The organism is Streptomyces sp. NBC_01433 (assembly GCF_026340105.1).
Lineage (GTDB): Bacteria > Actinomycetota > Actinomycetes > Streptomycetales > Streptomycetaceae > Streptomyces.
This window is the reverse complement of record NZ_JAPEPM010000001.1, coordinates 1,147,624-1,204,945: the sequence shown is the minus strand read 5'-3', so window position 1 is coordinate 1,204,945 and position 57,322 is coordinate 1,147,624. Positions and strand designations below refer to the sequence as shown.

At 70.9% G+C, this 57,322-nt stretch carries 53 protein-coding genes (2 of these 53 running past the window's edge); 30 read left to right on the top strand and 23 right to left on the bottom strand.

Annotation, left to right across the window (positions count from 1 at the left end; all coding sequences use genetic code 11):
- From OG413_RS05240 to OG413_RS05190, 11 genes are all read left to right on the top strand, one after another.
- A protein-coding gene (locus OG413_RS05240; RefSeq protein ID WP_266803245.1) for a polymorphic toxin-type HINT domain-containing protein crosses the window boundary here: on the top strand, window positions 1-323 show its final stretch. The gene continues 6,205 nt to the left of window position 1, outside the view; 323 of the gene's 6,528 nt are visible here — the last part of the coding sequence; its start codon lies off the left edge, out of view; its stop codon occupies window positions 321-323.
- Window positions 317-649 carry a hypothetical protein gene (locus tag OG413_RS05235; protein ID WP_266803244.1) on the top strand — a complete coding sequence of 111 codons (333 nt, stop codon included), beginning with the start codon at window positions 317-319 and terminating at the stop codon, window positions 647-649. The genes OG413_RS05240 and OG413_RS05235 overlap by 7 nt, the downstream gene beginning before the upstream one ends.
- Window positions 650-1,056: 407 nt before the next feature.
- Window positions 1,057-2,145 (top strand): IS630 family transposase, encoded by a 1,089-nt coding sequence (locus tag OG413_RS05230; RefSeq protein ID WP_266803243.1) that lies wholly within the window; start codon window positions 1,057-1,059, stop codon window positions 2,143-2,145.
- 90 nt (window positions 2,146-2,235) lie between these two features.
- Window positions 2,236-2,391, top strand: coding sequence for a hypothetical protein (locus OG413_RS05225; RefSeq protein WP_266803242.1), 156 nt, complete (start codon window positions 2,236-2,238; stop codon window positions 2,389-2,391).
- Between the two features lie 260 nt (window positions 2,392-2,651).
- Window positions 2,652-3,890 (top strand): amidohydrolase, encoded by a 1,239-nt coding sequence (locus tag OG413_RS05220; RefSeq protein ID WP_266809898.1) that lies wholly within the window; start codon window positions 2,652-2,654, stop codon window positions 3,888-3,890.
- A gap of 160 nt (window positions 3,891-4,050) precedes the next feature.
- Window positions 4,051-5,100, top strand: coding sequence for a BMP family protein (locus tag OG413_RS05215; protein WP_266803241.1), 1,050 nt, complete (start codon window positions 4,051-4,053; stop codon window positions 5,098-5,100).
- 253 nt (window positions 5,101-5,353) lie between these two features.
- Window positions 5,354-6,937 (top strand): ABC transporter ATP-binding protein, encoded by a 1,584-nt coding sequence (locus tag OG413_RS05210; protein WP_266809896.1) that lies wholly within the window; start codon window positions 5,354-5,356, stop codon window positions 6,935-6,937.
- Window positions 6,934-8,052 (top strand): ABC transporter permease, encoded by a 1,119-nt coding sequence (locus OG413_RS05205; protein WP_266803240.1) that lies wholly within the window; start codon window positions 6,934-6,936, stop codon window positions 8,050-8,052. The genes OG413_RS05210 and OG413_RS05205 overlap by 4 nt, the downstream gene beginning before the upstream one ends.
- Entirely contained in the window at window positions 8,049-9,314 is a 1,266-nt protein-coding gene (locus OG413_RS05200; protein WP_266803239.1) for an ABC transporter permease, read from the top strand. The genes OG413_RS05205 and OG413_RS05200 overlap by 4 nt, the downstream gene beginning before the upstream one ends.
- Complete coding sequence (locus OG413_RS05195) at window positions 9,311-9,736, top strand: cytidine deaminase (protein WP_266803238.1); 426 nt, start codon at window positions 9,311-9,313, stop codon at window positions 9,734-9,736. Before OG413_RS05200 ends, OG413_RS05195 begins: the two co-directional genes overlap by 4 nt.
- A gap of 119 nt (window positions 9,737-9,855) precedes the next feature.
- Window positions 9,856-11,133: a thymidine phosphorylase gene (locus tag OG413_RS05190; RefSeq protein ID WP_266803237.1), complete on the top strand. Its 1,278-nt coding sequence runs from the start codon at window positions 9,856-9,858 to the stop codon at window positions 11,131-11,133.
- A 129-nt stretch (window positions 11,134-11,262) separates the two neighbouring features.
- On the opposite strand, the gene OG413_RS05185 is transcribed toward OG413_RS05190, so the two are convergent.
- Window positions 11,263-14,547: a S8 family serine peptidase gene (locus OG413_RS05185; protein ID WP_266809894.1), complete on the bottom strand. Its 3,285-nt coding sequence runs from the start codon at window positions 14,545-14,547 to the stop codon at window positions 11,263-11,265.
- Between the two features lie 299 nt (window positions 14,548-14,846).
- On the opposite strand from OG413_RS05185, the gene OG413_RS05180 reads away from it, so the two are divergent.
- A complete protein-coding gene (locus OG413_RS05180) occupies window positions 14,847-15,236 on the top strand; it encodes an STAS domain-containing protein (protein ID WP_266803236.1) in 390 nt (129 codons plus the stop codon).
- A gap of 307 nt (window positions 15,237-15,543) precedes the next feature.
- Here the strand turns inward: OG413_RS05180 and OG413_RS05175 are convergent, their stop codons facing one another.
- From OG413_RS05175 to OG413_RS05165, 3 genes are all read right to left on the bottom strand, one after another.
- Window positions 15,544-16,539: a sigma-70 family RNA polymerase sigma factor gene (locus OG413_RS05175; protein WP_266803235.1), complete on the bottom strand. Its 996-nt coding sequence runs from the start codon at window positions 16,537-16,539 to the stop codon at window positions 15,544-15,546.
- Window positions 16,540-16,665: 126 nt separating this feature from the next.
- Window positions 16,666-17,382: a L,D-transpeptidase gene (locus OG413_RS05170; protein ID WP_266803234.1), complete on the bottom strand. Its 717-nt coding sequence runs from the start codon at window positions 17,380-17,382 to the stop codon at window positions 16,666-16,668.
- Window positions 17,383-17,554: 172 nt separating this feature from the next.
- The gene (locus OG413_RS05165) at window positions 17,555-18,886 is read right to left on the bottom strand and encodes an MFS transporter (RefSeq protein ID WP_266803233.1); all 1,332 of its coding nucleotides are present in this window, start codon (window positions 18,884-18,886) and stop codon (window positions 17,555-17,557) included.
- A gap of 62 nt (window positions 18,887-18,948) precedes the next feature.
- On the opposite strand from OG413_RS05165, the gene OG413_RS05160 reads away from it, so the two are divergent.
- On the top strand, window positions 18,949-19,902 hold the full coding sequence (locus tag OG413_RS05160; protein WP_266803232.1) for a LysR family transcriptional regulator: 954 nt from the start codon (window positions 18,949-18,951) through the stop codon (window positions 19,900-19,902).
- 50 nt (window positions 19,903-19,952) lie between these two features.
- Here OG413_RS05160 and OG413_RS05155 read toward each other — a convergent pair whose 3' ends face one another.
- A complete protein-coding gene (locus tag OG413_RS05155; RefSeq protein WP_266803231.1) occupies window positions 19,953-20,717 on the bottom strand; it encodes an alpha/beta hydrolase in 765 nt (254 codons plus the stop codon).
- Between the two features lie 101 nt (window positions 20,718-20,818).
- Here OG413_RS05155 and OG413_RS05150 point away from each other — a divergent pair, with 101 nt between their 5' ends.
- The gene (locus OG413_RS05150) at window positions 20,819-21,973 is read left to right on the top strand and encodes an adenosine deaminase (protein ID WP_266803230.1); all 1,155 of its coding nucleotides are present in this window, start codon (window positions 20,819-20,821) and stop codon (window positions 21,971-21,973) included.
- Between the two features lie 133 nt (window positions 21,974-22,106).
- Window positions 22,107-22,400 (top strand): hypothetical protein, encoded by a 294-nt coding sequence (locus tag OG413_RS05145; protein WP_266803229.1) that lies wholly within the window; start codon window positions 22,107-22,109, stop codon window positions 22,398-22,400.
- 95 nt (window positions 22,401-22,495) lie between these two features.
- Here OG413_RS05145 and OG413_RS05140 read toward each other — a convergent pair whose 3' ends face one another.
- The 5 genes from OG413_RS05140 to afsQ1 form a co-directional block, all read right to left on the bottom strand.
- Entirely contained in the window at window positions 22,496-22,702 is a 207-nt protein-coding gene (locus OG413_RS05140) for a PspC domain-containing protein (RefSeq protein WP_266803228.1), read from the bottom strand.
- Window positions 22,703-22,793: 91 nt separating this feature from the next.
- A complete protein-coding gene (locus OG413_RS05135; protein WP_266803227.1) occupies window positions 22,794-23,348 on the bottom strand; it encodes a VanZ family protein in 555 nt (184 codons plus the stop codon).
- A gap of 232 nt (window positions 23,349-23,580) precedes the next feature.
- Entirely contained in the window at window positions 23,581-24,231 is a 651-nt protein-coding gene (locus OG413_RS05130; protein ID WP_266803226.1) for a hypothetical protein, read from the bottom strand.
- Entirely contained in the window at window positions 24,228-25,805 is a 1,578-nt protein-coding gene (locus tag OG413_RS05125) for a HAMP domain-containing sensor histidine kinase (protein ID WP_266803225.1), read from the bottom strand. Before OG413_RS05125 ends, OG413_RS05130 begins: the two co-directional genes overlap by 4 nt.
- A complete protein-coding gene (afsQ1, locus tag OG413_RS05120) occupies window positions 25,802-26,479 on the bottom strand; it encodes a two-component system response regulator AfsQ1 (RefSeq protein WP_073718952.1) in 678 nt (225 codons plus the stop codon). The genes OG413_RS05125 and afsQ1 overlap by 4 nt, the downstream gene beginning before the upstream one ends.
- A gap of 180 nt (window positions 26,480-26,659) precedes the next feature.
- Between afsQ1 and OG413_RS05115 the strand changes: the two genes are divergently transcribed.
- The gene (locus OG413_RS05115; protein WP_266803224.1) at window positions 26,660-27,460 is read left to right on the top strand and encodes a SigE family RNA polymerase sigma factor; all 801 of its coding nucleotides are present in this window, start codon (window positions 26,660-26,662) and stop codon (window positions 27,458-27,460) included.
- A 310-nt stretch (window positions 27,461-27,770) separates the two neighbouring features.
- Here OG413_RS05115 and OG413_RS05110 read toward each other — a convergent pair whose 3' ends face one another.
- The gene (locus tag OG413_RS05110) at window positions 27,771-28,472 is read right to left on the bottom strand and encodes a uridine kinase (protein WP_266803223.1); all 702 of its coding nucleotides are present in this window, start codon (window positions 28,470-28,472) and stop codon (window positions 27,771-27,773) included.
- A gap of 64 nt (window positions 28,473-28,536) precedes the next feature.
- Between OG413_RS05110 and OG413_RS05105 the strand changes: the two genes are divergently transcribed.
- Window positions 28,537-28,950 (top strand): hypothetical protein, encoded by a 414-nt coding sequence (locus OG413_RS05105; RefSeq protein WP_266803222.1) that lies wholly within the window; start codon window positions 28,537-28,539, stop codon window positions 28,948-28,950.
- Between the two features lie 125 nt (window positions 28,951-29,075).
- Here the strand turns inward: OG413_RS05105 and OG413_RS05100 are convergent, their stop codons facing one another.
- The 3 genes from OG413_RS05100 to deoC are packed head-to-tail and all read right to left on the bottom strand — an operon-like array spanning window position 29,076 to window position 32,372.
- Complete coding sequence (locus OG413_RS05100) at window positions 29,076-29,990, bottom strand: aldehyde dehydrogenase family protein (RefSeq protein WP_266803221.1); 915 nt, start codon at window positions 29,988-29,990, stop codon at window positions 29,076-29,078.
- Entirely contained in the window at window positions 29,980-31,419 is a 1,440-nt protein-coding gene (locus OG413_RS05095) for an aldehyde dehydrogenase family protein (protein WP_266803220.1), read from the bottom strand. Before OG413_RS05095 ends, OG413_RS05100 begins: the two co-directional genes overlap by 11 nt.
- A 5-nt stretch (window positions 31,420-31,424) precedes the next feature.
- Window positions 31,425-32,372, bottom strand: a complete 948-nt coding sequence (gene deoC / locus OG413_RS05090) for a deoxyribose-phosphate aldolase (protein WP_266809891.1) — start codon at window positions 32,370-32,372, stop codon at window positions 31,425-31,427.
- Between the two features lie 137 nt (window positions 32,373-32,509).
- Between deoC and OG413_RS05085 the strand changes: the two genes are divergently transcribed.
- From OG413_RS05085 to OG413_RS05040, 10 genes are all read left to right on the top strand, one after another.
- Window positions 32,510-33,202 (top strand): PH domain-containing protein, encoded by a 693-nt coding sequence (locus OG413_RS05085; protein WP_266803219.1) that lies wholly within the window; start codon window positions 32,510-32,512, stop codon window positions 33,200-33,202.
- A gap of 330 nt (window positions 33,203-33,532) precedes the next feature.
- Window positions 33,533-33,922 carry a hypothetical protein gene (locus OG413_RS05080; RefSeq protein WP_266803218.1) on the top strand — a complete coding sequence of 130 codons (390 nt, stop codon included), beginning with the start codon at window positions 33,533-33,535 and terminating at the stop codon, window positions 33,920-33,922.
- Between the two features lie 64 nt (window positions 33,923-33,986).
- On the top strand, window positions 33,987-35,036 hold the full coding sequence (pstC, locus tag OG413_RS05075; RefSeq protein ID WP_266809890.1) for a phosphate ABC transporter permease subunit PstC: 1,050 nt from the start codon (window positions 33,987-33,989) through the stop codon (window positions 35,034-35,036).
- Window positions 35,037-35,053: 17 nt separating this feature from the next.
- A complete protein-coding gene (pstA, locus tag OG413_RS05070; protein ID WP_266803217.1) occupies window positions 35,054-36,529 on the top strand; it encodes a phosphate ABC transporter permease PstA in 1,476 nt (491 codons plus the stop codon).
- Window positions 36,526-38,262: a phosphate ABC transporter substrate-binding protein PstS gene (pstS, locus tag OG413_RS05065; protein WP_266803216.1), complete on the top strand. Its 1,737-nt coding sequence runs from the start codon at window positions 36,526-36,528 to the stop codon at window positions 38,260-38,262. The genes pstA and pstS overlap by 4 nt, the downstream gene beginning before the upstream one ends.
- Entirely contained in the window at window positions 38,259-40,814 is a 2,556-nt protein-coding gene (locus tag OG413_RS05060) for a hypothetical protein (protein WP_266803215.1), read from the top strand. The genes pstS and OG413_RS05060 overlap by 4 nt, the downstream gene beginning before the upstream one ends.
- Window positions 40,815-41,112: 298 nt before the next feature.
- Window positions 41,113-42,033 carry a hypothetical protein gene (locus OG413_RS05055; protein ID WP_266803214.1) on the top strand — a complete coding sequence of 307 codons (921 nt, stop codon included), beginning with the start codon at window positions 41,113-41,115 and terminating at the stop codon, window positions 42,031-42,033.
- Between the two features lie 100 nt (window positions 42,034-42,133).
- Window positions 42,134-43,606, top strand: a complete 1,473-nt coding sequence (locus OG413_RS05050) for a hypothetical protein (protein ID WP_266803213.1) — start codon at window positions 42,134-42,136, stop codon at window positions 43,604-43,606.
- Between the two features lie 115 nt (window positions 43,607-43,721).
- Window positions 43,722-44,705, top strand: coding sequence for a sortase (locus OG413_RS05045; RefSeq protein WP_266803212.1), 984 nt, complete (start codon window positions 43,722-43,724; stop codon window positions 44,703-44,705).
- A 140-nt stretch (window positions 44,706-44,845) separates the two neighbouring features.
- Window positions 44,846-45,709 carry a phosphate ABC transporter ATP-binding protein gene (locus tag OG413_RS05040; RefSeq protein ID WP_266803211.1) on the top strand — a complete coding sequence of 288 codons (864 nt, stop codon included), beginning with the start codon at window positions 44,846-44,848 and terminating at the stop codon, window positions 45,707-45,709.
- Between the two features lie 60 nt (window positions 45,710-45,769).
- Here the strand turns inward: OG413_RS05040 and OG413_RS05035 are convergent, their stop codons facing one another.
- From OG413_RS05035 to OG413_RS05025, 3 genes are all read right to left on the bottom strand, one after another.
- On the bottom strand, window positions 45,770-47,410 hold the full coding sequence (locus tag OG413_RS05035; RefSeq protein WP_266803210.1) for a phospho-sugar mutase: 1,641 nt from the start codon (window positions 47,408-47,410) through the stop codon (window positions 45,770-45,772).
- Between the two features lie 91 nt (window positions 47,411-47,501).
- Window positions 47,502-48,326: a purine-nucleoside phosphorylase gene (locus OG413_RS05030; RefSeq protein WP_266803209.1), complete on the bottom strand. Its 825-nt coding sequence runs from the start codon at window positions 48,324-48,326 to the stop codon at window positions 47,502-47,504.
- A gap of 146 nt (window positions 48,327-48,472) precedes the next feature.
- The gene (locus tag OG413_RS05025) at window positions 48,473-48,910 is read right to left on the bottom strand and encodes a gamma-glutamylcyclotransferase (RefSeq protein WP_266803208.1); all 438 of its coding nucleotides are present in this window, start codon (window positions 48,908-48,910) and stop codon (window positions 48,473-48,475) included.
- Between the two features lie 238 nt (window positions 48,911-49,148).
- Here OG413_RS05025 and OG413_RS05020 point away from each other — a divergent pair, with 238 nt between their 5' ends.
- Together OG413_RS05020 and OG413_RS05015 are read left to right on the top strand one after the other, a co-directional pair.
- Entirely contained in the window at window positions 49,149-50,588 is a 1,440-nt protein-coding gene (locus OG413_RS05020; protein WP_073718186.1) for an NAD(P)H-quinone dehydrogenase, read from the top strand.
- Between the two features lie 175 nt (window positions 50,589-50,763).
- Window positions 50,764-51,720, top strand: a complete 957-nt coding sequence (locus OG413_RS05015) for a DeoR/GlpR family DNA-binding transcription regulator (protein ID WP_266803207.1) — start codon at window positions 50,764-50,766, stop codon at window positions 51,718-51,720.
- A gap of 83 nt (window positions 51,721-51,803) precedes the next feature.
- Here OG413_RS05015 and OG413_RS05010 read toward each other — a convergent pair whose 3' ends face one another.
- Together OG413_RS05010 and OG413_RS05005 are read right to left on the bottom strand one after the other, a co-directional pair.
- Window positions 51,804-52,424 carry a TetR/AcrR family transcriptional regulator gene (locus OG413_RS05010; RefSeq protein WP_266803206.1) on the bottom strand — a complete coding sequence of 207 codons (621 nt, stop codon included), beginning with the start codon at window positions 52,422-52,424 and terminating at the stop codon, window positions 51,804-51,806.
- Window positions 52,425-52,530: 106 nt separating this feature from the next.
- Window positions 52,531-54,285, bottom strand: coding sequence for a biotin carboxylase N-terminal domain-containing protein (locus OG413_RS05005; RefSeq protein ID WP_266803205.1), 1,755 nt, complete (start codon window positions 54,283-54,285; stop codon window positions 52,531-52,533).
- Between the two features lie 352 nt (window positions 54,286-54,637).
- Between OG413_RS05005 and OG413_RS05000 the strand changes: the two genes are divergently transcribed.
- Window positions 54,638-55,093, top strand: a complete 456-nt coding sequence (locus OG413_RS05000) for a hypothetical protein (protein ID WP_266803204.1) — start codon at window positions 54,638-54,640, stop codon at window positions 55,091-55,093.
- Window positions 55,094-55,106: 13 nt separating this feature from the next.
- Here the strand turns inward: OG413_RS05000 and OG413_RS04995 are convergent, their stop codons facing one another.
- From OG413_RS04995 to OG413_RS04980, 4 genes are all read right to left on the bottom strand, one after another.
- Window positions 55,107-55,718: a nucleoside triphosphate pyrophosphatase gene (locus OG413_RS04995; RefSeq protein WP_266803203.1), complete on the bottom strand. Its 612-nt coding sequence runs from the start codon at window positions 55,716-55,718 to the stop codon at window positions 55,107-55,109.
- Window positions 55,719-55,808: 90 nt separating this feature from the next.
- Window positions 55,809-55,937 carry a morphogenic membrane protein MmpB gene (gene mmpB / locus OG413_RS04990; protein WP_266803202.1) on the bottom strand — a complete coding sequence of 43 codons (129 nt, stop codon included), beginning with the start codon at window positions 55,935-55,937 and terminating at the stop codon, window positions 55,809-55,811.
- Between the two features lie 126 nt (window positions 55,938-56,063).
- Window positions 56,064-56,270, bottom strand: a complete 207-nt coding sequence (locus OG413_RS04985; RefSeq protein WP_266803201.1) for an acyl-CoA carboxylase subunit epsilon — start codon at window positions 56,268-56,270, stop codon at window positions 56,064-56,066.
- A 14-nt stretch (window positions 56,271-56,284) separates the two neighbouring features.
- Window positions 56,285-57,322 carry the 3' portion of an acyl-CoA carboxylase subunit beta gene (locus tag OG413_RS04980; RefSeq protein WP_266803200.1) on the bottom strand. 552 nt of this gene lie beyond the right edge of the window, so only the last 1,038 of its 1,590 coding nucleotides appear in the window; its start codon lies beyond the right edge, outside the window; it ends in the stop codon at window positions 56,285-56,287.

Genomic DNA, 57,322 nt, shown 5'->3' with positions numbered 1-57,322 from the left:
GTCCCGGAATGGCCAACGTTGGACGCTGGATGTCGCCAGACGAATATCAAAAAATGGTGAGTACGGGAATGGTTCAGGAGGGGAAGGGCGGTTATACGTACGTAGTAAGCCCGGGGGATCCAGAAGCGTACAGGCCTACATATAAAGGTTCCATTTATGTAGAATTCGATGTCCCTAAATCATCTATCATAGCCGGCGGTCGTCCTGGTGACTACAAGATGGCAAATCCCGACACGTTGTTCGGACGCATTCTCGCCAAGAAGGGTGGTACTCCCGGCATGCCGGAAGCAAGAAATATTCGTAAAGGTGGTAGCGTATGCTGAGGGGCTTGCCACTTCTTGCTGCTGTGCTTGAGGCTGTAACGCTGATTCAGTCCGATGCGTCCCTTGTTGGAGCGGAGTCAACTATCAGGCGACCTGATAGTGATGATTTTCCAAACAAATCCGCTGCCTGGACAGTGGAGGTGGGTAATTTGGGCGGTGAGGTTACCGTTTGGGAGGACGGCAGTTCGGAGCTTGGTCTGGTCGATTTCACGACAAATGATGCATATTCCGAGCACCGACAGCTAGACGACTTGAAGAGTATTCAAGTTGCAGTAGAGGTCGTTCGTGACTGGGTAATGGGACGTCGGCTCCCTGCAATGGAGTGACGAGGTCGACCTAGAGATTCACAGTCGACCATTGGCGGAATGGTCGCAGGTCGATTCGATGAGCTTCCCGGCTCTCCCAATGAAAAATTGATACCTGACGCGAATTTTGGCCGCCCAGCGGAGAAATTCCCGGTCAGTAACGGCCAGTGATATCCCCAGAGGCCCCACCGGAACATCATTCCGGTGGGGCCTCTGGGGTGTCTGCAGGGCTAATTCATAATCCTGGCCGCGGGGAGAAGTAGCAGGTCACACGGGTGTAAGGGGCATGCCTTGGGCGTCGGGCCAGGGCAGCAGGCGGATGTCGGGATTCGACATGGGTCCTCTTTCGTGCGGAAGCGTTTTCTTCGATGGCTCCTTCACGCTAGTGTCCTGAGTCGTTAGTTTGTTTGCGGTTGTAGGGTGGGGCGGTGCCAGGTCCGAAGCCGTTGCCGCTGGAGTTGTCCGATCACGAACGCAGGGTGCTGCGGGGCTGGTTGCGCAAGCAGACCGCCTCTCAGGCACTGGTGTTGCGGTCGCGGATCGTGCTGGCGTGCGCGGAGGGCCTGCCGAACGCGCAGGTCGCGGATGACCTGGGCGTCTCGCGGGAGACGGTGCGCAAGTGGCGGTCCCGGTTCGTCGCGGACCGCCTGGAGGGCCTGGTGGACCGCCCTCGTTCGGGAGCCCCGCGCAGGATCACGGACGAGCAGGTCGAGGCCCTGGTCGCCAGGACACTCGGCCAGACGCCGCCGAAGGGTGACTCGCACTGGTCGACGCGTTCGATGGCCGGGGCGGCGGGGATGTCGCAGTCGGCGGTCTCGCGGATCTGGCGGGCGTTCGGCCTCAAACCGCACATCGTGGAGACCTGGAAGCTGTCGACCGACCCGCAGTTCGTGACCAAGGTTCGTGACGTGGTGGGTATCTACCTGTCGCCGCCGGAGAACGCCCTGGTCCTGGCGGTGGACGAGAAGTCGCAGATACAAGCCCTGGACCGGACCCAGCCGGTGCTGCCGATGGCGCCGACCACGCCGGCGAAGATGACGCACGACTACGTCCGGCACGGCACGACCAGCCTGTTCGCCGCCCTGGACATCGCCTCCGGCTCGGTCATCGCCCAGCACTACCGCCGCCACCGCCACCAGGAGTTCCTCCGCTTCCTGAAGGTCATCGACGCAGCCGTCCCCAAGCACCTCGAACTCCACCTCGTCCTGGACAACTACGCCACCCACAAGACCGAGCCGGTCAAGAAATGGCTGCTGCGTCACCCCCGTTTCCACCTGCACTTCACCCCCACCTCCGCGTCCTGGCTCAACCTCGTCGAGCGATGGTTCGCCGAGCTGACCTGCCGCAAACTCCGCCGCTCGGCCCACCGCAGCGTCGTCGAACTCGAACGGGACATCCGCGGCTGGATCAATGAGTGGAACAAGAACCCCAAGCCGTTCGTCTGGACGAAACCCGCCGACGACATCCTCGACACCCTCGCCGCATACTGCACACGAACTAGCGACTCAGGACACTAGGACCGGTAGTGGTGCCTTCTGATCACCGACGAAGACGCGCCCGGTCCCGTCTCCCGCGTCGCCGATCGGATCGAAGCCGTACAGCTCGGCATGGGCCGGGAGCTGATCGGGCACGCGGAGGCGCTCCTGGCCGACCCGCACGCCGACTCCGGCCAGGTGCGCTATCTGGCCGCCCGGCTGACCGAAGCGCTGCGCGATGCCGTGAGAGTGGCCGTGAGCCGGGGCGTGCGGGTGGAGCGGGAGTGAGGAGGCCCAAGGCCTCCCGATGACGGCTCCGAGCGCCGGGGCCGGCGGGCCCCGCACGGAACGGCCAGGCCCCGGCCAGGCCCCTCGCCCGGCACCGACACCCCCCCCGCCCGACTTGGCGAAGTGGCGGCGGAGTCTACCCACCCCCATCTCACGCCACACGCCCCCACGTCGCATTCTGTTCGCCTGAGCGGCTGAAGTTTTGTTGATCTGTGGCCAGTTGAGGGTGTGAGGGGCCTACCCTTCAACAGGTGAACCAGTTGAAGTCCCGCGCGTCCCGCACCGATGCCCTTGCCGAGCTGCCCGAGGGCGCCGCTCTGCCCGGCACGTTGTCCGAGGAGCTCCGTGCCGAGCTGATCGCCTTCCGTCGTGATCTGCACATGCACCCCGAGCTCGGCAACCAGGAGTTCCGCACCACAGCGGCCATCAAGGACCGGCTGGAGAAGGCCGGGCTGAAGCCGCGGGTGCTCTCCACCGGGACCGGGCTGATCTGTGACGTGGGGGAGTGGGACGGGGTGACGCCCATGCTGGCGTTGCGGGCCGACATCGACGCGCTGCCGATCCCGGACACCAAGGCGGGGGTTTCCTACCGGTCCACCGTGCCCGACCGGGCGCACGCCTGTGGGCACGACGTGCACACCGCCACCGTGCTGGGCGCCGGGCTCGTGCTGGCCGGGCTGGCGCGGCAGGGGCTGCTGCCGCACGCGGTGCGGCTGATCTTCCAGCCCGCCGAGGAGGTCCTGCCGGGCGGGGCCGCCGACGCGATCGAGGCCGGGGTGCTGGAGGGCGTCGGGCGGATCGTCGGGGTGCACTGCGACCCGAAGGTGGACGTCGGGCGGATCGGGCTGCGGATCGGGCCCATCACCTCCGCCTGCGACCGGCTGGAGGTGTCCCTCGACGGGCCCGGCGGGCACACCGCCCGGCCGCATCTGACCACCGACCTGGTCACCGCCGCCGCCCGGGTGGCCACCGACGTGCCCGCGCTGCTCGCCCGCCGGACCGACGCCCGCTCGGGGCTCGCCGTCACCTGGGGGCGGCTGGAGACCGGCCACATCTGCAATGTCATTCCTCAGCACGCGGAACTGTCCGGAACTGTTCGCTGCCTGGATCTGGCCGCCTGGCGCGAGGCGCCCGATCTGGTGCACTCGGCCATCGACGAGGTGGCGGGCATGCACGGGGCCAAGACCGTGATCAATTACGTGCGCGGGGTGCCGCCCGTGGTGAACGACGCCGAGACCATCGGACTGCTCGACGCCGCGATGACCGAGCGTCGCGGTTCGTATGCGATCGAGGACACCGAACAGAGCCTCGGTGGGGAGGACTTCTCCTGGTACCTGGAACAGGTGCCGGGGGCCATGGCCCGGCTCGGCGTACGGACCCCTGGGGACACCCGGGGGCTTGACCTGCACCGGGGGAACTTCGACGTGGACGAGGAGGCGATCACCGTGGGTGTAGAACTCTTCACCGCCGCCGCGCTGCTCGACGGCAACCGTTCGTGAGCTGTTCGAGGCCCATTCGTGGACGGGCGCGACCGCTTCTGTTCGCGACGATCCGATAACGGCTTCCGTACGGGTCCTTATCTGACATCTACGCGCGTTACGATCGCCGCGAAACCAGCGCCGGAAGAGGCGCTTCGGTCAGGTTTGAAGGAGCCTTCCCTTGCGCCGGATCACCAGGATTGCCACCGTGGGCGTTGCGTCCGCGGCGCTTGCGCTCAGCGCCACCGCGTGTGGCGGAAAATCGTCGTCGGATGCGGGTCCCGACTCCAAGGACGCCAAGACCGCCATCGCGTACGACATCGGTGGCCGCGGCGACCAGTCGTTCAACGATGCCGCCTATGCCGGTCTGGCCAAGGCCGAGAAGGACCTCGGCATCAAGGGCACCGAGGCGGAGCCCTCCGACGGCGAGTCGGACGCCGACAAGGTGCAGCGCCTCACCGAGCTGGCTCGCGCCGGCAACAACCCGGTGATCGGCGTCGGCTTCGCCTACGCGCCGGCCATCAAGAAGGTCGCCCCGAAGTTCCCGAAGATCACCTTCGGGATCATCGACGACGCCTCGGTGACCGGCAAGAACATCGCCAACATCGTCTTCAACGAGGAGCAGGGCTCCTACCTCGCCGGTGTCGCCGCCGCCAAGGTCACCAAGACGAAGACGGTCGGCTTCATCGGTGGTGTCGAGACCCCGCTGATCAAGAAGTTCCAGGCCGGCTACGAGCAGGGCGTCAAGGACACCGACCCCTCGGTCAAGGTCCAGTCGCAGTACCTGACCCAGCCGCCGAACTTCGACGGCTTCTCCAAGCCCGACCTCGGCAAGGCCGCTGCCCAGGGCCAGCTCGACAAGAAGGCCGACGTGATCTACTCGGCGGCCGGTCTGGCCGGTTCCGGTGCGATCGAGGCCGTCTCCAAGGCCGGCAAGTGGAACATCGGCGTCGACTCCGACCAGTACCAGCAGAAGGGCCTCGCCGCCTACAAGGCGAGCATTCTGACCTCGGTCACCAAGGACGTCGAGGACTCGGTCCTCAACCTGATCAAGTCGGTCAAGGACGGCAAGCCCGAGACCGGTGAGATCCGCTACGGCCTGGACAAGGACGGCGTCGGCCTGTCGATGTCCAACCCGGCCTTCACCAAGATGACCGAGGTCATCACCGCCGTGGACACGGCGAAGAAGGCCATCATCGACGGCAAGATCACCGTCAAGACCACCCCGTAACGGCTCCTGTCGTCCGGCTGGTTTCCTGTGGGCCCGGAGCGAGCGCGATGCCGCCGCTCCGGGCCTGCGGAGTACCCCACCACGAAGCCCCCGAAGAAGATCCGCCTCTCGCAGTGCTCCTCCGTACCCACCCGGATCGAAGCGTCCGGGCCGTGCAGTGCACCTGTGTTTTACGATTCGGCAGCGCTACGCGTGTAGACAGCCCTCCGGCGCGATAACTTCACCCCGCCCCTCAGCCCCTCCGCCCCCGCTCCTGTCCGGCCAAGGAGAGTGCGTCATCAACGCGTCCAGCAGCCCCCCCGCCGTAGAACTGCACGGCATCACCAAGCGTTTCCCCGGCGTCGTCGCCAACCACAACATCGACATCACCATCGGCAAGGGCACGGTTCACGCGCTCGTCGGTGAGAACGGGGCGGGCAAGTCCACCCTGATGAAGATCCTCTACGGCATGCAGAAGCCGGACGAGGGCACCATCGCGATCGACGGCGACCAGGTCACGTTCAGCAACCCCGGCGAGGCGATCGCCCGCGGCATCGGCATGGTGCACCAGCACTTCATGCTCGCCGACAACTTCACCGTCCTGGAGAACGTCGTTCTCGGCGGCGAGAAGCTGTACGGCATCGGCTCCGCCGCCCGTAAGAAGATCAAGGAGATCTCGGACGCGTACGGTCTGGGGGTCCGGCCCGACGCGCTCGTCGAGGACCTCGGAGTCGCCGACCGCCAGCGCGTGGAGATCCTCAAGGTCCTCTACCGCGGCGCCCGCATCCTCATCCTGGACGAGCCGACCGCCGTGCTCGTGCCGCAGGAGGTCGACGCGCTCTTCGACAACCTCCGCGAGCTCAAGGCCGAGGGCCTGACCGTCATCTTCATCTCGCACAAGCTGGGCGAGGTCCTGTCGGTCGCCGACGACATCACGGTGATCCGCCGCGGTACGACGGTGGGCACCGCCGACCCGGCGAACACCACCACCAAGCAGCTCGCCGAGCTGATGGTCGGCAGCGAGCTCCCCTCGCCCGAGACCCGTGAGTCCACGGTGACCGACGTCCCGATGCTCCGCGTCGAGGACCTCGCGCTCAGCGTGACCGACCCCGACGGAGCCGTCCGCGACGTGCTCGCCGGCGTCGGCTTCACCATCCACAAGGGCGAGGTCCTCGGGATCGCCGGGGTCGAGGGCAACGGCCAGACCGAGCTGATCGAGACCCTGATGGGAATGCGGAACCCGGACGGCGGGGTGATCACCCTCGACACCCAAGACATCTCGCACGCCCCCACGCGCAAGCGGCGGGAGAGCGGCATCGGATACATCCCCGAGGACCGCCACCGGCACGGCGTCCTGCTGGACGCGCCGCTCTGGGAGAACCGCATCCTCGGTCATGTCACCGAGAAGCCCAACAGCCGGGGCTGGCTGCTGGAGCCGAAGGCGGCCCGCGCCGACACCGAGCGCATCGTGCGCGAGTACGACGTGCGCACCCCCGGCATCGAGGTCACCGCGGGATCGCTCTCCGGCGGCAACCAGCAGAAGCTGATCGTCGGCCGCGAGATGAGCCACGCCCCGAAGCTGCTGATCGCCGCGCACCCCACCCGGGGCGTGGACGTCGGCGCCCAGGCGCAGATCTGGGACCAGATCCGTGAGGCGCGCCGCGAAGGGCTGGCCGTCCTGCTGATCTCCGCGGACCTGGACGAGCTGATCGGGCTCTCCGACACCCTGCGCGTCATGTACCGCGGCCGACTGGTCGCCGACGCCGACCCGGCCACCATCACCCCGGAGGAACTGGGCTCGGCCATGACCGGCGCCGCCACCGGTCACCTCGAAAGCCCGGAGGACGAGGCCCGATGAAGAAAATCGACAAGGACCGGCTGATTCTGGGCTTCGCCGGCCCGGTCCTCGCCCTGATCGTCGCCATCGCACTCACCACGGTGGTGCTGCTGGCCTCCGGTCGTAACCCCTTCGAGCCGTACCGGCTGATGTTCGAGTCGGCGTCGTACGTCGACGTACAGGTCCTGATCGTCAACCAGGCCGGTACGTACTACCTCGCCGCCCTCGCCGTCGCCATCGGCTTCCGGATGAACCTCTTCAACATCGGGGTCGACGGGCAGTACCGCCTCGCCGCGATGATGGCCGCGCTCGTCGGGGCCAGCGTCAGCCTGCCGGGGCCGCTCCAGATCGCGCTGATCGTCATCGTCGCGATGCTGGTCGGCGCCTTCTGGGCGGGCATCGCGGGCTTCCTGAAGACCACCCGCGGAGTCAGCGAGGTCGTCTCGACGATCATGCTCAACTCCATCGCCACCGCGCTGGTCGCCTGGCTCATCCTGCCGAAGAACTTCGGCGTGCAGCCGCCCGGCTCCAACAACCTGACCACCGGCGACATCCCGGAGTCCGGCTGGTTCCCCGGCCTGTCCATGGGTGCCGAAGCCGGTGAGATCTACGGGTTCACCTTCGTCGCCGCGGGCTGCGGCCTCGTCTACTGGTTCGTGCTCAACCGCACCCGGTTCGGCTTCGACCTGCGGGCCACGGGCGCCAGCGAGAGCGCCGCCCAGGCCTCCGGTGTGGACGCCAAGAAGATGATCCTCACCTCGATGCTGATCTCCGGGGCGGTCGCCGGTCTCGCCGGAATGCCGACCCTGCTCGGCGACACGCACACCTACAGCCTCGACTTCCCGACCGGCATCGGCTTCACCGGCATCACCATCGCGCTGCTGGGCCGGAACAACCCGCTGGGCATCGCCTTCAGCGCCCTGCTGATCGCGTTCCTGGACAAGTCGTCGGCCTCTCTCGACCAGTTCGGGTACGAGAAGGAGATCGCCACGATCATGCAGGGCCTGATCGTGATCTCGGTCGTCGTCAGCTACGAACTGGTCCGCCGTTACGGCATCAAGCGCCAGCAGCAGAAGGTCGGCGAGGAACTCGCCGCCGGGAACGCCCTCACGACCGAGAAGGAGGCGGCACTGTGAGTACCAGCAAGGTCTCCGCCGCAACCGCCGCCCCCAAGAAGGGCGCCGGGCGCCGCAAGCTCTCCCTGCCCGTCGTCCTCCTGATCATCGCGGGTGCGCTCGCCCTGGTCTCCCTGGTCCGTCTGATCAGCGGCGCCGACGACGTGACCTCCGTGGGTCAGGTCGCGGGCGCGCTGGAACTGGCCGTTCCGATCGGCCTGGCCGGGCTCGGCGGCCTGTGGGCCGAACGCGCCGGTGTCGTCAACATCGGCCTCGAAGGCATGATGGTGCTGGGTACCTGGTTCGGTGCCTGGGCCGGATTCCAGTGGGGCCCCTGGGTCGGCGTGCTGTTCGGCATCCTCGGCGGCGCGCTCGGCGGGCTGCTGCACGCGGTCATCACCGTCACCTTCGGCGTGAACCACATCGTCTCCGGTGTGGCCATCAACATCCTCGCCGTCGGCCTCACCCGCTACCTCTCCAACTTCGCCTTCAACGGCGTCGAGGGCGGTTCGTCCAAGCAGTCGCCGCGCATCGATCCGATCGACAAGATCACCATTCCAGGGTTGTCCGACTGGATGCAGGATCTGCAACAACACCACTGGTTCCTGATCTCCGACATCGCGGGCATCATCGGCGGACTCGTCACCGGCCTGTCCCTGCTGACGGTCGTCGCCCTGCTGCTGATCCCCGGCACCTGGTGGATCCTGTGGCGCACGGCGTTCGGTCTGCGGCTGCGTTCCTGCGGCGAGAGCCCGGTGGCCGCCGAGACGCTCGGCGTCAACGTCTACAAGTACAAGTACATCGCCGTCACGGTCTCCGGCGGTCTGGCGGGACTCGGCGGCGCCTTCCTGGCGATCGTCGCCACCGGCATCTACCAGGAGAACCAGACCGGCGGACGCGGCTACATCGGTCTCGCCGCCATGATCTTCGGCAACTGGATGCCGGGCGGCATGGCGCTGGGCGCGGGCCTCTTCGGCTTCACCGACAGCCTCAAGCTGCGCGGCGGCGCCGAGAACGTGCACGCGATGCTGCTGTTGCTGGCGATCCTGCTGGTGATCGTGGTGTTCTGGCAGCTGTACCGCAAGAAGTACGTGGCCGCGGTGATCTCGGCGGCCATCTCCGCGCTGCTGTTCACCTGGTACGCGCTGACCGACCAGGTACCGAGCCAGTTCGTCGACGCCGCCCCGTACGTCACGACACTGCTGGTCCTCTCGCTCTCCGCGCAACGGCTGCGCATGCCGAAGGCGGACGGCGTGACCTATCGCAAGGGCGAGGGCAAGTGACACCGCCCGCGGAAGCCGCGGCACCCGTCGACGCGGCACCGGTCGACTGGACTGCCCTGCGTACCGCCGCACGGGAGGCCATGTCCCGTGCGTACGCGCCCTACTCGGGCTACCCGGTCGGCGTCGCGGCCCTGGTCGACGACGGCCGCATGATCGTCGGCTGCAACGTCGAGAACGCCTCGTACGGCCTCTCGCTGTGTGCCGAGTGCGGCCTGGTCTCCCGGCTGCACGCCACCGGCGGCGGCCGGCTGACCCACTTCACCTGCGTGGACGGGACCGGGGCGATCCTGGTCCCGTGCGGCAGGTGCAGGCAGCTGCTGTACGAGTTCGGGGGGCCGGAACTCGTCCTGGAGACCCCGGACGGCCTTCGTACGCTCGACGAGATGCTTCCGCAGGCGTTCGGGCCGCAGAACCTCGGCTAGTCCCTCCGCCGGGCACCCCAGCACCGGGTGCCCGGCCCCCTTTTCATCCCTCACCCCCACCCTCATCCCTCATCCCTCACCCTCATGTACGAGCAACACGGCCGGAAGGACTCCAGACCATGGACGCCATCTCCGTCATCCGCACCAAGCGGGACCGAGGCGAGCTGACCCCCGAGCAGATCGACTGGGTCATCGACGCGTACACCCGCGGCGTGGTCGCCGACGAGCAGATGTCCGCGCTGGCCATGGCGATCCTGCTGAACGGCATGAACCGCACCGAGATCGCCCGCTGGACCGCCGCGATGATCGCCTCCGGCGAGCGGATGAGCTTCGCCGAACTCTCCCGCCCCACCACCGACAAGCACTCCACCGGTGGCGTCGGCGACAAGATCACGCTGCCGCTCGCCCCGCTGGTCGCCGCCTGCGGCGCCGCCGTACCGCAGCTCAGCGGCCGCGGTCTCGGCCACACCGGCGGCACCCTCGACAAGCTGGAGTCCATCCCCGGCTGGCGCGCCCACCTCTCGAACGAGGAGATGCGGCACGTCCTGGACACCACCGGCGCGGTCATCTGCGCCGCCGGTGACGGGCTCGCCCCCGCCGACAAGAAGCTGTACGCGCTGCGCGATGTCACCGGCACCGTCGAGGCCATCCCGCTGATCGCCAGCTCGATCATGTCCAAGAAGATCGCCGAGGGCACCGGCGCCCTCGTCCTGGACGTCAAGGTCGGCTCCGGCGCCTTCATGAAGACCATCGAGGACGCCCGCGAACTGGCCTCCACCATGGTCGCGCTCGGCACCGACAGCGGCGTACGGACGGTCGCGCTGCTCACGGACATGGCCACCCCGCTCGGCCTCACCGCGGGCAACGCCCTGGAGGTCCGGGAGTCGGTGGAGGTCCTGGCCGGCGGCGGCCCGCAGGACGTCATCGACCTCACCCTGGCGCTCGCCCGCGAAATGCTGGACGCGGCCGGGCTCAAGGACGCCGACCCGGAGAAGGCCCTGGCCGACGGCTCCGCGATGGACGTGTGGCGCCGCATGATCTCCGCCCAGGGCGGCGACCCGGACGCCGCGCTCCCCGTCGCCCGCGAGCAGCATGTGGTGACCGCGCGCTCCACCGGCGTACTGACGCGCCTGGACGCGTACGACATCGGCGTCGCCGCCTGGCGCCTCGGCGCGGGCCGGGCCCGCAAGGAGGACCCGGTGCAGGCGGGCGCGGGCGTCGAGCTGCACGCCAGGCCCGGCGACACCGTGACCGAGGGCCAGCCGCTGCTGACGCTGCACACGGACACCCCGGAGAAGTTCGACTACGCGCTGAAGGCCCTGCCCGACGCGTACGACATCGCCCCGGCCGGTACGGAGTTCGCCCCGCTGCCCGTGGTGCGCGAGCGCATCGCGTAACCGGGGGGTACACGACGCGCGGCCCGCCGCACGGATCTTCGAGATCCGTGCGGCGGGCCGCTGTCGTACGGAGCGTCAGCCCCTGCGGGGCCTCAGCACCTGCGGGGCCTCAGCACCTGCGGTCCGGGGTCACTTGCCCAGGTACGCGCTGTGGATCGTCACCGACGACTTGTTGCCCTTCTTGTCCGTGACGTTGGCCTTGAAGGAGATGGCCTTCCCCTTCGCCGGGTTCTTCACGGAGATCTTGCTCTTCTTGACGGTGACCTTCTTCCAGGTCTTGCCGTCGTTGTAACTCACGTACACCGTGAGCGACTTGAGATTCTTGCCGGCGGCCGATCCCTGCACCTTCACCGGCACCGAGACGGCCTTGCCCGCCTTGGCCCGGCCGTCCGTGCCCAGCGCGGGGCTGAAGCGGACGGTGGACGCCGGGAGCTGGGCGCCCGGCGTCTTCTTGGAGCGGAACGACCAGCTCGCGTCGGTCCGGGTGGACAGCGCACCGATCTTCGCGCTGTGCCGCACCGAGGTGGTGAGCTTGTAGTCGGCGGCACCCGAGGGAACCCTGAAGAACTCGCTGCCCGTCAGCGGGTCCTCGTTCTGGGCGATCTTCTTGCCGTTGCGGTAGAGGACCGTCTTCACCGAGGAGAGCATCGGCGAACCGTAGTTGCCCTTGCCGTCGGCCAGGACCGGCACGGCGGCGGAGATGTCGTTGCCGCTGCGGAAGATGCCCGACTCCGGGGACAGCAGGGGGCCGAAGACGCCGGTGTTCACGGTCTTCGGGTAGCTCTTGCCGCCCTTGTACGCGGCCTCGTCGCCGATCGTGTAGTACGCCTCGGTCAGCGGGAAGCCCTCCGGGTCGTGCCCGCCGACCTGCTCGAAGTCGAAGCTCCAGCGGGCCTTGTCGAGCGTGGAGACGCGGACCGTGCGGGTACCGGGCAGCTTCTGCTCGGTACCCGTGGCGAAGAACTGCCCGCTGTCGGGCAGCGAGGCCCACGAGTAGATCTGGCCGGTCTTCCTGGAGACCGCGCCGACCCCCATGGACACCTTCAGCGTGGCGAACTGACCGGCCGTGAACTTACGGCTGTAGCCCGTCGCGAGCTGCTTCACCTTTCCGCCGAGCGCGATGTTGTACTCGCTCGACGCACCCTTGGTCCAGCTGCCCGTCCAGCTCTGGGAGAGCGAACCGTCGGTGACCTTCGGACCGACGTGGGCGGTGCCGAAGCCCTTCGTGTCGCCCAGGATCCAGCCGAAGCTCGCCTCGCTGTTCTTGGCCGAGACCGTGTACCCGGCCATCAGGCCCCGGGCCTTGGTGCCCTTCTCCGGCAGCGTGAAGGAGACCGGCTTCGCCGTGCGGGCGTCCAGCGTCACCGCGGTGGCCCCGGTGACGTTCAGCTTCGGCTGAGCGAGCCAGTCGACGCCTGCCTCGGGGTCCTCGCTCGCGAAGATGTTGGCGTTCAGCGCGTACGTGCCCTTGGGCACCCGCACCTTGGCCACGCCGTCGGTGACCACCGGGGCGAGCGAGAGCCCCTCCTCGGTGCCGCCGAGCGCGTCCAGAGCGACCTCCGCGTAGGCGGGCGCCCCGCCGGTGCGGCCGATGGTCTTCAGCGTGACGTCGTACGCCTCGCCCTCGCGCTCGACCGCGGCCGCCGTGCGGACGCTCTGCCCGCCACCGGTGCCCACGACATACGCGGAGTACGCGCCGTTCTCCGCGCCGCCGAGCCGGGTGTCGGCCGTCAGCTCCACGTCGGCGGTGCCGCCCGCGGGGACGGTGACCTTGTCGGCGCCGAGGGCGAAGAAGCCGGCCGGAGCGGGCTTGCCCTTCGGTCCGGTGCCCGCCACCGTCAGATCGAGCGTGACGTCGCTCGTCCCGAGGTTGCGGTACGTCACCTTCTTCGTGACCGGGGTGTCATCGGTGTGCGGCCACTCCTGCACACCGAAACTCACCGAGACCGGGTCGGCGACGATGCTCTGGCCGAGCGCCTTGTCGACGGCGATCCGCCCCGAGCCCTGCTGGAACGCGTTGTACGCGCCCGGCTTCGTGGAGGCCGTCAGCGCGCCCTTCAGCTCGGTGTACGTCCACTGCGGGTGCTGCTGCTTGAGGAGTGCCGCGGCGCCCGCGACATGCGGGGTCGCCATCGACGTACCGGAAATGCTCAGGTAGCCGGGCGGGTTCTGGCCGACCTCCTGGTCGATGGCCGAACCGGGGGCCGCGGCCGCCGTGATGTCCACGCCGGGGGCGGTCACATCGGGCTTGATGGCACCGTCACCGATGCGCGGACCGCGGCTGGAGAAGTCCGCCAGCACGTTCTTGTCGTCGACGGCACCGACGGTCAGCGCGGCGTCCGCACTGCCCGGCGAGCCCACCGTGCCCGCTCCGTCGCCCTCGTTGCCCGCCGCGATGGCGAACAGGACGCCCTTCTCGGCCGACAGCTTGTTGACCGCTGCTTCGAGCGGGTCGATCTCGGGGGTGTCGCCGCCGCCGAGGCTCAGGTTGACGATGTCGGCGCCCTGCGCGACCGCCCACTCCATGCCGGCCAGGATGCCGGAGTCGTCGCCGAAGCCGTCGTCGTCGAGGACCTTGCCTTCGAGCAGCTTGGCGTCCGGGGCCACGCCCTTGAACTTTCCGGCCGACCGGGCGCCCGTACCGGCCGCGATCGAGGACACATGCGTGCCGTGCCCGACCCGGTCCTTGGTGTCGGGCGAGGAGCTGAAGTTCTTCGACGCGAGGATCTGGTTCTTGAGGTCGGGGTGCGTGGGGTCCACACCCGTGTCCAGGACCGCGATCTTCACGCCCTTGCCGGTGTACCCGGCCTGCCAGGCGGCCGGTGCGCCGATCTGGGCGACGCTCTTGTCCAGGCTCGCCCGGCGCACCCCGTCCAGCCAGACCCGGTCGATGCCCGCCGCCGTGGTGCGCTGGGGGCTGTGCGCCTGCTTGCTGGTGAGGGCCTGCCAGATGTCCTTGGCGTCCCTCTTCGGTGTGGTGACCGACTCCGCGTTCAGCGACTTCAGGCTCCGGCCGACCCGGGTGGCACCCGCGTCACGCACCTCGGCCTTCGCGGCCGCCGCCTGCGCTCCCCGGTAGCCGACGATCAGCCGCAGGCCCTTCTGCTGGGCGCGGCGGTTCTCGGGGCGGTTCAGCTCCGTGATGTCGAAGAGCCGCCGGTCCAGCTTTCCGGAGGTGATCAGCCGGTGGGCGTCGGCGGGTATGACGAGCGTGTGCCCGTCGCGTATCCGCTTCTGGACCGGTATTCCGGCACGCCCCTTCGCGGGCTCGAAGCCCACGACCCGTCCCTTGGCGTCGACCGTGACCCGGTCGCCGGTGATGAGCGTCAGATGGTGCGTCGCCCTGGCCGCGGCACCGGCTTCGGAGCCGGTGGGACCGGCCCTGTCCGGCTGTGCCGCGGCGGGCGTGGCCATCCCCGCCGCGATGGCCACGGCTGCTGCCGCGGCGATCGTCGAAACGCACGCGCTCTTCACGTGTCTGCGCAACTCTCCCCCTGGAGAATGAGGCGGTTCCTGGGAACCGTTGGTCTGCGGGCACCGCTGTGCTGCCGATGCCCACAGGTTCACAGAACAAGAGGGGGAAACGTGCGAACAGGTTCACGAAAGTGGTGCATGAGCAAGGAGTTGACGAAAAATGTACGGGTGAGTGATCCGAACTGTGGGCAGACGGGCGGAATCACGGGCGGGCGGCGTCGATTTCTCGACAGCCGCAGATGAGTTTCGGCGGCCGCGTCGGTCTGCTTGGTGTGGATGCCATGAACCCGATCGTTCTTGTCGTCGCGGGCCGCGTCACCCGGTCCGCCGTGCCGGGGCTCTGCGCGGAACTGGAGTCGCTGCTGCGGAGCCCGCGAGCCGCCGCCCTCGACCCGGCCGAGGCGGTGGAATGCGACGTGGGCGGGGTCGTCCAGCCGGATCTGGCCCTGGTCGAGGCGGTGGCCCGGCTGGGGCTCGTCGCGCGCCGGGCGGGCGGCCGACGGATACGGCTGCGCCGGGTGCCGCCGGAAGTCCGGACCCTGCTGCACCTGGTGGGGCTGGCCGACGTGGTGGCCCTGGACGACCCGGAGCAACGGGTTCCAGGGCCACACCGACCGCCCGTGCCCTGAGGAGTCTCCCGCTCAGTCCGGGACGGTGCGGGCGCACGTCACCGCGTAGGCGGTCTGGCTGTCGCCGGGTGGCGTCGGCAGCGGTGACGGCGGCGGTTCGTCGCAGAGGTGGTCGTACCAGTGCTCCGGCTGCGGCCCCGGCTCCGCGCCCGCACCGGCGGAGGGCCGGGGGCCGGCCCGCTCGTCGCGGCCGGCTCACCCACCCACTGGGTCAGCCCCCAGCCGCCCGCCGCCAGCACGGCCCAGCCGCCCACCAGGGCGTACCGCCCCCCCCGGCCGTACCGCCGTTCCCGGCCGGGGCGTCGGCTCACGCCGCATCGGCGGGGAGGTGGTCGGGCAGCCCGAACAGCGGGAACCAGCGCGGGGTGTCCAGGAAGCAGTGCATCCCGGAGATCGCACCGTCCGTGATGTCGATGACCTGCAACGCCCACGGCACGAAGCCGGGCCCCTCGGGGTTCGGCTTGTAGTGCGCGAACGCCGGTGTCCCGTTGGCCTCGGTCGCCACCAGACGGGAGCCCGCGCAGCTCGCGCCGAAGGAGAGCATGAAGCCCGTGATGTCCTCGTGGCCCTTCAGCCAGAGGTCGAACGGCGGCATCGTCATCACCGCGTCCTCGTGGAGCAGCGCGGTCAGTGCCGTCATGTCATAGCCCTCGAACGCCGCCACGTACCGTTCGAGGAGCTTCTGCTGCTCCGCGTCGAGCGGGTTCGCGGTGTCCGCGGCCACGCTCTCGGTCTCCGTGAGCGTGGCCCGCGCCCGCTGGAGGGCGCTGTTGACCGAGGCGACCGAGGTGTCGAGCAGTTCGGCGACCTCACTCGCCTTCCAGGCGAGGACCTCGCGCAGGATCAGCACGGCCCGCTGCTTGGGGGGCAGATGCTGAAGCGCGGCGACGAACGCGAGGCGCACCGACTCCCGGGCCACGGCGGCCTCCGCGGGATCTTCCATCGACGGCAGGATCCGGCCGTCCGGCATCGGCTCCAGCCAGGTGTTCTCGGGCAGCGGGTTGAGCGCTGCCTGGGCCAGCGGGGTCGGTCCGCTCAGATCCACCGGCCTGGCCCGCTTGTTGCCCGCGCTCAGCATGTCCAGACAGACGTTCGTCGCGATCCGGTAGAGCCAGGACCGCAGCGAGGAACGGCCCTCGAACTTGTCGAAGTTGCGCCAGGCCCTCACCAGGGTGTCCTGGACCGCGTCCTCGGCCTCGAAGGCCGAGCCGAGCATCCGGTAGCAGTAGCCGGTCAGCTCGACCCGGTGCCCTTCCAGACGGCTGTCGACGCTCGCCGTGGCCGTCTTCGTCAGATCGCTCATCGCTCCACCCCTGTTGCGCCGTGACACCACTCATCCAGCACTCTGGAAGCTACCGCAGGCCACTGACAATCGGGTGGAAAGCACTAAGACCGACCGCCCCCCATGTGCCGGTCGGTCCAAAGCTCCTCACGTTCCGGGCTTGCGTCCGTACACGAAGACGTCGTCGCCCTTCTTGAGCAGCTTCCAGTACGACTTCGCGTCCGCGGGCCGCATGTTGACGCAACCGCCCGAGCCGGGAGGGTTGTACATGGACTTGGTGACGGAGTGGAACGCCTGGCCGCCGTCGAAGAACTGGGAGTACGGCATCCAGACCTTGTAGATCGTCGACCAGTGCTTGATGTCGCGCCAGTACACCTTGCTCGCGCCGGTCCGCGTCTCCGCGCCGTCGCGCCCGGTCCGTACCGGCACCGGACCGAACTTCAGCTTCTTGCCGTCCTGGATCCAGCTCAGCTGCCGCGTCAGGTCCACGCACGCGATGCGCCCCTTGTCGGTGGGGCACTTCCTGTCCTTGTTGGGGTTCTTCCCCGCGGCCTTCTGGGCGAGCATCGTGTTCATCGTGCGCCAGGTCAGCGGCCCCGCGTACCCGACGGTGGGCGTGATCCCGTGGGCCTTCTGGAACTTCTGGGTGGCCTTGCAGTCGGCCGTCGACTGCTTGCCGTCGACGGGCCGCTTCAGGAACTTCTCCACCTTCTTCTGGTACGGCCCGGTGGACTTCGTGCAGGACGCCGCCTGGGCGGCGGTGCCGGTGCCCAGGACCAGCGCGGGCGCCGCCAGCAGCCCGGCGACGGACAGCGCGACCCCGCGCCGCAGCCGCACGGCAGGCATTTTCTGTGTGACTCTCATGTACGCCAACTCCCCTTCGCAGGCAGTACGTTGGTCTCGCCTGCTAGACGCGCGAAGGGAAGTGGGGGTTGCGCGGGGTGACGTCTCGATCGCGTTCCGGTTCGGGTTCGGCCGGTTCGCGCCGTCGCCGGTTCGGCCGGTTCAGCCGGTTCCCCGTTCGGCGGGCGGTGGTTCAGCGGGTGGCGGGGACGAGCGCGCGCCGTTCGGCCCGCGCGACCCGGGTCCCGTACAGCGTGATCGATACGACGCCGAGGACCGCGAGCAGCCCCAGTGCCACCGTCCCCGCCCAGCCCCCGGCGTGGAAGGCGACCGCGCCGAGCGTGCCGCCCACGCTGGAGCCCAGGTAGTACGCGGACTGGTAGAGCGCGGACGCCTGGGCGCGGCCCGTGGTGGCCGTACGGCTCACCGAGGACGAGGCGACCGCGTGCCCGGCGAAGAACCCGGCCGTGATCAGCACCAGGCCCAGCAGCACGGCGGGCAGTCGGTCCGCCAGCGAGAGCAGCAGACCGGCGGCCGTGGTGGAGACGGCCAGGTACAGCGCTCCCCGGCGGCCGAGCCGGGCGACCAGCTGTCCGGCCGCGGCGGAGGAGACCGTACCGACCAGGTAGACCAGGAAGATCGAGCCGACGATGCCCTGCGGGAGGCTGAACGGGGCCTCGACCAGCCGGTAGCCGATCACGGTGTAGACCGCGCCGAACACCGTCATGAACAGGGCGCCGATCGAGTACAGGCGGCGCAGCAGCGGATCGGCGAGATGCCCGCCGACGGTCTTCGCCAGGGCCTTCGGGTTCAGTGAGCCGGGCGTGAAGTGCCGGGCCTTGGGGATCATGAAGTGGAAGACGACCGCGCAGGCCACGGCGAGCAGCCCCACGGCGCCGAGCGCGGCCCGCCAGCCCCACAGCTGGGCGACCCAGCCGGTGAGGATGCGGCCGCTCATGCCGCCGATGCTGTTGCCCGCCACGAACAGTCCGATCGCGGCCACCAGCGCCTTGGGCCGCACCTCCTCGGCCAGGTACGCCATCGCGGAGGCCGGCAGTCCGGCGAGCGCGGCACCCTGCACGGCCCGCAGCGCGATCAGCCAGCCGAGCGACGGGGCGAACGGGATGAGCAGGCCCACCAGTACGGCGACCGTCAGCGAGGCGGTCATCATCTGCCGCCGCCCGAACCGCTCGGAGAGCGCGCTCAGCGGCAGTACGCACAGGGCCAGTGCCCCGGTCGCCGCGGAGACCGTCCAGCTCGCCTGTCCCGCCGTGGCGCCGAAGGAGGCGGAGACGGCGGGCAGCAGTGCCTGGGTGGAGTAGAGGAGGGCGAACGTCGCGACCCCGGCGGCGAAGAGCGCGAAGCTCATCCGGCGGTAGCCGGGGCGGCCGGGCTCAAGACGCGCGGGAACGTCGGTGCCGGAGGCGGCGGAGGCGCCGGCGGTGGCGGCGGTGGTGGAGACGGGGGACGGCGCGGCTGAGGCATCCACGGCGAGGGTGGATGCCCCGGTACTGGCAGGAGGCATACGTCGAACGTAGGCTTCCGCGTTTCATGCGTCCAATGCACGAACTCGACATAATCGTTCCCATGGTGCATGAACGCAGCTCACAGCCTCGGCTGTCACCGAGCAGTTACGAAGAAGACATCCGCGCGGTACTCGCGCCGAGGCTCGCGTACTTCGAGGCGGTGGCCCGTCACGAGCACGTCACCCGTGCCGCGCAGGAGCTGGGAGTCCCGCAGTCGACGCTCTCGCGGGCCATGGTCAGACTCGAACAGGACCTGGGCGTCGCCCTGTTCGCCCGCAAGGGCCGCACCGTCTCGCTCACCCCGGCGGGCCGCACCTTCCTGGGCTCGGCGGAGCGGGCGCTGGCCGAGGTGGAGAAGGCCGCCGACTCCGTACGGGCCGACGCCGACCCGAGCGCGGGCAAGGTCGCCTTCGGCTTCCTGCACACGATGGGCTCCGAGACCGTGCCCGCCCTGATCCGGGCCTTCCGCGTCGACCACCCCAAGGTCCGCTTCCAGCTCGTCCAGAACTACGGCGAGGCGATGATCGAACGCCTGCGCGCGGGCGGCCTCGACCTCTGCCTCACCTCACCCGTCCCCGACGCCCCGGACCTGGTCGCCCGCCGCCTCGACGAGCAGCGGCTGCGCCTGGTGGTTCCCGACGACCACCGCCTCGCGGGCCGCCGCCGCGTCCGCCTCGCGGAGGCAGCCGACGAATTCTTCGTCACCCTCGAACCGGGCTACGGCCTGCGGCGGATCACCGACGACCTCTGCGCGGAGGCGGGCTTCACCCCGCGGATCGCCTTCGAGGGCGAGGAGGCCGAGACCCTGCGCGGTCTGGTCGCGGCGGGACTCGGGGTGGCCCTCCTGCCGCCCCCCGCGGTGGCCCGGCCCGGCGTCGTCGAGCTGACCGTCACGGCGCCGCGCGCGGCGCGGGAGATCGGTGTCGCCTGGCTGGACGGCCACCCGGACACCCCGCCCGTCGCCGCCTTCAAGCGCTTCCTGCTCTCCCGCCGGGGCCACCTGCTCCCGGACTGACCGGGCGCGGCTGACTCCCGGACCGACCGGCGCCGCGGGCGCGGCCGACGCTACGGGCGCAGCGAGCGGCCGAATCCGGCGGCCAGCGGCATCCGCAGCCCCAGCGGCGGCGGCGCCGCGAGCGCGTCGGCCACCGGCCGGGCGTAGGACCGGGCGAACAGTGATCCCCGTACGAAGTCGGCGGCCAGCGCCTCCACTTCGGACCGGTGCTGGCGCAGCGCGTGCCCGTCGGAGTGGACCTCGAAGCGGCAGGTGTCCCGGTTGGACTTCTTGGCCCGCTCGGCCAGCCGGTACGACAGCTCCGGGTCCGTGTGCGCGTCGTTCGTGCCGTGCACGATCAGCACCCGCCGCCCCACCAGCTGTTTCACCGGCTCCGGCTCGGGCTCGTCCGGGGTGTGCTCCGGCAGCCAGGGGGCCATCGCCAGCACGGACGTCACGGCTGTGTGCCCGCCGGCCCGCAGCGCGGCCCGGCCGCCCATGCCGTGGCCCACGAGGCAGACGGGGACGTCCCCGTAGCGCCGTACGACCTCGTCGGCCGCCCACTCGGCGTCCGCCGCCGGGGCCGCGTCACCGTTCCAGCCGCGTGCGCGGTAGCGCAGCACATGCACCGCGAGACCGTCGCCCCGGCCCGCGCGGGCCAGGGTCCGGGCGAACGGCAGCTGGACCGCGTACGACCAGGGCGAGGGGCGGCGGGGCGAGTCCGCCTTGCCGTCCGGGAGCAGCAGAACGACGCCGCTGACCTCAGGTGGTGCTCCGGCCGTGAGGACGGCCCGTCCCAGCCTCGCGGCAGGCAGGGGAAGTGCGCGCTGTGCCATGACAGAACAGTCTCAGAAGGAGAGGTGTACTCCACCCGACTTCGCGGTCACTGTTACGCATCGGCGAAGCGCTCTACGCGCGTAGGCGCTAGAGTGCCAAGATGACGAGCCAGACCCTGAATGTCCCTGATTCCGACCAGATCCGGCGTGCCCCCAAGGTGCTCCTCCACGACCACCTCGACGGCGGCCTGCGCCCCGGCACGATCGTGGACCTGGCGCGCGAGCAGGGCTACGACGACCTTCCCGAGACCGAGCCCGACAAGCTCGGCGTCTGGTTCCGCGAGGCGGCCGACTCCGGTTCGCTGGAGCGCTACCTGGAGACGTTCGCCCACACCTGCGCCGTCATGCAGACCCGTGAGGCCCTGTTCCGGGTGGCCGCCGAGTGCGCCGAGGACCTCGCCGAGGACGGCGTCGTCTACGCAGAGGTGCGCTACGCCCCCGAGCAGCACCTGACCGGTGGGCTGACCCTCGAAGAGGTCGTCGAAGCGGTCAACGAGGGCTTCCGCGAGGGCGAGCGCCGGGCCCGCGCGAACGGCCACCGCATCCGCGTCGGCGCGCTGCTCACCGCGATGCGGCACGCCGCCCGCGCCCTGGAGATCGCCGAACTCGCCAACCGCTACCGCGACCTGGGCGTCGCCGGCTTCGACATCGCGGGCGCCGAGGCGGGCTACCCGCCCACCCGGCACCTCGACGCGTTCGAGTACCTCAAGCGCGAGAACAACCACTTCACCATCCACGCGGGCGAGGCGTTCGGGCTCCCGTCGATCTGGCAGGCCCTCCAGTGGTGCGGCGCCGACCGCCTCGGTCACGGAGTCCGCATCATCGACGACATCGAGGTCGCCGAGGACGGCACCGTGACGCTGGGCCGTCTCGCCTCCTACGTACGGGACAAGCGCATCCCGCTGGAGCTGTGCCCGACCTCCAACCTCCAGACCGGCGCCGCCGACTCCTACGCCGAGCACCCCATCGGGCTGCTGCGGAAGCTGCATTTCCGCGCCACGGTGAATACGGACAACCGGCTGATGAGCGGGACGAGCATGAGCCAGGAATTCGAGAGGCTGATCGAGACTTTCGGATACACGCTCGACGACATGCAGTGGTTCACAGTCAATGCGATGAAATCAGCGTTCATTCCTTTCGATGAACGTCTGGCGATGATCAACGACGTCGTCAAGCCCGGATACGCGGAACTGAAGTCCGAATGGCTGTTCCGTCAGACCGCCGCGACCAGCGGTTCTTCGTCCCTGGCGGGCTGAGAGCGACCAAGGGGAAACGGCCGGGAGCTTCGTAACCCGGCCGTTTTTCGTGTGTCGCCATGTTTGCGGAACGGGTAATGAGCTGGCTACGTTGCGAAGCCGCTCACATCCCCTTCCCCAAGGATGAATTCTCATGAAGAAGTCTGCTGCCAGGACTCTCGGCGTCGCCGCTCTCGGTGCCGCTTTCGCCGCTGCCGCCGCCGGCAGCGCCTCCGCCGTCACCGCGCTGCCGGTCGACGCCGTCGCCGGTGCGCTCCCCGTCTCCACCAGCGCCCTGGACACCGTCGCCAAGTCCCTGCCGGTCCAGGAGACCGCGAACAAGGTCCTCGGCGGCGAGGCCACCGACGCCGTCGCCCCCGTCACCGGCCTGCTCGGCGGCCTGCCCACCAAGGGCCTGTCGGCGAACGGGATCCCGCTCGGCGGCTGATCACCACCCCTGGGGCACACCACCGCACATGCCCGTGGGGCACACACCCGGTCCGGGTGTGTGCCCCACCGCGCGTTCTCCCCGTGGGCCGCGCGTCACCAGGCCGTCGCGGACGTGGCGGACTTCTCCGACGGCAGCAGCGCCCACAGCGCCAGGTACAGCAGGAACTGCGGGCCGGGGAGCAGACACGAGACGACGAAGATGACACGCATCGTCCCTGTGGAGATGCCGAAGCGCCGTGCCAGCGCTGCGCACACTCCACCGATCATGCGTCCTTCGCGGGGGCGGACAAGTGCGGCCATGGTGGGCTCCTTCGTGAACCGTTCCGGGGGGAGCGATGGGTGGCTCCCGATGTCTCCATGGTGGCTCGGTGAAGGGGTACAAAACATCGCTCTACGGTGCGATGCCGACCCTGGGAATCGTCGGGGTCGGGCCCCCGGGAGCCTCGTCCCTGAGGCGGGGGGCGTCTCGTACCCCCGACTGTCCGCGGCGGCGCAGCCGGGCCCGGCACACCGGGACGACCAGCAGATGGGCCAGTCCCACCCCGGCGGTGTTCAGCAGCAGCGAGTCGATGTCCACCACCTGTCCGGGCACCGCGGTCTGCGCCAGCTCGATGGCCAGCGAGATCAGGGCACCGGCGGCGACCGTGCGCACCAGCGAGACCCATGGGGAGACGAAGAGGCGCCCCCCGGCCAACGGCAGCAGCACGCCCAGCGGGGCCAGCAGGAGCAGCCCCTCACCGATGCGGCGGGCCGCCTCGACCGCGCCGAGAGCCAGGTCTGCCCTGATACCGGCCAACGGCTCGAAATTCGCGGCCGTCATCCAGGGCACATCCAGCGGGCGCAGAGTCAGCCACGCGACGAGCAGCAGATGCGCGAAGAGGAGAGAGACCCCCGCCGCGCGGAAGCGGATGACGGTCTGGCCGCCCGAACCTTGACGCACGTCCACCAAGACGCCACGACCGGCAGGATCGGTTCCGCGCGGCCGAAGGAAGGTGCGCCCGGCGCGACGGCGAGCGGTCGCGCCCCCGATCGCGCCTGACCGGCCCCGACCGCCCACGCCCCGGCCGAGACCGCCCCCGGCCCCGACCGCCCCCCGGCCGCGCAAGCGCTCAGCCCGCTCAGCCCGCTCAGCCCGCTCAGCCCGCTCAGCCCGCCCGATCCGCTCGGCCCGGTGCGGCTCAGCGCAGCTCGACCGCGCCGAGCGTCGGTACGTCCTGAGGCCGCGCCTTCGTCTCCGATGTGCACAGATAGCCCCGCGGCGCGTAGTTCCCGGGGCCGCCCAGGACGACGGTGCCCGCGGACACGAGCACGTCGCTCTCCGCGTAGGTGCAGACGAGCTGGGCCAGTGCCTCCGCCGACAGGTCCTCGGGCTGCTTGCTGAGCCTCAGCGTGCCCCGCGGGTCGCTCTTGTGCCCCCCGGTGACCCGCAGGCTCGTCGGCACCGCTGTGGAGAACCCGGCCCGGCGTTCGTCGGTGGGCGGCGGGGACTGCACCTCGTCCAGGAGCGCCCGCGCGACCAGCAGACGGTCGGACGTCGTCGCGGGGACCGGCACGGTGCGGTCGACCGTCACCAGCTGCGAGGCGCACACCAGATAGACGTCGACCCGGGTGCTGTCCAGCGCCTTCGTGGCGGCGTCCGGCGAGGAGAGGCGGCACGGCACCCGGGACGGTGCCGCCCCGGCGTCCACCGGCACCGACGTGGTCCGGATCCCGCAGCCGGAGAGCAGTGCCACCCCGGCCAGGGCGGCGGCCAGCGCGACGGCGGGCCGTCGCGGGCCGCCCGTGCGTCCCCTACGGGGTGCCCGGGACGCGCGCTCGCTGCGCCTCACGTCGCCTCACCCTCCTCGTTCCGGCCTTGCGCGCCGGATGTACCGGTTCCGGTTCCGTCAGTCCCGTCGGTCCCGTGGGAACGGTCGGGCCCGGCGAGCTCCTCGGCGTCGCGCGGCAGTCTGAGGACGAACACGGCACCGTCGCCGTCCGGAGAGTTCGCGGCCGTGATGTCACCGCCGTGGATATGAGCATTCTCCATGGCGATGGACAGCCCGAGGCCACTGCCCTCGGAGCGCGGCCGGGAGGCGCTGGCCTTGTAGAACCGGTCGAAGACATGCGGCAGGACGTCCTCGGGGATCCCGGGGCCGTGGTCGCGCACCTCGATGACCAGTTCCGCGCCCTCGGTCCGCACCGCCACCCGCACCGGCGAACCGCCGTGCTTGAGCGCGTTGCCGATCAGATTCGCCAGGATCACATCTAGGCGGCGCGGATCGAGCCGCACCATCATGCCGCGCTCCGCGTCCAGATCCACCGCGTCCAGCCAGGCACGGACGTCGATGCAGGCGGTGACCTGGTCGGCGACATCGACCGTGTCCAGGACGAGCCTGGCCGTACCCGCGTCGAAGCGGGTGACCTCCATCAGATTCTCCACCAGGTCGTTCAGCCGCCGGGTCTCGCTCACCACCAGATGCACGGCGGGCGCGATCATCGGGTCGAGGCTGTCGGCCTCGTCCTCCAGCACCTCCGCCACCGCGGTGATCGCGGTCAGCGGGGTCCGCAGCTCGTGGGACATGTCGGCGACGAAGCGGCGGCTCGCCTCCTCCCGCGCGGTCATGTCCGCGACCTTCTTCTCCAGCGAGTGCGCGGTCCTGTTGAACGTATGGGACAGATCGGCCAGCTCGTCCGTACCGGAGACCACGAGCCGGGTGTCGAGCTTGCCCTCGCCCAGCTTGCGGGCCGCGTCACCGAGCCGCTGCACGGGCCGCAGCACGGTCGTCGCCGCCGCCTGCGCGAGCAGCGCCGAACCGACCAGCGCCAGACCGGTGGCGATCCCCAGCGACCAGGCCAGCGAGTTCAGATCCTCACGCTCCTGGTCGAGCGACTTCAGCATGTACCCCGTCGGACCGCCGCCGATGATCTTCGTACCGGCCACCAGATACGGCTTGCCCGCGATCTTCGTACGCTGCCAGAACAGGTGGTACTCAAACTTGTTGCCCGACGTCAGCCGCTGCTTCCGGCTCACCTGCTTCTGCAGCGAGTCCGGCACATTGACCCGGGTGAACGTGTCCAGATCGGAGTAGCCCACGATCGGCTTGCCGCTGTCGCGCTCGTCCACCAGCAGCACGCTGTAGCCCGGACTGCTGCTCGCCATCCGTACGGCGGCGCTCTGCAGGTCGTCCTTGGTGGGCCGCACCGGCAGCGTGGCCGCCGTGCCCTGCATCTGCCGCCGGAAGTCCCCGAGCGCCGTGTCCTGGGTGCGGTTCAGCACCGCCTCGCGGTTCAGCCAGTAGGCGATCCCCGACGCGGACACCGCGGCGGTCAGCGCGACCAGGGCGAACACGACGACGAGCCGCAGCCGCAGACTGGTCCACCGAAGGCCCGCGCGGAGTGACCGTTTCGCGGATTCACTCACTGAGGCGAGTCCAGCCGGTAGCCCACTCCCCGCACCGTACGGATCAGGGTCGGCGAGGACGGCACGTCCTCCACCTTCGCGCGCAGCCGCTGCACACAGGCGTCCACGAGCCGGGAGTCACCGAGATAGTCGTGCTCCCAGACCAGCCGCAGCAGTTGCTGCCGGGACAGCGCCTGGCCGGGCCGGCGGCTCAGCTCCAGCAGGAGCCGCAGCTCGGTCGGCGTGAGCTGAAGATCCTCACCGTCCTTGGTGACCGTCATCGCGGAACGGTCGATGACCACGGTCCCGAAGGTCGCCGAGTCGGTGGACTCGCGCTCGCCTCGTCGAAGCACCGCACGGATGCGGGCGTCCAGCACCCGGCCCTGTACGGGTTTCACCACATAGTCGTCCGCGCCGGACTCCAGTCCCACCACGACGTCGATGTCGTCGCTGCGCGCGGTCAGCAGAATGATCGGCAGTTGGTCGGTGCGGCGGATACGCCGGCACACCTCGAAACCGTCGATCCCGGGCAGCATCACATCCAGCACGACCAGGTCCGGCCGCTGCTCCCGCAGCAGGTTCAGACCATCCTCTCCCGTCGCCGCGGTGGCCACACGGTGGCCCTGGCGTGACAGCGAGAGTTCGAGGGCCGTGCGGATGGCGTCGTCGTCCTCGATCAGCAACAGGAAAGGCACGTGGGTCATTCTGACCCATGGTGGCGCCTCAGTTCGACAGTTGGAGCCCTCCCATCGTCCTGACGCGCCACAACAGGCCCTGTGACAGCCCTGTGACAGTCGCAGGACAACGTGATGAAACTGGCCGGGCAAGCTCGTTGGCACATGAACGAACGGACTCCACCGATGAGGGGGCGCGAGATGAACGCACTGCACAGCACCAGCTCAAGCGCAGTTGTCACGCGTCTCCACGACGTCGGCCGGAGCCTGGAGAAGTCCGGTGCAACAGGGGGCACCTCCCTGGTCGAGCGGAGCCGAGAGCTCGGGGGAGGACGGGGGTGCGTTCGCGGCACCGGGCGTCAGCATCCGTCGTACATAACGGTCGTTGACGTGCCCACGGGGGCCAACGGGGGAAAGCACGGGGGAAGCGCGTACGGGGAGGTCACGGGGGAGCGGAAATCCGCGGCGGAGACCGAGGACGCCGAAGCGGCGTTCACGGCCTACGTCCAGGAGCGCCGCGCCTCCCTGTACGCAACCGCCTATCACCTGACCGGCGACCGGTTCGAGGCCGAGGATCTGCTGCAGAGCGCCCTCTTCTCGACGTACCGGGCGTGGGACAGGATCAGCGACAAGGCGGCGGTCGGCGGATATCTCCGCCGCACCATGACCAATCTGCACATCAGCGCCTGGCGCAGGCGCAAGCTCAACGAGTACCCGACCGAGGAACTGCCGGAGACGGTGGGCGACACGGACGCGATGCGCGGCACGGAACTGCGTGCGGTGCTCTGGCAGGCGCTCGCACGGCTGCCGGAACTCCAGCGCACGATGCTGGTCCTGCGGTACTACGAGGGCCGCACCGATCCGGAGATCGCGTCGATCCTCGACATCAGTGTCGGCACGGTGAAGTCGAGCATCTGGCGGTCGCTCCGTCGGCTGCGCGAGGACGAGGTCCTCAGCTTCGGCCGTGACGAGGAGGAGTCCTTCGGCGAGCTGGTGGCCTGAGGCAACGGGGGAAACGGGGATACGGGGGAAAAGGGGGAAACGGCCGGCGCTTCGGGGGAGGCGGCGGTACGGGGACACGGGGGAACGGGCCGGCGCTTCGGGGGAGGCGACGGTACGGGGAACGCAGCGGGGTCGGACGGGCCGGGGGGTCCTGTCCGGCCCCGTTCGCGTGTCCTGCCGCGGATGCGGCACCAGGCCCGTCCCGCGAAGAGCGGGCCCCGGGCCCCGGAGGTTGCCGCGAGTGCGGCGCGCAGGGCCCCCTACGGACGCCCCTGCGGCGCCTCACCGCCCCGCGGACGCCCCGCGTGCTTCACCGTCCCGCGGACGCTCCGCGGCGGCAGCGGCCCGCAGCCGCCGCGGCCAGCCGGCCCAGGGCCTCGTCCTTGCCGCAGGGATACGCGCCCAGTGCCGCCTGCCGGGCCACGATGCGCCGCTCGGCCCGCATCAGACGCCACCCGCGCCGCACCAGGAACGGCACCGACTTGCGTCCCTCGCGCAGATCCCGCAGCAGCCGTCGCCGGAAGGTCGTCGACGGACGGCCGCGCAGACACAGCGCGTCGGCCAGCAGCCCCAGCTCCTGGCAGCGTTCGACGATGTCCGCCGCGAAGATGCCCTCGGCCACGAACAGGGGCGAACGCTCTATGTGGAACGCCTCCTGGTCCGTGCGGGCGCTGGTGGCGATGTCGTACACCGGCACATCCGTGCGGCCCGTGCGGCACAGCTCCGTGATGGCCGTCACCGCCGCGTCCGCGTCCCAGGACTGCGCGGAGTCCCAGTCGATGTCCGGGCTGCCCGGGACCTGGGGCAGCGAGGGGTCGTCACCCTCCTTGTAGAAGTCGTCCAGACGCAGCACCGGCAGACCGGTGCGGGCGGCGAGGGACGACTTTCCGGAGCCGGAGGGGCCCGCGAGCAGCACGACGCGGGTCGGGATCGGTTGGGAACTCACAGAACAGAAGTGTGAGGCATTGACCCGCGTAGGGGATCCCTCCGAGGTCTTGTTGGTATCGAGCATCACACCTCAACTACTCTGCGCGCACGGACGATCACACATCCGGACCCGATCAGGTGGGAAAATCATGGGACTTCATGCACGCAAGCCCGCACGTCGCGTTCTGCTGCGCGCCGGTCTGACCATCACCGCGATGGGCGCAGCTCTCGGCGCCGGAGCCACGGCGGCCCAGGCGGCGCCGCCGCCCCCCGCCCCCGCCAGCGAGGCCGACAGCGGCTTCGGGGCGATCACCGACGCCGCCGCGCCCGCGCTGACCGGGGCGCTCGGGTACTCGCTCGCCGGGGCCGTCGCGCCCATCACGGACCTTCAGCTCGACCCGCTGGCCGGGACCGGTGTGGACCCGCTGGACAACGCCGTGGGCACCCAGATCGCCGACTTCGCGCCGGTGACCACGGCTATCGTCACCGACCCGCTGACCAGCGGCGGCGCGCTGAACGATCTGCCCGTGGTGGGCGAGGTCAGCGGCTTCATCACCGGCTGATCGCGGGACGGCCACCGGCTTGTCGCGAGCCGACCACCGGCTGATCGCGGGCCGACGGCACGGCGCAGGGCCGCCCCTCGGGTGAAGGGCGGCCCTGCGGGAGTGCGTACCGGGGCGTGAGCGGGTCAGTACGAGGAGCCGGAGGCTCCCAGGGAACCCGTGGGGTGCCAGACCGTCTTGGTCTCCAGGAAGGCCGTCAGCCGGTGCGTACCGGGGTCGGCCGACCAGTCGGTGGGGGCGCCGTCGCCGTCCGCGTCCACATGCTGTGGGCGCAGCACCCGCTTCAGGTTGTCCGCCGCCGCGATCTCCAGTTCCTTCGCCAGCGCCGGGTCGGCGCCCGTCAGGTCGATCGCGTTGACGTCCTGGTGGGAGGCGAGCGGGGCCGCGAGCTCCGCGGTGCGGCCCGACAGGATGTTCACCACGCCGCCCGGCAGGTCGGAGGTGGCCAGCACCTCGCCCAGGGAGAGCGCGGGCAGCGGTGCGTCGGCCGAGGCGATGACCACCGCGGTGTTGCCGGTCGCGATCACCGGGGCGATCACCGAGATCAGGCCCAGGAACGACGACTTCCGCGGCGCGAGGACCGTCACCACACCCGTCGGCTCGGGGGTGGAGAGGTTGAAGAACGGGCCGGCCACCGGGTTCGCCCCGCCGACGATCTGGCCGATCTTGTCGGTCCAGCCCGCGTACCAGACCCAGCGGTCGACGGCCGCGTCCACGACGGCCGCCGCCTTGGACTTCGACAGGCCCTCCGCGTCCGCCACTTCCCGTACGAACTGGTCCCTGCGGCCCTCCAGCATCTCGGCGACGCGGTACAGGATCTGGCCGCGGTTGTACGCGGTCGCGCCCGACCAGCCGCCGAACGCCTTGCGGGCGGCCACCACCGCGTCGCGGGCGTCCTTGCGGGAGGACTGGGGGGCGTTCGCCAGCCAGTTGCCCTTGGAGTCCGTCACCTCGTACACCCGGCCGCTCTCGGAGCGGGGGAACTTGCCCCCGACGTACAGCTTGTAGGTCTTGAAGACACTCAGACGGTTATCGGACATCGAGGTATGCCTCCAGGCCGTGGCGGCCGCCCTCGCGGCCGAAGCCCGACTCCTTGTAGCCGCCGAAGGGCGACGTCGGGTCGAACTTGTTGAACGTGTTGGCCCAGACGACGCCCGCCCGGAGCTTGCCCGCCACCGCGAGGATGCGGGAGCCCTTCTCCGTCCAGATGCCGGCCGAGAGGCCGTACTGACTGTTGTTGGCCTTGGCGACCGCCTCGTCCGGGGTGCGGAAGGAGAGGACGGACAGCACGGGGCCGAAGATCTCGTCGCGGGCGACGGTGTGCGCCTGGGTGACGCCGGTGAACAGCGTCGGGGCGAACCAGTAGCCGGCCGAGGGGAGCTCGCAGGGGGCGGACCAGCGCTCGGCGCCCTCCGCCTCGCCCGTCTCGACGAGCGAGGTGATCCGGGCGAGCTGCTCCGCGGAGTTGATCGCGCCGATGTCGGTGTTCTTGTCCAGCGGGTCGCCCAGGCGCAGCGTGGACAGCCGGCGCTTCAGGGAGTCCAGCAGCTCGTCCTGGATCGACTCCTGTACGAGGAGCCGGGAGCCCGCGCAGCAGACCTGGCCCTGGTTGAAGAAGATCCCGGTGACGATGCCCTCGACGGCCTGGTCGATCGGGGCGTCGTCGAAGACGATGTTGGCGCCCTTGCCGCCCAGCTCCAGGGTGGCCCGCTTGTCCGTACCGGCGATCTGGCGGGCGATGGCCTTGCCGACCGCGGTCGAGCCGGTGAAGGCGACCTTGTTGACGTCCGGGTGCCCGACGAGGGCGGCGCCCGCGTCGCCGTACCCCGTGAGGATGTTGACGACGCCCTTGGGGAGGCCCGCCTGACGGCAGATGTCCGCGAAGAAGAGCGCGGAGAGCGGGGTCGTCTCGGCGGGCTTCAGGACCACCGTGTTGCCGGTGGCGAGCGCCGGGGCGATCTTCCACGCGAGCATCAGCAGCGGGAAGTTCCACGGGATGATCTGGCCGGCCACGCCGAGCGGGCGCGGGTTCGCGCCGTAGCCCGCGTGGTCCAGCTTGTCGGCCCAGCCCGCGTAGTAGAAGAAGTGCGCCGCGACCAGCGGGAGGTCCGCGTCGCGGGTCTCCTTGATCGGCTTGCCGTTGTCGAGGGTTTCGAGGACGGCGAGCTCGCGGCTGCGCTCCTGGATGATCCGGGCGATCCGGAACAGGTACTTGGCGCGCTCGGAGCCGGGCAGCGCGGACCACTTCTCGAACGCCCTGCGGGCCGCCTTGACGGCCCGGTCGACGTCCGCCTCGCCCGCCTGCGCGACCTCGGAGAGCACCTCCTCGCTGCTCGGCGAGAGGGTCTTGAAGACCTTGCCGTCGGCGGCCTCGGTGAACTCACCGTCGATGAACAGCCCGTACGACGGAGCGATGTCGACGACGGAACGGGATTCCGGCGCCGGTGCGTACTCGAATGCAGATGCCATGGGGATCAGTCCACCGTCACGTAATCGGGGCCGGAGTAACGGCCGGTGCTGAGCTTCTGGCGCTGCATCAGCAGGTCGTTGAGCAGGCTGGAGGCGCCGAACCGGAACCAGTGGTTGTCCAGCCAGTCCACGCCCGCGGTCTCGTTCACCAGCACCAGGAACTTGATCGCGTCCTTGGAGGTGCGGATGCCGCCGGCGGGCTTCACACCGATCTGTACGCCGGTCTGCGCCCGGAAGTCGCGCACGGCCTCCAGCATGAGGAGCGTGTTCGCCGGGGTGGCGTTGACCCCGACCTTGCCGGTCGACGTCTTGATGAAGTCGGCGCCCGCCAGCATCCCGAGCCAGGAGGCGCGGCGGATGTTGTCGTACGTGGACAGCTCGCCGGTCTCGAAGATCACCTTCAGGCGCGCGGAGCCGCACTCCGCCTTCACGGCGAGGATCTCCTCGTACACCTTCAGGAAACGGCCGGAGAGGAAGGCGCCGCGGTCGATCACCATGTCGATCTCGTCGGCCCCGGCCGCCACGGCGTCGCGGACATCCGCGAGCTTGACGTCCAGCGCGGCGCGTCCGGCGGGGAAGGCCGTCGCGACGGACGCCACCTTCACTCCGGAACCCGCCAGCGCGGCGACGGCGGTCGCCGCCATGTCGGGGTAGACGCAGACCGCCGCGGTGCGCGGAGCCGTGCGGTCGGTGGGGTCGGGGTTGACGGCCTTGGCGGCGAGTGCCCGGACCTTGCCCGGGGTGTCCGCGCCTTCCAGCGTCGTCAGGTCGATCATCGAGATGGCGAGATCGATGGCGTACGCCTTGGCCGTCGTCTTGATCGAACGGGTTCCGAGGGACGCGGCGCGCGCTTCGAGGCCGACGGCGTCGACGCCGGGCAGCCCGAACAGGAAGCGGCGCAGCGCACTGTCGGACGCGGTCGCGTCGGAGAATGCGGGAGCAGTGGTGGGCATGGTCACCAGATGAGCATATCTACGCGCGTAGCGACATGTACAGGGGCCCCGGCCGACCGCGCCTGTTCGCCGTGCGGCGTGCGCCGGGCGCACGGCCGCCCCGTCGTCGTGGGCTACGGTCAGGCAGAATCGGCCCTATGACGAGCCCCACACCCCCCGCAGAGCCGACCTACGCCGACCGGACCTACCGGTCGGGCGCCGGGCTGGTCAGCGGTGTCCTGCTGCTTCTGCTGGTCGCCGGGCTCGCCGGCGACGCCATGTTCCAGGGGGACGGCCGGGTGCCGTGGGTGGCGCTCGCCGGGCTGCTGACCGCGGTGCCGCTGATCGTGGCGTTCACGCTCCGGCCCGCGGTGTTCGCGAGCGACACGCGGATCCGGATCCGCAACCCGTTCCGGACGGTCGAGCTGCCGTGGAGCGCGGTCGCCGACGTGCGCGCCGGGTACTCCACCGAGCTGATCGCCCAGGACGGCGCCACCTTCCAGCTGTGGGCGGTGCCGGTCTCGCTGCGGGAACGCAAGCGGGCGGCCCGCAAGGCCTCGCGGCAGTCCCTGGACGACCCGTACGGCCGGACCTCGGTGAACGCCGACGTACGCGACAGGCAGGCGCGCGTCGCGGCGGCCGACCAGACCGTACTGGACCTGCGGGATCTGGCCGAGCGGGCGGGCTACGGGGAGAACGGGAAGAGCGGGACGAGCGGAGAGACCGGAGAGACCGGGGCGACCGGGAAGAGCGGGGCGGGCGTGGCGTCCTCGGTGCGCTGGGCGTACGAGGTGATCGCCCCGGCCGCGGTGGGCGCGGTGGCGCTCATCGTGCTGCTCGCCGTGGCGTGACGTGAGGTGACGTGAGGGCGGTGTTCCGGCGGGCACCGGGTTGCCGGGGCGTCGGGTCCGCCGCTCCTCGGTCCGTGAGCGGTGTGTGCCTTCCCGTGGGCCCGCACCCCGGCGTCCGCGCGCCGACCTGCGCGCCCACAGGAAACCGCGTACCGCCGGACCGGGTGATCGTCGGGCGGCGGGCCGTTCCGGTGTATGGCGGACGCCCTACGGACTACATCGCGATGAAAACCGACCGGATGACTGGTTTGCGCCCCCGGTCGCGCCCCCCGCTCAATAAATTGCGCCTGCCGCCCGACTTCCGAAGGGGGCGGCGGGGGGTGGGGCGACATGACGCGTACGGATGGTGCTGATGGTGCCGGCAGAGCGGAAGCGGTACGGGCACGATGTCGGATCGACATCGACACGGACGGGGGATACGGCTGGCGGATGATCGCGCAGAACGGACGCGTGGTCGCGGTGTCCGCCCATGCGTTCGGCGCGTACGGCGACTGCCGTCGCGCCTTCGACGAACTGCGCGAGAGCCACCGGGACCAGACCGGTGCTGTCCAGCACACGCCTTCGGGCAACGGCTGGATCTGGCTGCTGAGGGAAGCGGACGGCCGCGCCACGGCCGTCTCCGCACGGGCGTACGAACGGCACTCGACCTGCCGGGCCGCCTACGAACGGTTCCGCGCGCTCCTCGCCGAGATGGGGGACGTCACCGGAAGTTGCCTTTAGGGCACACCTCATTCACATCTCGGGGCGCACGGGTTCATCGCGTCCCGCGAGCGTCGGCCGCGTGATGACACGAACAAAGGAGCGACCCCCGCCCGCCGGGACACGCACCGGCGCACCGGACGAGCCCGGCGCCGTATCCGAAGTGCCCCGGCGGCTGTACGCGGACCCCGGGCTGCCCGACCGGGTGTTCCGCGCGGTGGCCCGGAGCGGCGGGGGCTTCGTGCTGGCCGTGATGCTCCTGGTCGGCGGATTCCTCCTCTACCGGGCCTGGCAGGCGCTCGAACGGGCCGGCTGGGCGTTCCTCACGACCCAGGCATGGGAACCGGACGCCGGACGGTTCGGTATCGCCGCGGTACTCATCGGCACAGTGCTCATCGCGCTGACCGCCATCACCGTGGCGGTTCCGCTCGCCATCGGCGGCGCCCTCTACATCTCCGAGTACGCGCCGCCGCGGCTGCGCCGGACCCTGATCAGCGTCGTCGACCTGATGGCCGCCGTGCCCTCCGTGGTCTACGGGCTGTGGGGGCTCTTCTTCTTCGAGGGCGCCATCCTGCCCACCGCCCGCTGGATCGCCGCCTACTTCGGGTGGTTCCCGCTCTTCACGGTCGACGGGGCCGACCCCCGCGACCCGCTCGCCCCCGAGACCGTCTACACCTCCTCCACCCTGATCGCGGGCATCGTGGTCGCCCTGATGGTGGCGCCCATCATCTGCTCGGTGATGCGCGAGGTGTTCTCGCAGGCACCCGCCGGAGAGCGCGAGGGCGCGTACGCCCTGGGCGCCACCCGCTGGGGCATGATCCGCAGCGTCGTCCTGCCCTTCGGCAAGGGCGGCATGATCGGCGGCACGATGCTCGGGCTCGGCCGGGCGCTCGGCGAGACCATCGCCGTCTACCTGATCATCTCGCCCGTCTTCGAGATCCAGTGGCATGTCCTGCAGAACGGCACCAGCTCGGTCGCCGCACTGATCGCCCTGCGCTACGGCGAGGCCAGCCCGTTCGGCATGTCCGCGCTGATGGCCGCCGGTCTCGCGCTCTTCCTCATGACCCTCGTCGTCAACTTCGCCGCCTCGTCGATCGTCGCCCGCAGCCGCTCCGGCGCCTCCAGCGACGCCTAGAAGGGTGCCCGCCCGTCATGACACTCGCACCCGAACCGCCGCGGACCGTAGGCGAGTCCGCGTCCGCGTCCATGTCCTTGGCCTCGTCCGCGTCCTCGCGGAAGGGCGTCCCGGAAGCCGCCCCGGATCACGTCGTCCCGGCCGCGTCGCGCACCGTGCTGCCCGCCCGCACCGCCGAACGGCAGCGGGCGGGCGGCGAGGTCCGCCGCTCCCTGAAGCTGACCCGCCCCTCGGACACCTTCGCCCTGGCCGGTGCGGCGGCCGCGGCGCTGAGCGTGACCGCACTGCTCTTCGTCCGCCTGCTGCCGTTCAACGGCGCGGTGGGTTTCCTCTTCGTCGCGTACGTGCTCTTCCTCGGCCTGTACGCGCTGTTGGTCTCGTTCGACGAGGACGGGCCGGCGATCAGGGACCGGCTGGCCGGCATCGTCGTCCGCAGCATGGGACTGGTCATGCTCGTCGCGCTGGCCTTCGTGATCGTCTTCACGCTCTGGGAAGGCCGCAAGGCGCTGCCCCACGGCAACTTCTTCACCCAGGACATGAAGCTCGCGGGCCCGCTGGACGGTCTCGGTGTCGGCGGCATCCTGCACGCCATCGTCGGCACGCTCCAGCAGATCACCCTCGCGCTCCTGGTCACCGTGCCGACCGGGCTGGTCTGCGCGGTGTTCCTCAACGAGGTGCCGGGCCGCTTCGCCCGCTTCGTCCGCACCATCGTCGAGGCGATGACCGCACTGCCCTCGATCGTGGCCGGTTTGTTCATCTACGCGACCGTCATCCTCGCCGTCGGCTTCGACAAGTCCGGGCTCGCCGCCTCCCTCGCCCTGGCCGTGATGATGCTGCCGATCATCATCAGGGCCTCGGACGTCGTCATCCGCCTGGTGCCCGGCACGCTGCGCGAAGCCTCGTACGCGCTGGGGACCTCGCGCTGGCGCACCGTCTGGCACGTCGTGCTGCCCACCGCCCGGTCCGGACTGACCACATCGGTCATCCTCGGCACCGCCCGCGGGGTGGGCGAGACATCGCCGGTGCTGCTCACCGCGGGCTTCACGGCCGAGCTGAACGCCGATCCGCTGTCCGGGCCGCAGGTCTCACTGCCGCTGGCCACCTTCGAGTTCGTCAAGTCGCCCGAGCCCGACATGATCGCCCGCGGGTTCGGCACCGCGGCGACGCTCATGGCGCTGGTGCTGCTCCTCTTCGTGATCGCCCGGCTCATCGGCGGCCGCGATCCGGGGCAGTTGACGAAGGCCCAGACCCATCGGCGGGTCCTCGCCTCGCGCCGCGACTCCGCCCGCTTCACGGCCCGTACCGAAGCCCGCGCCGCGGCTGGTTCCCCGGCCCGTGCCGAAGGCCGTACCGGAGCCGGTGACGAAGGCCGTGCCGACGCCCGTTCCGCAGCTGGCGACGAAGCCCGTTCCGCAGCTGGTGAGGCCACCCGTACGACACCGTCGGGCACCCCGTCCGGCGGCGCCACCACCACACCCGGGAGTACCCCGTGAGACCCGCGACCGTGTCCCGTCTGGCCATGGGGCTGGCCGCGCTGCTCTGCGCGCTGCTGGCCACCGGTCAGCCGCCCGCCCTGGCGGCCTCGTACAGCAAGATCACCGGAGCGGGCTCCACCTGGAGCTCCAACGCGCTCGACCAGTGGCGCCGCAATGTCGCCTCCAACCTCGGGATGACCGTCAACTTCGCGGCCACCGGATCGTCCAACGGCCGTGAGCAGTTCAAGAACGGCACGGTCGACTTCGGCGTCTCGGAGATTCCGTACGGGCTCAAGGAGGGCGGCGTCACGGACGTGCCGCCGAAGCGCGGCTACGCGTACATGCCGATCGTGGCCGGTGGAACCGCGTTCATGTACAACCTCAGGATCGGTGGCAAGAGGGTCACCAACCTGCGGCTGTCCGGCGACGTCCTGGCCAAGATCTTCACCTCGCGGATCACCCGGTGGAACGCGCCCGAGATCAGGGCGGACAACCCGGGCCTGAACCTGCCGAGCCGCCAGATCGTGCCCGTCGTACGCTCCGACGGCTCCGGCACCACGGCGCAGTTCACCACCTGGCTGGCCAAGGAGCAGGGCGCGACCTGGAACGACTTCTGCCGACGGGCCGGGAAGTCCACGCCCTGCGGCATGACGTCGTACTTCCCCAGCGCCTCGGGCTCCTCCCAGATCGCCAAGTCCGGTTCGCTGGGCGTCTCCGGCTATGTGCGGCAGAACCACGCCGAGGGCGCCATCACCTACGTCGAGTACTCGTACGCCATCAAGACCGGCTTCCCGGTCGCCAAGATGCTCAACCGGGCCGGGTACTACGTGGAACCGACCGCCTCCAGCGTCGCCGTGGGGCTGATGGCGGCACGGATCAACAACGACAAGGGGTCCTCCGACTACCTGACGCAGATCCTCGACGGGGTCTACCGCTCGGGCGACCGGCGTACCTACCCGCTGTCCAGCTACAGCTACATGATCGTGCCGACCTCGCTGGACGGCGAGAAGAACCCCATGACGGAGGCGAAGGGCAAGACCCTCGGCGCCTTCGCCAACTACTTCCTCTGCGACGGCCAGCAGCAGGCGGAGGAGCTCGGCTACTCACCGCTGCCCAAGAACCTGGTGCTCGCGGGATTCGACCAGGTACGGCGGATCCCCGGCGCCCCCACCGGCAGGGTCGACATCAACGGCTGCCGCAACCCCACCTTCTCGAAGGACGGCGGCAACACCCTCGCCAAGAACGCGCCGTACCCGAAGGCGTGCGACAAGCGGGGCCCGCAGCAGTGCTCCAACGGCACCGCCGGAGCCAAGAACGAGCAGACCCCGGTGAAGCCCGCGGCACAGGGCTCCAACGGCGGTTCCGGCAAAGGAGGTTCGGGCGGCAGTGGAGGCGCGGGCGGTTCCGGCGGCTCCGGCGGGGCGACCGGCTCCGGCGGCGCGGGAAGCGCCGGTACGACGGGCGGTGCCGACACCGACGGTGACGGCACTCCGGACGCCCAGGAGGCCGCCGCGGGCGGGGGAGGCGCGGTCGACCCCGACACCGGCGAACCGATCGACGACGGCGGCTCCGGCTCCGGTGACGCCTCGGTCGTCGCCAACCCCGTCAATCTCGCGTCCGACGACGCGGTGGGGCTGCGCGGTGCCCTGATGGCGCTGTCCGCCCTGCTGCTCGCCGGTCTGGTCGTCGGCCCGCCGCTCACCGCCCGCGCGCTCGCCGCGCGGTCCCGCCGCAAGGGAGACCTGTCGTGAGACACCCGCGTGCCCGTGTCCGCCCCGGGAGGCGTACGGCCGCCGGTGCCGGAGCGCTCCTCGCCGCCGTACTGCTCGCCCTGGTCCCGCTGCCGAGCGGCGCCGACCAGGCGCGGGCGGCCCAGGCGGCAACCACGGAACAGACGGCACAGACGGCACAGATGGCCAGGACGGCCTCCACGGCACCCACGGCACAGACGGCGCGGGCGGCTTCCGCGGCCCGTGCCGCGGACGCCGGATCGGCCGTCACCAGGAGCGGTACCAAGGGACCGTACGACGACTTCTCCGGCCTCAGGGTGACCGTCCACCAGACCGAGCACCTGCGGGCCCAGGGCGTGAAGGTGACCTGGACCGGCGGGAGGCCGACCCCGCTGGGCGGAAAGTTCGTCAACTACCTCCAGATCATGCAGTGCTGGGGCGACAGCTCCGGCGGCCCCGACCGGGAGAGCTGCGACTTCGGGGCGGTCAGGGCCGGGGGGAGCTACAACGGGAGCCGGGTGCTGCCCGAGGGATGGGACCCGCAGGAGTCCGAATACACGCAGGGCGAAGGCAACTTCAGCCCCTTCGTGCCGTTCCGGCCCGTCACGGGCAAGCCGACCGAGGACGCCTACGACTTCACGTACTTCGGCCCGAACGACTCGAACGCGGAACCCCTGCGCAAGACCCAGCCGGACGGCACCGGCGAGGCGATCTTCGAGGTGCAGACCGCACTCCAGGCCCCCCATCTGGGATGCGGCGAAGTGAGCGGCAGCGGCGGGAAACCGCGCTCGTGCTGGCTGGTCGTGGTGCCGCGCGGAGAGCACGAGACCGAGACGCCGGCCAACGGCAACCTGGACACCTCCCCGCTGAGCCGGTCGAACTGGGACCGCCGGATGGTCTTCCCGCTGCGGTTCGATCCGGTCGGCGAAACCTGCGACCCGGACCGGCCGGAGCGCCGCATCATCGGCTCCGAACTGCTCACCGACGCCGTCTCGTCGTGGCAGACCGTCCTGTGCGACGGCCTGGACGCCCGCTTCACCTTCAGCCAGTCGGGCGAGGACCACGCCCGCTCCCTGATCCGCAACCCCTCGGCCACCTCGCCGGGGATGGCCGTCACGGTCGACCCCGTCGAGACGGCCGAAGGCGCCCCGCCGGTCGTGCACGCCCCCCTCGCGGTGAGCGGGCTGAGCGTGGGATTCCTCTGGGAGCACGCGGGGGCGCCGAACGAGTGGGTGCGCGATCTGCGGCTCAGTCCACGGCTGCTGGCCAAGATGCTGACCCAGTCCTATGTCGCGGGCGTCAGCCTCTGGAGCGTCGACAGCCCGAAGCCGGCGCATCTGGCGGGAAACCCCGAAGCGCTGGTCAGCGATCCGGAATTCGTGGAGCTCAACCCCGCCATGGCGGGCAGAGCGGCCCGCAGCGGTCCGCTCGGAATTGTCGCACCGAGCGAGAACTCCGATACGAGCCGACTGCTGTGGCGCTATCTGCAGTCCGACCGGGACGCCCGCGAATTTCTTTCGGGAAAGCCCGATCCCTGGGGAATGAAACTCAATCCCTTCTACCGGGACATGGCGCTCGACAAAGAGGCCCCGGACTACTTCCCGAAGGCGGACCCGACGGAGACCAGAGCCTCCGCGGGACCCACGGAGTGGGCCGTCTACACCGGTGCCGAGGTCGTGCCGTACGCCGAGAACCTGCACGACGGGGCGCTGCGCGTGCGCCGCGGATACAGCGGTCAGACGACGAACTTCGAGGTCTGCGCCGAGTGCGCCACGGGCGGCAAGCTGACCGGGGAGCGCAGCCCGCAGGGCATGCGCCAGGTGGCCGGACTGGTCGACGCCCCCTCGGCCGACCGCTATCAGCTGGACATCGCTGCCCTGCCGAACGCCGACGGAGAGTTCGTCGTGCCCACCGAGAAGTCCCTGCTCGCGGCCGTCGCGCAGATGAAGGACTCGGTCGTGGCCGGGGTGAAGGCGCCCGATCCGGCACGGGCGAGGAACGGCGCGTATCCGCTGACGGCGGTCGCCTACGCCGCCGCCACCACGGACCAGCCCGCCGCCGCCCGCCGGGACTACGCGCGGATGATCCGGTACGCGGCCGGGGCGGGCCAGACAGTGGGCCTCACCCCCGGACAGCTGCCGCACGGGTACGCCCCCCTGCCCGCGGCGATGCGCGCACAGGCGAGGGACGCCGCGGGCCTGCTGGAACGCGGCGCCGTGACCCCGCCAGGCGCCGGGACGCCGGGCGGCGGCCGGAGCGCCGGACCGGGCGGCGACGGCACCGCGGGCGGTCCGGGATCCGGTGTGGACTCCGGCGGTACGGGGGACGGCGCGGCGGCCGGTGGCGGCTCGGCGGGCGGCCCGGACCCCGACGGATCGCCGGGGACCGCGGCGGGCGCCGACGACGCGTCGAAGGTGGCCGCGACCGCGTCCGGGGGGCTGACCCCCTCGCAGGTCCTCGGGCTGATCCGGTGGGTGCTGCTGGGGGTGCTGATCGCGGGCGGCGCGGCGGCGCTGGCGGGCCCGGTGATGGTGCGGCTGTCGGCCCGGAGGGCGGCGGCCGGCTCCGGCTGAGTCCTCGGCCGACGTCCTCCGTTCGACGTCTCCCGGCCTGGCGCGATTCTCCGGATTCCCCGGATTTCCCCGGATTCCCTGCCCGGCGAATCCGGGGAATCGTGCTGGTCCTCGGGGAATTCCCTTGGTGTCGCCCAGTAAATCCTTACGTAACCTGATCAGCAATTGGATTTGGTGGCCGGAAAGGCCGCTCTGCGGAATTGTTTGCGGTGGCCGGTCGACGGGTCGGCGGTAACAGAATCCGGATTGTACTTGTGCGTCCATTCCTTGCATTCCGTATCCACGGAGGAGAACAGAAGTGAACGTCAAGACTCGTGTTCGTCTGGGTGCCGCTGTCGGCGCCGCCGCTCTCGGCCTCGGCATCATGGCGCCCGTCGCCTCCGCCGACCCGGCCACCCCGACCGACTACCGCGTCCTCGCAGGTGCCGGCTCGGACACGACGCAGGACGTGGTCAACGGTCTCGGTGAGTCCATCGACGGCGGCACGCTGATCGCCTCGTACGACGCGACCGGTTCGAGCACGGTCAAGACCCGGGCGGCCAACTGCGCGCTCACCCGCCCGAACGGTTCCTCGGCCGGCATCAACGCCCTGAACAGCAGCATCGACGCCGCCACCGGCTGTCTGGACTTCGCCCGCTCCTCGCGCGGACCGGCCGCCGCCGGCACCGACCTGACCTGGATCCCGTTCGCGCAGGACCGGGTGACCGTCGCCGTCCGCGGGGACAGCCCGCTCAACGCGAACCTGAACCTCACCACCGCCCAGCTCAAGTCCATCTACGAGTGCACGCTGACCTCGCTCAACGGTGTCCCGCTGACCCCGCTGCTGCCGCAGGCCGGTTCCGGGACGCTCACCTTCTTCCTCGGCGAGATCGGCAACCCCGTCGTGGGTGCCTGTGTCGGCACGATGCAGGAGCACAACGGCGTGCAGCTCGACACCGCGGGCGACATCGCCCCGTACTCCGTCTCCCAGTACAACGCCCAGGTCAGCGGCGCGGTCAACGACCGGCACGGTGCCACCGTGCTCGGCAAGGTCAACGGCGGCGCGTTCAGCCGCGACGTCTACAACGTCGTCCCGACCGCGAAGCTGAACGACGCGACCATCGACGCCACGTTCACCGGTTCCGACTCCAAGGTCTGCGCCGAGACCGACGTCATCGAGTTCTACGGCTTCACCACCATCGCCAACTGCGGCGCGACCGTCCTCAAGGGTGAGCGCTGATCATCGCCACCCCGTAACCGTGCGACAGCCGGGCACCCATCGGGGTGCCCGGCCCCACGGCGTACCCGAAGTCCACCACCACCCCCTGGGGAGAAACGCGATGAATCGCCTCGCACCACGCAGCTCGCCCGCGGCGCTGCTGTTCGGATCACCCGTGGCGCTGCTCGGCGTCTGCGCGCTGCTGTGCGGTCTGGCGGCCGCCGTTCTGGGTCTGTCCACCGAGGCGCACGCCGCGTCGGCACGGATCGGGACGTTCACCCTGGAGCCCGCGGCCGGGAGCATCAAGGACGCCCAGCTCGCCACCTCGGCCACCACGGACGCCGCCTGCCCGGCCCCCGCCGACCCGAAGGCGCCCTACGTCAGGGCCGGGCTCCGCCTGCCCAAGCCGGCCGCCGCGACCGGGGGGCTGGCCTCGTACGCCCTCACCACCTCGGCCGCGGGTGCGCCGCTCGACTCCGGGCCCTTCACCGCCACGCTCCCCGCCGGGGCCTCGCTGGAGAGCGTCCTGCGCAAGTACGTCAAGACCGGTCCGCTGGACGGCACCTACGAGATCCGGCTGCACTGCGACACGGCGACGAGCGTGGGCGCCTTCGACCACTTCTCGGCGAGCGTCCGCGTCACCGGCGAGAACTGGGCCCTGGTCCGGGCGCAGGCAACCACGATGGAGCTGACCGGCCCCGCCACGGCGGCCGGCGCGCCGCTGAAGCTGACGGCGGAGCTCACCCCGGCAGCGGCGGCGGGCCGGGTGAGCTTCGGCGCCGGTACGTCCGCCGCCGGCCCGCTCACCGAGGTTGGAGCGGCGGAGCTGACCGGGGGCAAGGCCGAACTGACCGTCACCGCACCGGCGAAGCCCGGCCTCGCCTACTACAGCGCCACCTTCACCCCCACGGACCCGGAGGCGTTCAGCGGTACGTCGGACCTCCTGGCCGTGACCGTCACGGACGCGGCGCCGAGCCCCGACCCCAGCGCCACCGACCCCACCGGCAAGCCCACGGACGGCCCCACCGAGCCCGCCGACCTCGATGTCACCGACGCCGACGGGAAGCCGCTCGACGCCAACCCCGCCCTGGAAGCCGGCCAGAAGGTCCTGGTCACCGCCCGCGGCTACACCAAGGGCGCCACGGTGAAGGTCACCCTCGCCGACAGCGGTGCCACGCTCACGGACGCGACCGCCGACGCCGAAGGCACCGTCGACGCGTACGCGTTCACCGTCCCCGCCGGGATCGAGGACGGCGACCACACGCTCACCCTCGCCGAGGACAAGGCCGACGGGCACAGCGTCGTCTTCGCCTTCGTCACCGGCGAACAGCCGAGCCCCACCCCCGACCCGAGCGACACCGCGGGCACCGACGACGGCGGTACGACCTCCGGCGGCACGGGCGGTGACGCGGCGGGCGCCGCGGGCGGCGGCTCGGGCGGTTCCGGCGGTCAGTCCGCCGGGCCCCTCGCCTCGACCGGCAGCGAGGCGGGTGCGATCGGTCTCGCCGCCGCCGCGCTGATCAGCCTCGGGGCGGCGATCGTGATCCACGTCCGCCGCAGGGGCCTGCTCACGTTCGGCCGCCCGGCGCACTGACCCACCGGGCCGTCCCGGCGAACCGACCCACCGGGCGTCCGGAGGCGGGCCGTCACCCCCGCCTCCGGACCCCGGGCACCGCCACCACCCCTCCGCAGCCAGGAGCGCAGCCACCGTGACCGTGCTGACCCCGCCACCGCCACCGCCACCGCCCCCGTCACCGTCCACGGCGGCGGCACCCCACGCCCCGGCGCCGGCCGCGCCTCCCGAGCCCCCGGCTCCCACCTCCCCGCCCCCCGCGCCGGCCGCAGCCCGTCCGGGCCTCGCCCTGGCCGGGGCGGCCCTGTGCGTCCTGGCCGCCGTACTCCTCGGCTTCACCGCGAACCTGACGCTCGTCGGCCACCTCCAGCACTCCCGGGACCAGCAGACCGCCTACGACGAGCTGCGCAGGCAACTCGCCCTCGGCACCGCCCCCGTGGGGCAGCGCACCTACGACGGCAAACCCCTCGCGGCGGGCGCCCCGGTGGCGCTCCTGCGCATCCCCGCGCTCGGCCTGCGGGAGGTCGTCGGCGAGGGCACCACGTCCGGGGTGCTGATGTCGGGGCCCGGCCACCGCCGCGACACCCCGCTGCCCGGCCAGGCGGGCACCTCCGTGGTCATGGGCCGCCAATGGGGGTACGGCAGCCCCTTCCACGGCCTGCACAAGCTTCCCGTCGGAGCGACCGTCGAGGTCACCACCGGCCAGACGAAGGCGGTGTACCGGGTCACCGGGGTCCGCCGCCCCGGCGACGCCCTGCCCGCCCGGCTCGGCCGGGACCAGGGCCGGCTCACCCTCATCACGGCGACCGGCGGCCCCTACACACCCGCGGGCGTCCTGCGCGTCGACGCCGCGCTCACCACCCCCGTACAGCCGCATCCGCCCCGCGAGACGCGCAGCGGCTGGATCAGCCCGGCCGAGGAGGCCCTGGCGGGCGAGAGCGGTGCCTGGCTCACCGTCTTCCTCTGGTCGCAGGCGCTGCTGGCGGCCGCGCTGCTCGCCGCCTGGGCGCTGCGTGTCTGGGGCGTCTGGCAGACATGGATCACGGCGGTCCCGGTGCTCGGCGCCCTGGGGATCGCGCTCGCCTCGGCCGCCACCCGTCTGCTGCCCAACCTGCTCTGAGCCGCGCCGAGCCGCTTTCGAACTGCACAGAGCCGCAACGACCTGCAACGAGCCGCTTTCGAGCCGTACATCGCGGCTGCGAGCCGCCGCCGAGCCGGCGCACACCGATCCGCCCCGAGAGCCGAGGAGTCACCCGTCCCATGACCGACCTCATCGACACCGCCGTCCAGCCCCGCACGGTCACCGGACCGGGCGCCGCGCCCCCCGCCCCGGCCGTTGCCCCGCCCCTCGCCGCGACGCTCGAAGCGGACGCGATCTCCGCCTGGTTCGGCGACCACAAGGTCCTCGACCGGGTCTCGCTGACCATGCCCGCACGTCAGGTGACCGCCCTCATCGGCCCCTCGGGCTGCGGCAAGTCGACCTTCCTGCGCATCCTGAACCGGATGCACGAACTGATCGGCTCGGCCTCGCTGGCGGGCCGGGTGCTCCTGGACGGCGAGGACATCTACGACCGGGGCCGTCGGATCACCCATGCCCGCCGCGAGATCGGCATGGTCTTCCAGAAGCCGAATCCGTTCCCCGCGATGTCCCTGTACGACAACGTCCTCGCGGGCCTGAAGCTGAACGGCATCAAGGTGTCCAGGGGCGGGCGCGACGACCTCGTGGAGGAGTGCCTCACCAAGGCGGGCCTGTGGAAGGAGGTCCGGGACCGGTTGCGCCAGCCCGGCGGCGCGCTCTCCGGAGGGCAGCAGCAACGCCTGTGCATCGCCCGGTCGCTGGCGGTACGCCCCCGGGTCCTGCTGATGGACGAACCGTGCTCGGCCCTCGACCCGACCTCGACCCGGCGGATCGAGGAGACCGTCCACGACCTCAAGGACGAGGTCACGATCGTCATCGTCACGCACAACATGCAGCAGGCGGCGCGGGTCTCCGACGGCTGCGCGTTCTTCCTCGCGGAACAGGGCACCCCCGGGCTGATCGTCGAACACGGCCCGACCGAGGACATGTTCGGCTCCCCGCAGGACCCCCGGACCGCCGACTACGTGAACGGCCGCTTCGGATGACGCACCGGCCCCCGTCCCCCGGGAAGGGGAACGGGGGCCGGGGAACGTGCGGGTGCCGGATCAGATCCCGGCGGCGGCCGCCAGGTCCCGCTTGATCCCGGCGAGCAGTTCGGCGCCCCTGGCCCGCGCGGCGGGCAGCTCCCGCGCCGAGCCGACCGGCACCACGACCTCCAGGTAGCACTTGAGCTTCGGCTCGGTGCCGCTCGGGCGGACGATCACCCGGGCGCCCGTCAGGTGGTAGCGCAGCCCGTCGGTGGGCGGCAGCTGCCCGGTGCCCTGGGAGAGGTCCTCGGCCGAGGTGACGGCGAGTCCGGCCAGCGCGGCCGGCGGACGCTCGCGCAGGCGCCGCATGGCGTCCGCGATGACCGACAGGTCCTCGACCCGTACGGACAGCTGGTCGGTGGCGTGCAGCCCGTGGGCGAGGGCGAGGTCGTCGAGGAGATCCAGGAGCGTGCGCCCCTGTTCCTTGAGTACGGAGGCCAGTTCGGCTACGAGCAGGGCGGCCGTGATGCCGTCCTTGTCGCGCACGCCCTCGGGGTCGACGCAGTAGCCGAGCGCCTCCTCGTACCCGTACCGCAGGCCGTCGACTCGGGCGATCCACTTGAAGCCGGTCAGCGTCTCCTCGTAGCCGAGCCCCGCCTTCTCGGCGATCCGGCCGAGCAGCGAGGACGACACGATCGACTCGGCGAAGACACCCGTCGCGCCGCGGTCCACCAGATGGGCGGCGAGCAGCGCGCCGACCTCGTCGCCGCGCAGCATCCGCCAGCCGCCCCCGGCCGTCGTGTCGGGCACGGCGACGGCGCAGCGGTCGGCGTCCGGGTCGTTCGCGATGATCAGATCGGGGCCGGCCCGGCGCGCGGTCGCGAAGGCGAGATCCATCGCGCCGGGCTCTTCCGGGTTGGGGAAGGCGACGGTGGGGAACGCGGGGTCCGGCTCCGCCTGCTCGGCCACGAGCACCGGCTCGGGGAATCCGGCGCGGGCGAACGCGGCCATCAGTACCGAGGTGCCGACGCCGTGCATCGCCGTGTACACGACCCGGGCGGTACGCGGGCTCCCGGCGCCGAGCACGCTGTCCGTACGCGCGAGATAGGCGTCCAGCACCTCCTCGCCGAGCACGTCCCAGCCGGACTCCGGGCGGGGCACGCCGTCCAGCGGGCCGACCGCGTCGATCGCGGCGGCGATCTCGCCGTCGGCCGGGGGCACGATCTGCGAGCCGTCGCCGAGGTAGACCTTGTAGCCGTTGTCGCGCGGCGGGTTGTGGCTGGCGGTGACCTCGACCCCGGCGACGGCGCCCAGATGCCTTATGGCGTACGCCAGGACCGGGGTCGGCAGGGGCCGGGGGAGCACGGCGGCCCGCAGCCCGGCGCCGGTCATCACGGCCGCGGTGTCCCGGGCGAAGTCGGCCGACCGGTAGCGGGCGTCGTACCCGATGACGACGAGCCCGCCCTCCTGCCCGTGCGCCTTGAGGTAGGCGGCGAGGCCCGCCGCGGCGCGGATCACGACGGACCGGTTCATCCGCATCGGCCCGGCCCCGATCTCGCCGCGCAGTCCGGCGGTGCCGAACTGGAGCGTGCCCGCGAAGCGCACGGCGAGCTCGTCGAGATCCCCGGCGTCGATGAGCCGTCCGAGCTCGTCACGGGTCTCGGGGTCCGGGTCCTCGGCCAGCCAGGTCCTGGCCTGCGCGATGAGGTCGTGCTGCACGGGGTCCGCCTCTCTGGGGTGTACGGGGGGGGGGGGGGGGGGGGGGGGGGGGTACGGGGGTGTGGGGGAGCGGGGCCGGTCCGGCGCCCGCTCAGATCCGGTCCAGCACCCGCGCCAGCAGCGCCCCCATGCGGGTCGCGGAGTCGCGCCCCGCCTGGAGGACCTCTTCGTGGTTGAGCGGCTCGCCGGACAGCCCGGCGGCGAGGTTCGTGACGAGCGAGAGGCCCAGCACCTCCGCCCCCGCCTCCCGCGCCGCGATGGCTTCGAGGACGGTGGACATGCCGACCAGGTCGCCGCCCATGACCCGGACCATGTTGATCTCGGCCGGGGTCTCGTAGTGCGGGCCGGGGAACTGCACGTACACACCCTCTTCGAGGGTGTCGTCGATCTCCTTGCACAGCGCGCGCAGCCGCGGCGAGTACAGGTCGGTCAGATCGACGAAGTTGGCGCCGATGATCGGGGACGCCGCCGTGAGGTTGATGTGGTCGCTGATCAGCACCGGCTGGCCGGGGCGCATGCCCTCGCGCAGGCCGCCGCAGCCGTTGGTCAGAATCACGGTCTTGCAGCCCGCGGCGACCGCCGTACGGACCCCGTGCGCGACGGCGGCGACGCCGCGGCCCTCGTAGTAGTGCGTACGGCCGAGGAAGACCAGCGCGCGCTTGTCGCCGATCCGGTACGAGCGGATCGTGCCGCCGTGGCCCTGGACGGCGGGCGCGGGGAAGCCGGGCAGCTCGGTCACCGGGAACTCGGCCTCCGGAGCGCCGAGCGCGTCGCCCGCGGGAGCCCACCCGGAGCCCATGACCAGGGCGACGTCGTGGGTGTCGGCGCCGGTCAGCTCGCGCAGACGGGCGGCGGCCCCGGCAGCGGCGGCGTGCGGGTCGCCCTGGATGTTGTCCGGAATAACTGATGCGTTCACGCGGATGAGCGTAACCGCTGATTCCCTACGCGCGTAGATGCTCATGCGCAGAGTCTGTCCGATCGTGTTCGTACTTTCGTACGAAAACGGGCTGCCGGAAGGGTTTTTCGGGGTTTGACGGGCGCGGAAGGCGGGCCGGCCGGGGCTCAGCAGGGGCGCTTGCGCAGCTCCATCACATAGTCGTGCGGGGCGCCCGCCGACTCCGCGGCATCGGCCAGTTCGCCCAGATAGCGCGCCGAGGGCAGCCCGCCCTCGTACCCGTTCAGCACATACATCCAGGCCGGCTCCTCGCCGTCCAGGGTGTGCACCCGCACGCGCATCCGCCGGTGGATGTCGAGCCCGACACCCTCCCAGCGGTCCATGGAGTCCTCGTCCATCGGCGCGAGGTCGTACAGCGCCACGAAGACCTGGGAACGCGGCGCCTCCACCACGGTGGCCAGCGAGCCCTCCCAGCCCATTTGCTCCCCGCCGAACGTCAGCCGCCAGCCGTTGAGCCAGCCGGTACCGCGCAGCGGCGAATGCGGGGCGCGGCGCGTCATCAGCCGCGCGTCGAGGTTGCCGGCGTACGCGGCGTAGAGCGACATGTGGTCGAGGGTACGGGAGGTGGCCGCGGGAGCGCCGATTCCGGTGAGGAAGCCCCCGGTCGGGGAGCTGTCGCCGTGCGGCGACAGCCCTCTCTCCCGTATGGAGGGCCCCGGGGCGAAGCACTTTGGCGCGTGCGGGACAATGGAGTACGTACTGCATTCCCCCGGGGCGATCCCCCGGACCCCCGGCCGGGGCGGCAGACGGCCGTGGGATGACACCACGCGAGGCGGACTTTTCGTGACCCGGATCGTGATCATCGGCGGCGGCCCCGGCGGCTACGAGGCGGCACTGGTGGGCGCCCAGCTCGGCGCGGAGGTGACCGTCGTCGACTGCGACGGCCTCGGCGGAGCCTCGGTACTCACCGACTGTGTGCCCTCGAAGACCCTGATCGCGACGGCAGAGGTGATGACCACCTTCGACTCCTCGTACGAGGAGCTGGGCATCATCGTCGCCGACGACACGCCGCACCTCGAACAGGCGGCGCGCGTGGTCGGCGTGGACCTCGGCAAGGTCAACCGACGGGTCAAGCGCCTCGCGCTCGCCCAGTCCCACGACATCACCGCCTCCGTCACCCGCGCGGGTGCCCGGGTCATGCGCGGCCGGGGCCGGCTCGAAGGGCTCCAGGCCGCCGACGGCTCCCGCCAGGTCGTCGTGACCGCCGCCGACGGTACGGAGGAGCGGCTCACCGCCGACGCCGTACTGGTCGCGACCGGCGGCCACCCCCGGGAGATCCCGGACGCGCTCCCCGACGGCGAGCGCATCCTGAACTGGACCCAGGTCTACGACCTCGACGAGCTGCCCGAGGAGCTCATCGTGGTCGGCTCCGGTGTCACGGGCGCCGAGTTCGCGGGTGCCTACCAGGCACTCGGCTCGCGCGTCACCCTCGTCTCCTCCCGCGACCGGGTGCTGCCCGGTGAGGACCCGGACGCCGCCGCCGTCCTGGAGGACGTCTTCCGGCGCCGGGGCATGAACGTCATGGCCCGCTCCCGCGCCCAGTCCGCGAAGCGGGTCGGCGACCGGGTCGAGGTCACGCTCGCCGACGGCCGGGTCATCTCCGGTTCGCACTGTCTGATGGCGGTCGGCGCGATCCCGAACACGGCGGGCATGGGCCTGGAGGAGTCGGGGGTCCGGCTCAAGGAGTCCGGCCACATCATGACCGACCGGGTCTCCCGCACCAGCGCCCCCGGCGTCTACGCGGCCGGTGACGTCACCGGGATCTTCGCGCTCGCCTCGGTGGCCGCGATGCAGGGCCGGATCGCGATGTACCACTTCCTCGGCGACGCGGTGGCTCCGCTGAACCTGAAGACGGTCTCCTCGAACGTCTTCACGGACCCGGAGATCGCCACCGTCGGCTACAGCCAGGCCGACGTCGACGCGGGCAAGATCGACGCCCGCGTGGTGAAGCTGCCGCTGCTGCGCAACCCGCGCGCCAAGATGCAGGGCATCCGGGACGGCTTCGTCAAAATATTCTGCCGCCCCGGCACCGGCATCGTGGTCGGCGGCTGCGTCGTCGCACCGCGCGCCAGCGAGCTGATTCATCCGATCTCGCTTGCTGTCGACAACAACTTGACGGTGGAACAGATCGCAAAGGCTTTCACCGTGTACCCGTCCCTGTCGGGATCGATCGCGGAAGTGGCCCGGCAGTTGCACACCCGTAAGCTCACGGGCGAGGCGTAGAACCCGGCAATCCCCGGCAACCGCTGTCAACTCAGGCGTACCGGGCGCACCCCGTGATCACTTCGGGACAACAACGAGGCCGCCTATATCACTTGGCGGCCTCGTCTGTGTACAACTTCTGCTATTCGGCGCAAACTGCTGAAAACTCACGGGCAGCCAGGTTACTGTCAGTTTCGTGTTCGCTGCAGAACGTCGTCAGTTGATCCTCGAAATGGTGCGCGCCAACGGGGCGGTATCGCTCCGTGAGCTCGCCCGCGTCGTCCAGACCTCCGAAGTGACCGTACGGCGGGACGTGCGGGCGCTGGAGGCAGAAGGACTCCTCGACCGCCGGCACGGCGGTGCGGTCTTGCCGGGCGGTTTCACGCGCGAGTCCGGCTTCCCGCAGAAATCCCATCTCTCCACCGCGGAGAAGACGGCCATCGCCGATGTGGCGGCCGGTCTCGTCGGCGAGGGCGAGGCCATCGTGGTCGGCGCCGGTACGACCACGCAGGAGCTGGCCCGCCGGCTCGCGCGGGTCCCCGGTCTGACCGTGGTCACCAACTCGCTCCTGGTCGCCCAGGCGTTGGCCCATGCCAACCGGGTGGAGGTCGTGATGACCGGCGGCACCCTGCGCGGGAGCAACTACGCCCTCGTGGGCAGCGGGGCCGAGCAGTCCCTCCAGGGGCTGCGGGTCTCCCGGGCATTCCTGTCCGGGAGCGGTCTCACGGCCGAACGGGGCCTGTCCACCTCCAACATGCTCTCGGCGAGCGTCGACCGCGCACTGGTGCAGGCCGCCGCGGAGGTGGTCGTCCTGGCGGACCACACCAAGCTGGGCTCGGACACCATGTTCCAGACGGTGCCGACGGACCTCATCACCCGGCTGGTCACGGACGAACCACCGCTCCACGACGAGCGCGCCGCCACCGAACTGCAGGCCCTGGCGGACCAGGGCGTGGAGATCACGGTGGCGGGGCCGGAAGCGGGCGCCCCCGGCGGGGACGGTGTGCCATCGGGACGTCAGCCCCGGCGCGACATGCCGCTGCCGGGGCAACGCCGTACGCAGAACGGCGGGCTGGGCTCGCCCCTGCGCAGTGCCGCGGCCATGACGGACCAGGGCGAACGGGCCCGGGTGGCGGACCTGCGCCGCCGCTGATTCCTCAGGGCCCGCCGACATCCCGGGCCCAGGTCGGCACCTCGGGCCCCGGTGGCAGCCCCGGCCCCTGCTGACCGCCCTCTTCAGCCGTCGGAGGGGCCGGCCCGGCCCTTCAGGCCCTGAAGCGTCAGGAGCAGCAGCCGGTCCGCCAGCGCCGGGTCGTCCGGCGTCTGCTCCGCCGCCAGCGCGATCGCGTTCGTCAGCTGCAACAGATCGTCGATCGAGACGTCCGCGCGCACCGCCCTGCTCTCCTGCGCCCGCGACAACAGCCGGGCCCCCGCCTCCCGCAGCGGCGTATGGCACTGGGCCAGCGCCGAAGTCTCGTCCCGCGAGGCCGACATGAGCGCCTGGGCCAGCCCGCGGTACTCACCCGCATGAGTGACAATCGCCCCCAGCCACTCCACCAGCGCCCGGCACGGCTGCTCCGCGCCCGCCAGCTCCCGGGAGCGCTCCAGGAGCGCGCTCAGGGCCTCCTGGAACACCGCGTTCATCAGGGCGTGCCGGTTGGGGAAGTGCCGGTACAGCGTGCCGATGCCCACCCCCGCCCGCCGCGCGATGTCCTCCAGCGAGGCATCGGTGCCGTGCTCCGCGAACGACGTACGGGCTTCGCCCAGCAGCCGGTCATAGTTCCGCCGCGCGTCCGCGCGCATCGGCCGGTCCGGCACCTGCGCCGTGCTCATCGACATCGAGATCGCCCCTGCCATCGCGCCGTCCTCCCGGAAACCCTGGGTCCAGGATGCCACCGCACGGCGAAGGGCCCGGTCCGAGTCGTGCGACCCGGACCGGGCCCTCAGGAAAGCGGCGGTGCCGTCAGTCCTTGATCTCGCAGATCAGGGCGCCGGAGGAGACCGAGCCGCCGACCTCGGCGGTGAGGCCCTTGACGGTGCCGGAGCGGTGGGCGTTGAGGGGCTGCTCCATCTTCATGGCCTCCAGGACGACGACGAGGTCGCCCTCCTTGACCTCCTGGCCCTCCTCGACCGCGACCTTCACGATCGTGCCCTGCATCGGGGAGGCGAGGGTGTCGCCCGACGCCGCGGAACCGGCCTTCTTCGCCGCCCGCCGCTTCGGCTTCGCACCTGCGGCCAGCCCGGTCCGGGCCAGGCTCATGCCCAGCGACGACGGCAGCGAGACCTCCAGCCGCTTCCCACCGACCTCGACGACGACCGTCTCGCGGCCCGACTCCTCGTCGGTGTCCGCGTCCGCGGGAGCGGCGAACGGCTTGATCTCGTTGACGAACTCCGTCTCGATCCAGCGGGTGTGCACGCGGAACGGGTCCGCGGTGAACGCCGGATCGACCACGACGGCGCGGTGGAACGGGATCGCGGTCGCCATTCCCTCGATCGTGAACTCGCCCAGCGCACGGGAGGCCCGCTGGAGCGCCTGCTCACGGGTCGCGCCGGTCACGATCAGCTTCGCCAGCAGCGAGTCCCATGCCGGGCCGATCACACTGCCCGACTCGACCCCGGCGTCCAGACGGACTCCCGGACCCGAGGGCGGCGCGAAGGCGGTGACGGTTCCGGGGGCGGGGAGGAACCCGCGGCCCGGGTCCTCGCCATTGATCCGGAACTCGAAGGAGTGCCCGCGCACCGCGGGATCCCCGTAGCCGAGCTCCTCACCGTCGGCGATGCGGAACATCTCCCGCACCAGGTCGAGGCCCGTGACCTCCTCGGTCACCGGGTGCTCGACCTGAAGGCGGGTGTTGACCTCCAGGAACGAGATCGTGCCGTCCAGGCCCACGAGGAACTCGACCGTCCCGGCACCGACGTAGCCGGCTTCCTTCAGGATCGCCTTGGACGCCGCGTACAGCTGCGCGTTCTGCGCGTCGGACAGGAAGGGGGCCGGGGCCTCCTCGACCAGCTTCTGGTGCCGGCGCTGCAACGAGCAGTCACGCGTCGAGACGACCACGACATTGCCGTGGGAGTCGGCCAGACACTGCGTCTCCACATGGCGCGGCTTGTCGAGATACCGCTCGACGAAGCACTCGCCCCGGCCGAACGCCGCGACGGCCTCGCGGACCGCGGAGTCGTACAGCTCCGGGATCTCCTCCAGCGTGCGGGCCACCTTCAGCCCACGGCCGCCGCCACCGAACGCCGCCTTGATCGCGACCGGCAGCCCGTTCTCCCGGGCGAACTCCACGACCTCGTCGGACCCGGACACCGGGTCCGGGGTCCCCGCGACCAGCGGAGCACCCGCGCGCTGCGCGATGTGCCGGGCGGCGACCTTGTCGCCCAGATCGCGGATCGCCTGCGGCGGCGGACCGATCCAGGTCAGTCCCGCGTCCAGCACCGCCTGTGCGAACTCCGCGTTCTCCGACAGGAACCCGTATCCCGGATGAATCGCGTCCGCGCCCGAGTCCGCAGCCGCCCGGAGGACCTTGGCCACATCCAGATAACTCGCCCCGGGGGTGTCACCGCCCAGAGCGAACGCCTCGTCGGCCGCCCGGACATGCAAAGCATCCCGGTCCGGATCCGCGTAGACCGCCACGCTCGCGATCCCCGCATCCCGGCACGCCCGAGCAACGCGGACAGCGATTTCGCCACGGTTGGCGATGAGCACCTTGCGCACGATGACTCCCTCCTTGAAACAAGCTGAGTTTAGGGACTACCGACACGGCCGTACGACCCGTCCCCAATAGTGAGCTTGCCCACACGGAGTGTGATTCGAGGCTTGCTTGAGTCGTAAAATCCCTTGTCGCACCACGGTACGCCGCGTTCCCCAAGCGCACAGTAGCCACGAGGTGTGGTGCAGGTCTCGGTAATCAGGGTCAACGCCGCAGGGCATTTCTTTGTGGATTCCCTACGAACGGCCGGTGGATTCTTTGCCCGTCGAGCGAGGGCGCGCGACCCCTTGTCCGAAGGATTACCCGTTAGTAGGGTCCGCGATATCGCACGTACTGCAGGTAACAGGGGGTGGCGCCGTGGCGCGCAGACCGGTGGCGGTCGTGACCGCGCTCGTACTGTTCGGCGAAGCCGTGGGCATCGTGCTCATCAACGCCGTACTCGCGACGCTCACGGAGAACCAGAACATGTCGCTGGCCGGCCTGGACCCGGACGCCATGTCCACCGGCACCTGGGTGATGGGCGGTGTCTCCGGATTCCTGCTGGCGCTGTGCGGTCTGGTCGCGCTGGTGGCCGCGATACGGGACCGCTCGCCGGGCCGGGCGGGCCGCATCGCCCTCATCGGGTGCGCGGTCGTGCACGGGGTGCTGGGAGCCGTGACGGTGGGCCTGGTCGGCTGGGCCGCGTTCGCGGTCATGATGGCCGTCCTGGCCCTGCTGGTGCTGACACTGCTGGCGTACGGCCCCGAGGGCCGGGGCGCCGACGGCGGCGGGAACGGGAGCGGCGCCGACGCGTCCGCCCCCGCGCCCGTCTGAGGGCCGTCCCGGATCAGACCCACAACTCCGTCACGGAGATGTCGAGCTCCCCGAGGAGCCGGCGCAGCAGCGGCAGGGAGAGCCCGATGACGTTGCCGTGGTCGCCCTCGATGGAATCCACGAACGGAGCCGAGCGGCCGTCCAGGGTGAACGCCCCCGCGACATGGAGCGGCTCGCCCGAGGCGACGTAGGCGGCGACCTCGGCGTCGGTCGGCTCGCCGAACCGGACGACGGTGGACCCGGTCGCGGAAGCCGTACGGCCGGACGCGGTGTCGATCACGCTGTGCCCGGTCCGCAGGACGCCCGCCCTGCCGCGCATGGACTTCCAGCGCGCGGTGGCCTCCTCGGCGTCGGCGGGCTTGCCCAGCGCCTCGCCGTCCAGTTCGAGCACCGAGTCGCAGCCGATGACCAGGGCGCCCCCGGCCTCGGGGCGGGCGGCGACGGCCGCGGCCTTGGCCTCGGCCAGCACGAGCGCCAGTTCGGCCGGGGTCGGGGCGGTCAGGGCGTCCTCGTCCACGCCGCTGACGATCACCTCGGGCGCGAAACCGGCCTGGCGCAGGAGGCCGAGGCGGGCGGGCGAGGCGGAGGCGAGCACGAGGCGGCGCTGATCAGTCATACCGGCCATCGTAGAAGGACCGGCGGCGGCCACGTGCCCCCGCCGGGGAAGGCCCGGTGTCCCCGCCGGGAAGAGCCCCGCAGCCCCGCCGGGGAAGGCTCAGCGGATACCCAGGGCGAACATCGCGACCACCATGGCGAGCGCGAGCACCAGGCCCACGCGGCGCATCATGTCCTGGGCGTCGCGCAGTTCCTTCGGCGGCTTGTTCTCGGGGTCGGACCACAGCATGCTCCGATCCTGCTGCGGAGCCCGCCCCTACGCCTGAGTACGGATACTCAGCCACCCCCCGTACGTACGGACTAATTAATTCCGACCGGCACATGGGGGGCGGCCTCCGTACGTACGGAGTGCGGCTCAGGCGGGCCAGTACGTCCGGGCCCAGGACCGCGGACCCGGCTGCGGCCGCCCGCGGCGGGCGATGCGGCCCGGGTCGGACCACTGCTCGGGCGGTACCGGCTCGCCCGAGGACACGGCAGCCGTCGCCGCCGCGCGTGCCTGGACCACCGCGAGGGCGGCGGCCAGCTCCTCCGGGGTCGGGTTGCCCCGTACGACCTTGATCATGACCAGGGCCCTTTCTAGAGGGGGATGTTTCCGTGCTTCTTCGGGGGCAGCGACTCCCGCTTCGTCCGCAGCTGCCGCAGGCCCTTGACGATGTGGGCCCGGGTGTCGGACGGCATGATCACCGCGTCGACGTAGCCGCGCTCGGCCGCCACGTACGGGTTCAGCAGGGCGTCCTCGTAGTCGGCGATGAGTCCGGCGCGGGTGGCTTCCGCCTCGGCGGGGTCCGTGACGGCGGCGATGGTGCGGCGGTGCAGGATGTTCACCGCGCCCTGGGCGCCCATCACCGCGATCTGCGCGGTCGGCCAGGCGAGATTGATGTCGGCGCCCAGGTGCTTGGAGCCCATGACGTCGTAGGCGCCGCCGAACGCCTTGCGGGTGATCACCGTGATCAGCGGGACGGTGGCCTCCGCGTACGCGTAGATCAGCTTGGCGCCGCGGCGGATGATGCCGCCGTACTCCTGGTCCACGCCCGGCAGGAAGCCCGGCACGTCGACGAAGGTCAGCACCGGCACGTTGAACGCGTCGCAGGTACGGACGAAGCGGGCCGCCTTCTCGCTCGCGTTGATGTCCAGGCAGCCGGCGAACTGCATCGGCTGGTTGGCGACGATGCCGACCGGGTAGCCCTCGACGCGGCCGAAGCCGGTGATGATGTTCGGCGCGAACAGGGCCTGGGTCTCCAGGAACTCCCCGTCGTCCAGCACATGCTCGATGGCGGTGTGCATGTCGTACGGCTGGTTCGCCGAGTCCGGGATGAGGGTGTCCAGTTCGCGGTCCTCGTCCGTCGTGGCCGTATCGGCCTCCTCCGGGAAGGCGGGCGCCTCGGAGAGGTTGTTCGAAGGGAGGTACGAGAGCAGGGACTTGACGTACTCGATCGCGTCCTTCTCGTCGCCCGCCATGTGGTGCGCCACACCGGACGTGGTGTTGTGCGTACGGGCGCCGCCCAGCTCCTCGAAGCCGACGTCCTCACCGGTGACCGTCTTGATGACGTCGGGTCCGGTGATGAACATGTGGGAGGTCTGGTCGACCATCACCGTGAAGTCGGTGATCGCGGG

What these genes read in the sequence shown, in the direction of transcription:
- OG413_RS05235 (WP_266803244.1), top strand. Translation starts at nt 317, where the DNA reads ATGCTGAGGGGCTTGCCACTTCTTGCTGCTGTGCTTGAGGCTGTAACG.
- OG413_RS05225 (WP_266803242.1), top strand. Translation starts at nt 2,236, where the DNA reads ATGGGCCGGGAGCTGATCGGGCACGCGGAGGCGCTCCTGGCCGACCCG.
- OG413_RS05205 (WP_266803240.1), top strand. Translation starts at nt 6,934, where the DNA reads ATGAAGAAAATCGACAAGGACCGGCTGATTCTGGGCTTCGCCGGCCCG.
- OG413_RS05190 (WP_266803237.1), top strand. Translation starts at nt 9,856, where the DNA reads ATGGACGCCATCTCCGTCATCCGCACCAAGCGGGACCGAGGCGAGCTG.
- OG413_RS05185 (WP_266809894.1), bottom strand. Translation starts at nt 14,547, where the DNA reads ATGGCCACGCCCGCCGCGGCACAGCCGGACAGGGCCGGTCCCACCGGC.
- OG413_RS05180 (WP_266803236.1), top strand. Translation starts at nt 14,847, where the DNA reads ATGAGTTTCGGCGGCCGCGTCGGTCTGCTTGGTGTGGATGCCATGAAC.
- OG413_RS05175 (WP_266803235.1), bottom strand. Translation starts at nt 16,539, where the DNA reads ATGAGCGATCTGACGAAGACGGCCACGGCGAGCGTCGACAGCCGTCTG.
- OG413_RS05170 (WP_266803234.1), bottom strand. Translation starts at nt 17,382, where the DNA reads ATGAGAGTCACACAGAAAATGCCTGCCGTGCGGCTGCGGCGCGGGGTC.
- OG413_RS05165 (WP_266803233.1), bottom strand. Translation starts at nt 18,886, where the DNA reads ATGCCTCCTGCCAGTACCGGGGCATCCACCCTCGCCGTGGATGCCTCA.
- OG413_RS05160 (WP_266803232.1), top strand. Translation starts at nt 18,949, where the DNA reads ATGGTGCATGAACGCAGCTCACAGCCTCGGCTGTCACCGAGCAGTTAC.
- OG413_RS05155 (WP_266803231.1), bottom strand. Translation starts at nt 20,717, where the DNA reads ATGGCACAGCGCGCACTTCCCCTGCCTGCCGCGAGGCTGGGACGGGCC.
- OG413_RS05150 (WP_266803230.1), top strand. Translation starts at nt 20,819, where the DNA reads ATGACGAGCCAGACCCTGAATGTCCCTGATTCCGACCAGATCCGGCGT.
- OG413_RS05145 (WP_266803229.1), top strand. Translation starts at nt 22,107, where the DNA reads ATGAAGAAGTCTGCTGCCAGGACTCTCGGCGTCGCCGCTCTCGGTGCC.
- OG413_RS05140 (WP_266803228.1), bottom strand. Translation starts at nt 22,702, where the DNA reads ATGGCCGCACTTGTCCGCCCCCGCGAAGGACGCATGATCGGTGGAGTG.
- OG413_RS05115 (WP_266803224.1), top strand. Translation starts at nt 26,660, where the DNA reads ATGAACGCACTGCACAGCACCAGCTCAAGCGCAGTTGTCACGCGTCTC.
- OG413_RS05110 (WP_266803223.1), bottom strand. Translation starts at nt 28,472, where the DNA reads ATGCTCGATACCAACAAGACCTCGGAGGGATCCCCTACGCGGGTCAAT.
- OG413_RS05105 (WP_266803222.1), top strand. Translation starts at nt 28,537, where the DNA reads ATGGGACTTCATGCACGCAAGCCCGCACGTCGCGTTCTGCTGCGCGCC.
- OG413_RS05100 (WP_266803221.1), bottom strand. Translation starts at nt 29,990, where the DNA reads ATGTCCGATAACCGTCTGAGTGTCTTCAAGACCTACAAGCTGTACGTC.
- OG413_RS05095 (WP_266803220.1), bottom strand. Translation starts at nt 31,419, where the DNA reads ATGGCATCTGCATTCGAGTACGCACCGGCGCCGGAATCCCGTTCCGTC.
- deoC (WP_266809891.1), bottom strand. Translation starts at nt 32,372, where the DNA reads ATGCCCACCACTGCTCCCGCATTCTCCGACGCGACCGCGTCCGACAGT.
- OG413_RS05085 (WP_266803219.1), top strand. Translation starts at nt 32,510, where the DNA reads ATGACGAGCCCCACACCCCCCGCAGAGCCGACCTACGCCGACCGGACC.
- OG413_RS05080 (WP_266803218.1), top strand. Translation starts at nt 33,533, where the DNA reads ATGACGCGTACGGATGGTGCTGATGGTGCCGGCAGAGCGGAAGCGGTA.
- pstC (WP_266809890.1), top strand. Translation starts at nt 33,987, where the DNA reads ATGACACGAACAAAGGAGCGACCCCCGCCCGCCGGGACACGCACCGGC.
- pstA (WP_266803217.1), top strand. Translation starts at nt 35,054, where the DNA reads ATGACACTCGCACCCGAACCGCCGCGGACCGTAGGCGAGTCCGCGTCC.
- OG413_RS05050 (WP_266803213.1), top strand. Translation starts at nt 42,134, where the DNA reads ATGAATCGCCTCGCACCACGCAGCTCGCCCGCGGCGCTGCTGTTCGGA.
- OG413_RS05040 (WP_266803211.1), top strand. Translation starts at nt 44,846, where the DNA reads ATGACCGACCTCATCGACACCGCCGTCCAGCCCCGCACGGTCACCGGA.
- OG413_RS05025 (WP_266803208.1), bottom strand. Translation starts at nt 48,910, where the DNA reads ATGTCGCTCTACGCCGCGTACGCCGGCAACCTCGACGCGCGGCTGATG.
- OG413_RS05010 (WP_266803206.1), bottom strand. Translation starts at nt 52,424, where the DNA reads ATGGCAGGGGCGATCTCGATGTCGATGAGCACGGCGCAGGTGCCGGAC.
- OG413_RS04995 (WP_266803203.1), bottom strand. Translation starts at nt 55,718, where the DNA reads ATGGCCGGTATGACTGATCAGCGCCGCCTCGTGCTCGCCTCCGCCTCG.
- mmpB (WP_266803202.1), bottom strand. Translation starts at nt 55,937, where the DNA reads ATGCTGTGGTCCGACCCCGAGAACAAGCCGCCGAAGGAACTGCGCGAC.
- OG413_RS04985 (WP_266803201.1), bottom strand. Translation starts at nt 56,270, where the DNA reads ATGATCAAGGTCGTACGGGGCAACCCGACCCCGGAGGAGCTGGCCGCC.